59 protein-coding genes, 1 other RNA gene and 5 pseudogenes (2 of these 65 only partly in view) are annotated in these 53911 nt (G+C 68.8%); 42 read left to right on the forward strand and 23 right to left on the reverse strand.

What is annotated here, in order from left to right; all coding sequences use genetic code 11:
- The 3 genes and pseudogenes from CSEG_RS03135 to CSEG_RS03145 all read left to right on the forward strand — a co-directional run.
- On the forward strand, positions 1-92 hold the 3' end of the coding sequence (locus CSEG_RS03135; protein ID WP_013077814.1) for a UbiX family flavin prenyltransferase. 526 nt of this gene lie to the left of the window's left edge; 92 of the gene's 618 nt are visible here — the last part of the coding sequence; the start codon falls outside the window, past its left edge; the stop codon is at positions 90-92.
- A pseudogene (locus tag CSEG_RS03140) lies at positions 82-559 on the forward strand (TIGR02444 family protein). The gene CSEG_RS03135 and the pseudogene CSEG_RS03140 overlap by 11 nt, the downstream one beginning before the upstream one ends.
- 56 nt (positions 560-615) lie before the next feature.
- A complete protein-coding gene (locus CSEG_RS03145) occupies positions 616-846 on the forward strand; it encodes a YdcH family protein (protein ID WP_193852717.1) in 231 nt (76 codons plus the stop codon).
- Between the two features lie 144 nt (positions 847-990).
- Here the strand turns inward: CSEG_RS03145 and CSEG_RS03150 are convergent, their stop codons facing one another.
- Both CSEG_RS03150 and CSEG_RS03155 read right to left on the reverse strand, forming a co-directional pair.
- Positions 991-1356: a response regulator gene (locus tag CSEG_RS03150; RefSeq protein ID WP_013077817.1), complete on the reverse strand. Its 366-nt coding sequence runs from the start codon at positions 1354-1356 to the stop codon at positions 991-993.
- Between the two features lie 123 nt (positions 1357-1479).
- Complete coding sequence (locus CSEG_RS03155; protein WP_013077818.1) at positions 1480-2196, reverse strand: GGDEF domain-containing protein; 717 nt, start codon at positions 2194-2196, stop codon at positions 1480-1482.
- A 192-nt stretch (positions 2197-2388) separates the two neighbouring features.
- On the opposite strand from CSEG_RS03155, the gene purE reads away from it, so the two are divergent.
- Positions 2389-2880, forward strand: a complete 492-nt coding sequence (gene purE / locus CSEG_RS03160; protein ID WP_013077819.1) for a 5-(carboxyamino)imidazole ribonucleotide mutase — start codon at positions 2389-2391, stop codon at positions 2878-2880.
- A 7-nt stretch (positions 2881-2887) separates the two neighbouring features.
- Positions 2888-3973: a 5-(carboxyamino)imidazole ribonucleotide synthase gene (locus tag CSEG_RS03165; RefSeq protein ID WP_013077820.1), complete on the forward strand. Its 1086-nt coding sequence runs from the start codon at positions 2888-2890 to the stop codon at positions 3971-3973.
- Here the strand turns inward: CSEG_RS03165 and CSEG_RS03170 are convergent.
- A complete protein-coding gene (locus CSEG_RS03170; protein ID WP_053463718.1) occupies positions 3945-4934 on the reverse strand; it encodes an acyltransferase family protein in 990 nt (329 codons plus the stop codon). The two genes, CSEG_RS03165 and CSEG_RS03170, sit on opposite strands and share 29 nt — an antisense overlap.
- Positions 4935-5013: 79 nt before the next feature.
- Here CSEG_RS03170 and CSEG_RS03175 point away from each other — a divergent pair, with 79 nt between their 5' ends.
- Positions 5014-5586: a GNAT family N-acetyltransferase gene (locus CSEG_RS03175; protein WP_013077822.1), complete on the forward strand. Its 573-nt coding sequence runs from the start codon at positions 5014-5016 to the stop codon at positions 5584-5586.
- Here the strand turns inward: CSEG_RS03175 and CSEG_RS03180 are convergent.
- Together CSEG_RS03180 and CSEG_RS03185 are read right to left on the reverse strand one after the other, a co-directional pair.
- Positions 5538-5777: a helix-turn-helix domain-containing protein gene (locus CSEG_RS03180; RefSeq protein WP_013077823.1), complete on the reverse strand. Its 240-nt coding sequence runs from the start codon at positions 5775-5777 to the stop codon at positions 5538-5540. The genes CSEG_RS03175 and CSEG_RS03180 overlap by 49 nt on opposite strands.
- Entirely contained in the window at positions 5777-6277 is a 501-nt protein-coding gene (locus CSEG_RS03185; protein WP_013077824.1) for a DUF2975 domain-containing protein, read from the reverse strand. The genes CSEG_RS03180 and CSEG_RS03185 overlap by 1 nt, the downstream gene beginning before the upstream one ends.
- A 99-nt stretch (positions 6278-6376) precedes the next feature.
- On the opposite strand from CSEG_RS03185, the gene CSEG_RS03190 reads away from it, so the two are divergent.
- Genes CSEG_RS03190 through CSEG_RS03205 form a run of 4 tightly spaced genes read left to right on the forward strand, consistent with a single transcriptional unit; the run spans position 6377 to position 11169 of the window.
- Positions 6377-7312 (forward strand): ABC transporter ATP-binding protein, encoded by a 936-nt coding sequence (locus tag CSEG_RS03190; protein WP_013077825.1) that lies wholly within the window; start codon positions 6377-6379, stop codon positions 7310-7312.
- Positions 7312-8037 (forward strand): ABC transporter permease, encoded by a 726-nt coding sequence (locus CSEG_RS03195; RefSeq protein WP_013077826.1) that lies wholly within the window; start codon positions 7312-7314, stop codon positions 8035-8037. Before CSEG_RS03190 ends, CSEG_RS03195 begins: the two co-directional genes overlap by 1 nt.
- A 49-nt stretch (positions 8038-8086) precedes the next feature.
- Positions 8087-8797 (forward strand): aspartate/glutamate racemase family protein, encoded by a 711-nt coding sequence (locus CSEG_RS03200; RefSeq protein ID WP_013077827.1) that lies wholly within the window; start codon positions 8087-8089, stop codon positions 8795-8797.
- 38 nt (positions 8798-8835) lie between these two features.
- Positions 8836-11169, forward strand: a complete 2334-nt coding sequence (locus CSEG_RS03205) for a GH92 family glycosyl hydrolase (RefSeq protein ID WP_013077828.1) — start codon at positions 8836-8838, stop codon at positions 11167-11169.
- A 3-nt stretch (positions 11170-11172) separates the two neighbouring features.
- On the opposite strand, the gene pbpC is transcribed toward CSEG_RS03205, so the two are convergent.
- Positions 11173-13236 (reverse strand): multimodular transpeptidase-transglycosylase PbpC, encoded by a 2064-nt coding sequence (gene pbpC / locus CSEG_RS03210; protein WP_013077829.1) that lies wholly within the window; start codon positions 13234-13236, stop codon positions 11173-11175.
- Positions 13237-13290: 54 nt separating this feature from the next.
- Here pbpC and CSEG_RS03215 point away from each other — a divergent pair, with 54 nt between their 5' ends.
- Positions 13291-13779 (forward strand): YcgN family cysteine cluster protein, encoded by a 489-nt coding sequence (locus tag CSEG_RS03215; RefSeq protein ID WP_013077830.1) that lies wholly within the window; start codon positions 13291-13293, stop codon positions 13777-13779.
- Between the two features lie 216 nt (positions 13780-13995).
- Here the strand turns inward: CSEG_RS03215 and rpmE are convergent, their stop codons facing one another.
- Positions 13996-14223 (reverse strand): 50S ribosomal protein L31, encoded by a 228-nt coding sequence (gene rpmE / locus CSEG_RS03220; protein ID WP_013077831.1) that lies wholly within the window; start codon positions 14221-14223, stop codon positions 13996-13998.
- A gap of 124 nt (positions 14224-14347) precedes the next feature.
- Here rpmE and CSEG_RS03225 point away from each other — a divergent pair, with 124 nt between their 5' ends.
- Positions 14348-16201: an ABC transporter transmembrane domain-containing protein gene (locus CSEG_RS03225; protein WP_167535114.1), complete on the forward strand. Its 1854-nt coding sequence runs from the start codon at positions 14348-14350 to the stop codon at positions 16199-16201.
- A gap of 3 nt (positions 16202-16204) precedes the next feature.
- Here CSEG_RS03225 and CSEG_RS03230 read toward each other — a convergent pair whose 3' ends face one another.
- The 3 genes from CSEG_RS03230 to CSEG_RS03240 all read right to left on the reverse strand — a co-directional run bounded on the left by CSEG_RS03230 (position 16205) and on the right by CSEG_RS03240 (position 19055).
- A complete protein-coding gene (locus CSEG_RS03230; protein WP_013077833.1) occupies positions 16205-16522 on the reverse strand; it encodes a hypothetical protein in 318 nt (105 codons plus the stop codon).
- Between the two features lie 85 nt (positions 16523-16607).
- Positions 16608-17915 (reverse strand): hypothetical protein, encoded by a 1308-nt coding sequence (locus CSEG_RS03235; RefSeq protein WP_013077834.1) that lies wholly within the window; start codon positions 17913-17915, stop codon positions 16608-16610.
- A 69-nt stretch (positions 17916-17984) separates the two neighbouring features.
- A complete protein-coding gene (locus CSEG_RS03240; RefSeq protein ID WP_013077835.1) occupies positions 17985-19055 on the reverse strand; it encodes a glycerophosphodiester phosphodiesterase in 1071 nt (356 codons plus the stop codon).
- 41 nt (positions 19056-19096) lie between these two features.
- Between CSEG_RS03240 and CSEG_RS23095 the strand changes: the two are divergent.
- Positions 19097-19165: pseudogene (locus CSEG_RS23095) on the forward strand (hypothetical protein); the annotation flags it as partial.
- A 71-nt stretch (positions 19166-19236) separates the two neighbouring features.
- Here CSEG_RS23095 and CSEG_RS03245 read toward each other — a convergent pair.
- The 3 genes from CSEG_RS03245 to thiE all read right to left on the reverse strand — a co-directional run bounded on the left by CSEG_RS03245 (position 19237) and on the right by thiE (position 21425).
- Complete coding sequence (locus tag CSEG_RS03245) at positions 19237-20037, reverse strand: inositol monophosphatase family protein (RefSeq protein WP_013077836.1); 801 nt, start codon at positions 20035-20037, stop codon at positions 19237-19239.
- Positions 20038-20262: 225 nt separating this feature from the next.
- Positions 20263-20670 (reverse strand): hypothetical protein, encoded by a 408-nt coding sequence (locus CSEG_RS03250; protein ID WP_013077837.1) that lies wholly within the window; start codon positions 20668-20670, stop codon positions 20263-20265.
- A gap of 86 nt (positions 20671-20756) precedes the next feature.
- Entirely contained in the window at positions 20757-21425 is a 669-nt protein-coding gene (gene thiE / locus CSEG_RS03255) for a thiamine phosphate synthase (RefSeq protein ID WP_013077838.1), read from the reverse strand.
- A gap of 127 nt (positions 21426-21552) precedes the next feature.
- On the opposite strand from thiE, the gene CSEG_RS03260 reads away from it, so the two are divergent.
- Both CSEG_RS03260 and bfr read left to right on the forward strand, forming a co-directional pair.
- Positions 21553-21738 (forward strand): (2Fe-2S)-binding protein, encoded by a 186-nt coding sequence (locus CSEG_RS03260; protein WP_013077839.1) that lies wholly within the window; start codon positions 21553-21555, stop codon positions 21736-21738.
- A gap of 143 nt (positions 21739-21881) precedes the next feature.
- Complete coding sequence (gene bfr / locus CSEG_RS03265) at positions 21882-22361, forward strand: bacterioferritin (RefSeq protein ID WP_013077840.1); 480 nt, start codon at positions 21882-21884, stop codon at positions 22359-22361.
- 6 nt (positions 22362-22367) lie between these two features.
- Here the strand turns inward: bfr and CSEG_RS03270 are convergent, their stop codons facing one another.
- Together CSEG_RS03270 and CSEG_RS03275 are read right to left on the reverse strand one after the other, a co-directional pair.
- Positions 22368-22874 carry a GNAT family N-acetyltransferase gene (locus tag CSEG_RS03270; RefSeq protein WP_013077841.1) on the reverse strand — a complete coding sequence of 169 codons (507 nt, stop codon included), beginning with the start codon at positions 22872-22874 and terminating at the stop codon, positions 22368-22370.
- A gap of 40 nt (positions 22875-22914) precedes the next feature.
- Positions 22915-24720, reverse strand: coding sequence for a methyl-accepting chemotaxis protein (locus tag CSEG_RS03275; RefSeq protein WP_013077842.1), 1806 nt, complete (start codon positions 24718-24720; stop codon positions 22915-22917).
- 327 nt (positions 24721-25047) lie between these two features.
- Between CSEG_RS03275 and CSEG_RS03280 the strand changes: the two are divergent.
- Positions 25048-25625, forward strand: a pseudogene (locus CSEG_RS03280) (tryptophan-rich sensory protein).
- Between the two features lie 10 nt (positions 25626-25635).
- On the opposite strand, the gene CSEG_RS03285 reads toward CSEG_RS03280, so the two are convergent.
- The 4 genes from CSEG_RS03285 to CSEG_RS03300 form a co-directional block, all read right to left on the reverse strand.
- Complete coding sequence (locus CSEG_RS03285; protein WP_013077843.1) at positions 25636-26088, reverse strand: DoxX family protein; 453 nt, start codon at positions 26086-26088, stop codon at positions 25636-25638.
- 11 nt (positions 26089-26099) lie between these two features.
- Positions 26100-26846: an HvfC/BufC N-terminal domain-containing protein gene (locus tag CSEG_RS03290; RefSeq protein ID WP_013077844.1), complete on the reverse strand. Its 747-nt coding sequence runs from the start codon at positions 26844-26846 to the stop codon at positions 26100-26102.
- Positions 26839-27669: an MNIO family bufferin maturase gene (bufB, locus tag CSEG_RS03295; RefSeq protein WP_013077845.1), complete on the reverse strand. Its 831-nt coding sequence runs from the start codon at positions 27667-27669 to the stop codon at positions 26839-26841. Before bufB ends, CSEG_RS03290 begins: the two co-directional genes overlap by 8 nt.
- Positions 27670-27826: 157 nt before the next feature.
- Positions 27827-28105, reverse strand: a complete 279-nt coding sequence (locus CSEG_RS03300) for a BufA1 family periplasmic bufferin-type metallophore (RefSeq protein WP_013077846.1) — start codon at positions 28103-28105, stop codon at positions 27827-27829.
- A 186-nt stretch (positions 28106-28291) separates the two neighbouring features.
- Here CSEG_RS03300 and CSEG_RS03305 point away from each other — a divergent pair, with 186 nt between their 5' ends.
- Positions 28292-28831: a sigma-70 family RNA polymerase sigma factor gene (locus CSEG_RS03305; protein ID WP_013077847.1), complete on the forward strand. Its 540-nt coding sequence runs from the start codon at positions 28292-28294 to the stop codon at positions 28829-28831.
- Positions 28818-29456 (forward strand): anti-sigma-F factor NrsF, encoded by a 639-nt coding sequence (gene nrsF, locus CSEG_RS03310; protein WP_013077848.1) that lies wholly within the window; start codon positions 28818-28820, stop codon positions 29454-29456. The genes CSEG_RS03305 and nrsF overlap by 14 nt, the downstream gene beginning before the upstream one ends.
- A 65-nt stretch (positions 29457-29521) precedes the next feature.
- Here nrsF and fba read toward each other — a convergent pair whose 3' ends face one another.
- The 3 genes from fba to gap form a co-directional block, all read right to left on the reverse strand.
- The gene (fba, locus tag CSEG_RS03315; RefSeq protein ID WP_013077849.1) at positions 29522-30613 is read right to left on the reverse strand and encodes a class II fructose-bisphosphate aldolase; all 1092 of its coding nucleotides are present in this window, start codon (positions 30611-30613) and stop codon (positions 29522-29524) included.
- 210 nt (positions 30614-30823) lie between these two features.
- The gene (locus CSEG_RS03320) at positions 30824-32014 is read right to left on the reverse strand and encodes a phosphoglycerate kinase (protein ID WP_013077850.1); all 1191 of its coding nucleotides are present in this window, start codon (positions 32012-32014) and stop codon (positions 30824-30826) included.
- A gap of 69 nt (positions 32015-32083) precedes the next feature.
- A complete protein-coding gene (gene gap, locus CSEG_RS03325; protein ID WP_013077851.1) occupies positions 32084-33091 on the reverse strand; it encodes a type I glyceraldehyde-3-phosphate dehydrogenase in 1008 nt (335 codons plus the stop codon).
- A 302-nt stretch (positions 33092-33393) separates the two neighbouring features.
- On the opposite strand from gap, the gene CSEG_RS03330 reads away from it, so the two are divergent.
- The 10 genes and pseudogenes from CSEG_RS03330 to CSEG_RS03370 all read left to right on the forward strand — a co-directional run bounded on the left by CSEG_RS03330 (position 33394) and on the right by CSEG_RS03370 (position 41046).
- Positions 33394-33765, forward strand: coding sequence for a hypothetical protein (locus CSEG_RS03330; protein WP_013077852.1), 372 nt, complete (start codon positions 33394-33396; stop codon positions 33763-33765).
- Between the two features lie 3 nt (positions 33766-33768).
- On the forward strand, positions 33769-34095 hold the full coding sequence (locus CSEG_RS03335; RefSeq protein ID WP_013077853.1) for a cell division protein ZapA: 327 nt from the start codon (positions 33769-33771) through the stop codon (positions 34093-34095).
- Between the two features lie 82 nt (positions 34096-34177).
- Positions 34178-36148: an alpha/beta hydrolase family protein gene (locus CSEG_RS03340; protein WP_013077854.1), complete on the forward strand. Its 1971-nt coding sequence runs from the start codon at positions 34178-34180 to the stop codon at positions 36146-36148.
- Between the two features lie 63 nt (positions 36149-36211).
- Positions 36212-36374, forward strand: a non-coding RNA gene (ssrS, locus tag CSEG_RS23840) — 6S RNA.
- 25 nt (positions 36375-36399) lie between these two features.
- Positions 36400-37034, forward strand: a pseudogene (locus CSEG_RS03345) (5-formyltetrahydrofolate cyclo-ligase).
- Between the two features lie 29 nt (positions 37035-37063).
- Complete coding sequence (locus CSEG_RS03350) at positions 37064-37897, forward strand: TIGR00282 family metallophosphoesterase (RefSeq protein WP_041538161.1); 834 nt, start codon at positions 37064-37066, stop codon at positions 37895-37897.
- Between the two features lie 68 nt (positions 37898-37965).
- Positions 37966-38379, forward strand: coding sequence for an organic hydroperoxide resistance protein (locus CSEG_RS03355; protein WP_013077857.1), 414 nt, complete (start codon positions 37966-37968; stop codon positions 38377-38379).
- 98 nt (positions 38380-38477) lie between these two features.
- Positions 38478-39233: a YebC/PmpR family DNA-binding transcriptional regulator gene (locus CSEG_RS03360; RefSeq protein WP_013077858.1), complete on the forward strand. Its 756-nt coding sequence runs from the start codon at positions 38478-38480 to the stop codon at positions 39231-39233.
- 138 nt (positions 39234-39371) lie between these two features.
- Positions 39372-40064, forward strand: coding sequence for an MgtC/SapB family protein (locus tag CSEG_RS03365; RefSeq protein ID WP_041538162.1), 693 nt, complete (start codon positions 39372-39374; stop codon positions 40062-40064).
- Positions 40065-40113: 49 nt separating this feature from the next.
- On the forward strand, positions 40114-41046 hold the full coding sequence (locus CSEG_RS03370) for a nucleoside hydrolase (protein ID WP_013077860.1): 933 nt from the start codon (positions 40114-40116) through the stop codon (positions 41044-41046).
- A 5-nt stretch (positions 41047-41051) separates the two neighbouring features.
- Here the strand turns inward: CSEG_RS03370 and CSEG_RS03375 are convergent, their stop codons facing one another.
- Positions 41052-41333: a hypothetical protein gene (locus CSEG_RS03375; RefSeq protein ID WP_013077861.1), complete on the reverse strand. Its 282-nt coding sequence runs from the start codon at positions 41331-41333 to the stop codon at positions 41052-41054.
- Between the two features lie 158 nt (positions 41334-41491).
- Here CSEG_RS03375 and ruvC point away from each other — a divergent pair, with 158 nt between their 5' ends.
- From ruvC to CSEG_RS03445, 14 genes and pseudogenes are all read left to right on the forward strand, one after another.
- The gene (gene ruvC, locus CSEG_RS03380; protein ID WP_193852711.1) at positions 41492-42013 is read left to right on the forward strand and encodes a crossover junction endodeoxyribonuclease RuvC; all 522 of its coding nucleotides are present in this window, start codon (positions 41492-41494) and stop codon (positions 42011-42013) included.
- Positions 42010-42632 (forward strand): annotated as a pseudogene (ruvA, locus tag CSEG_RS03385) (Holliday junction branch migration protein RuvA). Before ruvC ends, ruvA begins: the two are co-directional and overlap by 4 nt.
- 127 nt (positions 42633-42759) lie before the next feature.
- The gene (gene ruvB / locus CSEG_RS03390) at positions 42760-43800 is read left to right on the forward strand and encodes a Holliday junction branch migration DNA helicase RuvB (RefSeq protein WP_013077863.1); all 1041 of its coding nucleotides are present in this window, start codon (positions 42760-42762) and stop codon (positions 43798-43800) included.
- On the forward strand, positions 43790-44656 hold the full coding sequence (locus CSEG_RS03395; RefSeq protein WP_013077864.1) for a putative peptidoglycan glycosyltransferase FtsW/RodA: 867 nt from the start codon (positions 43790-43792) through the stop codon (positions 44654-44656). The genes ruvB and CSEG_RS03395 overlap by 11 nt, the downstream gene beginning before the upstream one ends.
- Positions 44653-45099 (forward strand): tol-pal system-associated acyl-CoA thioesterase, encoded by a 447-nt coding sequence (gene ybgC / locus CSEG_RS03400; RefSeq protein ID WP_013077865.1) that lies wholly within the window; start codon positions 44653-44655, stop codon positions 45097-45099. The genes CSEG_RS03395 and ybgC overlap by 4 nt, the downstream gene beginning before the upstream one ends.
- 119 nt (positions 45100-45218) lie before the next feature.
- Positions 45219-45914 carry a protein TolQ gene (gene tolQ / locus CSEG_RS03405; protein WP_013077866.1) on the forward strand — a complete coding sequence of 232 codons (696 nt, stop codon included), beginning with the start codon at positions 45219-45221 and terminating at the stop codon, positions 45912-45914.
- A gap of 4 nt (positions 45915-45918) precedes the next feature.
- Positions 45919-46440 (forward strand): ExbD/TolR family protein, encoded by a 522-nt coding sequence (locus tag CSEG_RS03410; RefSeq protein ID WP_013077867.1) that lies wholly within the window; start codon positions 45919-45921, stop codon positions 46438-46440.
- A 7-nt stretch (positions 46441-46447) separates the two neighbouring features.
- On the forward strand, positions 46448-47263 hold the full coding sequence (gene tolA, locus CSEG_RS03415; RefSeq protein WP_013077868.1) for a cell envelope integrity protein TolA: 816 nt from the start codon (positions 46448-46450) through the stop codon (positions 47261-47263).
- Positions 47264-47295: 32 nt separating this feature from the next.
- Positions 47296-48594: a Tol-Pal system beta propeller repeat protein TolB gene (gene tolB / locus CSEG_RS03420; protein WP_041538454.1), complete on the forward strand. Its 1299-nt coding sequence runs from the start codon at positions 47296-47298 to the stop codon at positions 48592-48594.
- A gap of 203 nt (positions 48595-48797) precedes the next feature.
- Positions 48798-49367 carry a peptidoglycan-associated lipoprotein Pal gene (gene pal / locus CSEG_RS03425; protein ID WP_041538163.1) on the forward strand — a complete coding sequence of 190 codons (570 nt, stop codon included), beginning with the start codon at positions 48798-48800 and terminating at the stop codon, positions 49365-49367.
- A gap of 78 nt (positions 49368-49445) precedes the next feature.
- Entirely contained in the window at positions 49446-50315 is an 870-nt protein-coding gene (ybgF, locus tag CSEG_RS03430) for a tol-pal system protein YbgF (protein ID WP_013077871.1), read from the forward strand.
- A complete protein-coding gene (gene tilS, locus CSEG_RS03435; protein ID WP_013077872.1) occupies positions 50306-51532 on the forward strand; it encodes a tRNA lysidine(34) synthetase TilS in 1227 nt (408 codons plus the stop codon). Before ybgF ends, tilS begins: the two co-directional genes overlap by 10 nt.
- Before the next feature lie 76 nt (positions 51533-51608).
- Positions 51609-53489, forward strand: coding sequence for an ATP-dependent zinc metalloprotease FtsH (gene ftsH, locus CSEG_RS03440; protein WP_013077873.1), 1881 nt, complete (start codon positions 51609-51611; stop codon positions 53487-53489).
- A gap of 213 nt (positions 53490-53702) precedes the next feature.
- Positions 53703-53911 carry the beginning of a hybrid sensor histidine kinase/response regulator gene (locus CSEG_RS03445; protein WP_013077874.1) on the forward strand. 1813 nt of this gene lie beyond the right edge of the window, so only the first 209 of its 2022 coding nucleotides appear in the window; it begins with the start codon at positions 53703-53705; the stop codon falls past the right edge of the window.

A 53911-nucleotide genomic window follows, 5' to 3' on the forward strand; every position in this document is an offset into this window, starting at 1 on the left:
GCCGCGCGCTGGACCTCTTCGATCTCTCCTGGCGGCCGGTGAAGCGCTGGGGCGAGGACCTGGAGACCATCACCGGCAAGGGTGAGGGTTAACGGCGATGCGCATCTGGGACTGGGCCTTGGACGTCTATGCGCGACAACCTGTCGCGGAGGCGTGCCTGAACCTGCAGGACGGCCACGGACAGAACGTCCCTTACCTGCTTTGGGCCGCCTGGGCGGCGGGCGAGGGACGCTCGGCGGACCTGAAAGAGGCCGCGCGGCTGATGCGCGCCTGGGACGCCGAGGTCGGCGCGCCCCTGCGTGGCGTGCGGCGGGCCTTGAAGCCACCGCGTCCGCCGGTCGACGAGGGCGCCAAGGAGGCGCTGCGCGACGCGGTCAAGGCCGTGGAGCTGCAGGGCGAACGGGTGCTGCTGGAGAGTCTGGAGGCCATGACGGGGCCCGCCGGCGCGCCGGCCTCCCTTATCGAGGGGCTCGTGGCCGCCGCCGAGGCGTCCGGCGACCCCCCTCGTCGGGCCGCTCTCGAGCGTCTCGCCAAGGCCCTTGAAAATCAGTCCGGCTAAGCGCCTTTACCGGTCGTCAGCCTTTCCCATCTATCTCTCCAACGGGCCCATCTGAGATCATGTCCATGAACGACGACGATCCGTCGGACGACACCGACATCGCGATCGAACGCCGCCTCGCCGAACTGCGCGAGGAGCACAAGGATCTCGACGACGCCATCCAGGCTTTGGAAGAGCGCTACCAGCCCGACATGCTGCAGATCGCGCGCCTGAAGAAGAAGAAGCTGGTTCTGAAGGACGAGATCATCCGCCTGGAAGATCTGCTGACGCCGGACATCATCGCTTAGCCCGACACCGAGCTTTCCGGCGATGGCCGGGCCCCGAGCCGTCGTGGGCGTCTTGGGCGGTCGCGCTAGAGCGCCCGTCGAACATCCTCCGTTCGCGCATCCGATCTGGACCCGGCGTCCGCCGAGCGGACCGCATGAGAAGGCCTAATGGCCCTGACCCTGCGCGGCCTCCATCGCGCGGACCATATCCAGCAACCGTCCAGGCGTGATCGGCTTTTCCAGGCGGGCGTCGGCGTGCTGGTCGGCGCGCAGCAGGTGCGTGTCTACGCCGGACGCCATCAGGGTCGCGGTTTGGGGACAGGTCCGGCGCACGGCGCTGATCAGATCGCCGCCGCTCATGCGCGGCATCGAGTGGTCGGTGATGACGAGATCGGGCGCGAATCCGGCCAGCGCCTCGAAGGCCTCTTGGCCGTCATGGCACAGCAAGACCTCGAACCCAGCCTCGGTCAGGGTGATCTCGTAGATCATCGACAGGACGGGATCGTCCTCGGCGATCAGAATTTTCTGCATCCGTCCCGCGCCGCCATGCTTAACAGAACCTGAAAAGCATAGACTGCGAACGAGACGCGGTCGCCGCGCGATAAGGTCGCACGATCTTCGGTTGTCCGCGCCTTTCGTGGTCCAAAAAGGCGCTTAAGCCACGGCTTTGCGCTTGCGCATGAACATGGCCGCGTCGGCCTCGGCGAGCGCGGCCTCCGGGTCGGCGCCGGGCTCGATCTCGCGCACGCCGTAGGAGATATGCAGCGGCGCGGACCACTCGCCGAACTCAACAGGCGCGCCCATCACCGCGTCGGCCAAGGCGCGGGCCTTGGTGAGGGCGGTCTCCCGGTCGGCCTGGGCCAGGAGCACGGCGAACTCGTCTCCGCCCATGCGGCCGACGATGTCGCTTTCACGGACGTTGTTCTGAAGGCGCTTGGCCACGGCCTTCAGCGCCTGATCGCCGGCGGCGTGGCCGAAGCGGTCGTTGACCCACTTGAAGCCGTCCAGATCGAAGAACACCACGCTGGCCGGCGAGCCGTAGCGCTGGGCGAAGGCGGCGACCCGCTTCATCTCCCGCAGGAAGGCGCGACGGTTCAGCACCGGGGTCAGGGCGTCCATGTCCGCCAGGTTCTGCGCCTCGTTCAGCCGCAGCTTCAGCGCCGAGACCTCGTTCCGGAGGTCCTCGATCTCGGTCATCAGCGTCTGGAGGGCCTCGATCACCTTGGGCGTCAGATCGACCTCGGTCAGGCCCAGGAACGCGGCGCTGTCGGGTGCGGAGACCTCGCGGACCGCGACCTGGGCGCCCGCCCGCACCAGGGCGCGCTTGCGGATGGCGGCGAAGGGCTCGGTGCGGGCGCCGGTGATCTTCATGACCCTACGCGAATCGAAATGGCACAGCTTGAATATGGTTAACGGTAACCGCGTCGGGCGCAATCGCGGCGGGGAGATGTCGCGGGCGCGTGGCTTTCCACGCTCTTGTTTCGGGCGTTTGGTGACGTTTTAGGCTTGCGCGGAAGGGCCGGACGCGCATACGGGGCGGCTTTCATCAACGGGATGACGCCGATGTCTTCGACCACCCCGCCTGTCGCCATCATCATGGGCAGCCGTTCGGACTGGCCGACCATGAAGGGCGCCGCCGATGCGCTCGACAGCCTGGGCGTCGCCTGGGAGGCCAAGGTGGTCTCGGCCCACCGCACGCCCCAGCGCCTGTTCGACTTCGCCACGGGTGCGGAGAAGGCCGGCTACAAGGTGATCATCGCCGGCGCCGGCGGCGCGGCGCACCTGCCGGGCATGGCCGCCTCGATGACCAATCTCCCGGTCCTCGGCGTGCCGGTGCAGTCCAAGGCGCTGTCGGGCCTCGATTCGCTGCTCTCGATCGTTCAGATGCCCGGCGGGATCCCCGTGGCCACCCTGGCCATCGGCGAGGCGGGCGCCAAGAACGCCGGCCTGCTGGCCGCCCAGATCCTGGCCCTGTCGGACGCGGCCCTGGCCCAGCGCCTGGCGGCCTTCCGCGCCGCCCAGACCGACAGCGTCGCCGAAAGCGTCGAGGACTGAGAGACAGATGGCTGAGTTTCCCCTGGTCCCCGGTTCGACCATCGGCATCCTGGGCGGCGGACAACTGGGCCGCATGCTGGCCTTGGCCGCCGCGCGCCTCGGCTTCGACGTGGTGATCCAGGACCCTGAAGAGGCGTCCCCCGCAGGCCGCGTCGCCGCTCGCCAGATCGTTGCGACCTATGACGACCGCTGGGCCCTGAAGCGTCTGGCCGAGGCATGCGACGTCGTCACCTACGAGTTCGAGAACGTTCCCGCCGGCACCGTGGCCGAGCTGGCCGCCTTAGGCGCGGTCGTCTCGCCGGGCGCCAAGGCCCTGGCCGCCGCCCAGGACCGCGTGGCCGAGAAGAGCTTTCTGGCCGAGATCGGCGTGCCGACCGTGGCCTTCGCGCCTGTCCACGACAGCGAGAGCCTCGCCGAGGCGGTGGCCCGCATCGGCGCGCCGTCGCTGCTGAAGACCCGTCGCGAGGGCTATGACGGCAAGGGCCAGGCCTGGATCCAGAGGGCCGGCGAGGCCGAGGCCGCCTTCGACCGCATCGGCCGCCAGGCCGCGATCCTGGAAGCGCCCGCCGACTTCGGTCGCGAGTTGTCGGTCATCGCCGCGCGCGGCCGCGACGGCGAGATCGCCTGCTATCCGGTCAGCGAGAACCATCACGAAGGCGGCGTCCTGCGCCGCACCGTCGCCCCGGCCAAGATCACCCCGGCGACGCGCGACCAGGCCGAGGCCATCGCCGCCAAGATCCTGACCGCGCTCGACTATGTCGGCGTGATCGGAGTGGAGCTGTTCGAGCTGGCGGGCGGCAAGCTGCTGGTCAACGAGTTCGCCCCGCGCGTCCACAATACCGGCCACTGGACCCAGGACGGCTGCGAGGTCGACCAGTTCGAGCAGCATATCCGCGCCGTCGCCGGCTGGCCGCTGGGGCCCACCCAGCCGCACCATCACGTCGAGATGACCAACCTGCTGGGCGCCGATGTCGACGCCTGGAGGAAGTTGGCCGCCGAGCCGGAGACCCGCGTCCACCTCTACGGCAAGGGCGAGGCTCGCTCCGGCCGCAAGATGGGCCACGTCAATCGACTGCGGCCGCTGCGGGACTGAGGATCGGCTTGGCCGGGGCGCGCGGCAGTCGCGCCTTGAGCCGCAGCGCCGGCTTCTCGACCAGAAGCCAGGACGCCAGGGCGAAGGGCAGGGTCAGGGCCAGCGACTTCGCCAGGCTCAGCTGGCTCCGTTCGGCCAGCATCTGCTGTAGCGGGAAGCTGTAGATGTAGAGCCCGTAGGACAGGTCGACGGGCAGGCGCGGCGTGTCCACCGCCCCCAGGCGCAGCACGATCAGCGGCAGGCCCAGAAACCACACGGGCGTCGCCAGCAGGATCACGGCGGCGCCGGCCAGCCAGAGCGGCGGCTGTCGCCCGCTGGCCTTCAGGGCCGCGCCGCTCAGGAACAGGAACCCGTTGACCCCGGCCAGATAGGCGATGCGGAAGAGGTCGTCGCGAGCGTCGAGGCCGGCGACGTGGACCACGGTCGAGCCCGCCGCCGCCACGAGCGCCAGGACCGTCAGAGTCCTCGGCGTCGCCTGGCGGGCCGCTCCGAGCGCCGCCAGCGCCAGATAGGCGGTGAACTCCAGCCGCAGCGTCCACAGCGATCCGTTGACGACGCCCGCCACGGGAACGGTCAGGAACACGCCAGGCAGGTCGTAGGCGACCGCATAGAGCGTCAGGTTCTTCAGCATGTAGCCGTAGACGTCCGGATCGGCCAGGTAGGCGCTCGTGCTCAACGTCGTGCTCATGGGGCCGATGATGAAGGCGGTGACCAGCAGCGCCGCCAGCAGGCCGGGGAAGATGCGCAGGGCGCGCTTGGCGACGAACGTCCCCACGCGCGGCGTCTGCTTCAGGCTCCCTGTCACCAGATAGCCGCTGATCGCGAAGAAGAGACCGACGCCGAGCGCGCCGAGATCCAGGCTTGGTCCGATCATGATCGGCGGTCGCCCGTCGAGGACGCGGGCGTGGTGGGCGACCACCAGCGTCGCGGCGATCAGCCGTAGATAATCAAAACCGCCCATGATGAACTCAAGGTGGAGCCTAAGGCAGCTTAGACCGGGCGAACGCCGGTCCGGCAAGGCCTACGCAAGGGAAACGGGTATGACGCTGACGATCGAAACCGAACGTCTCATTCTGCGGGCGCCGGTTCAGGCGGATTTCGACGCCGGCTGGGCGGCGTTCCACATGGATTCCGAGTGCATGCGCTATCTCGGCGGCGCGATGCCCCGGAGCATCGCCTGGCGCGCCCTGGCCCAGGTGGTCGGGATGTGGTCGCTACTGGGCTTTGGCCAGTTCTCGGCGATCGATAAGGCCACCGGCCGCTGGTTGGGCCGTGTCGGTCCCTGGCGTCCTGAAGGCTGGCCCGCGCCGGAAGTCGGCTGGCTCTTCCATCGCGAGGCCTGGGGGCGGGGCTACGCCACCGAGGCGGCGAGCGCCTGCCTGGACTTCGTCTTCGAGACGCTGGGATGGGATTTCGTCGGCCACATGATCCATCCCGACAACCTGCCGTCTCAGGCCGTGGCTCAGCGCCTGGGCTCTCGTCTGGTCGAGATGGTCACCCTGCCGCCGCCGATGGACGCGGCCGGGCCGACTCAGATGTGGGGCCAGACCGCCTCGGACTGGCGTCAGTCGGCTTCGTCGGGCGCGTTCAGATCCTCGGCGTCGAAGGCGTAGTCCAGCAGGTCGCCCGGCTTGCAGTCCAAAGCCGCGCACAGGCGCGCCAAGGTGCGGAAGCGGATGCCCTTCACCTTGCCCGAGCGAAACAGCGACAGCTGGGTCTCGCTGAGGCCGACCTCCGCCGCCAGGTCGCGCGCCTTGAGGCCCTTGGCGATGATGAGGGCGTCGAGGGTGACGCGGACGGGCATCAGATCATCTCGTCGAGTTCGGCTTGAGCGGCCAGGGCTTGGTCCATCACGCGGCCCAGCAGGAAGACCGCGCCGCCGATCATGCCCAATGTCATGCCGGCCACGTCGAAGTGCAGATAGCCGCCCTTGGTCTGGCCGACCAGCCGCATCAGGTTGGTGACCCCGAACACACTGATGAGGCCGCCCACGCCGAGGGCGATCCCGACGCGTCTCAACGCGGGCGGCAGGGCGGCTTGAATGAGCCGACCGTTCGCCAGCTCTCCGAGCGTCTGGCCGATTGTCCAGACCGCGAACAGGTAACAGGCGATCGGCAGGTTCCAGATCGTCGCGCCCAGCATCTGATCGGCGCGGAGGGGCTCCCGATGCACCAGCGCATAGAGCGGCGGGAAGACCCAAGCCATCGCCGCGGCCAGGGCGCCGACGCTGAGCACCATGAAGATCGCCAGCCAGCGGAACTGGCGGCACATGCGGCGGAAGGCGAGGGTTTCGGTCTGGCTCATGGCGGCTCGCGCGGTTGGATCCTGTCCTTTCTTTAATCTTGACTTAAAGATCCGCCGTCTGCAACTTTATCTTAGACTTAAATTTCGTGAGCGCCGCCCATGACCGCCGCCATCGAGACCGAGGGCCTTACCCGACGCTTCGGCGCGCGTCTGGCGGTCGACGACTTGTCGATGACCGTGCCTGAAAGGGCCGTCTACGGTTTCCTGGGACGCAACGGCGCGGGCAAGACGACGACGCTGAAGATGGTCCTGGGCCTGCTGCGGCCGACCGCGGGGCGCGTCCGTGTCCGCGGCCTGGACGTCGCCCGCCAGCGGATGGCGGCGGCGCGGCAGGTCGGGGCGTTGCTGGAGGCGCACGGCTTCTACGGCAACCTCACCGGGCGCGAGAACCTGGCGCTGACGGCGACCCTGCTGGGCCTGGGCGCGGCGGAGATCGAGCGGGTCCTGGAGGTGGTCGAGATGCGCCGCGACGCCCATCGCAAGGTGGCCGGCTACTCCCTGGGCATGCGCCAGCGCTTGGGCCTTGCCCGCGCCATGCTAGGCGCGCCGCCCGTGCTGTTGCTGGACGAGCCGACCAACGGCCTCGACCCGGACGGCATCGCCGACATGCGCCGCTTCCTGAGGAGCCTGCCCGAGCGGACGGGCGCGACGGTGCTGCTGTCCAGCCACCTTCTGGGCGAGATCGAGCAGACCGCCACCCACGTGGGCGTGGTCGATGACGGCCGCCTGGTGCTGGAGGGCGAACTGGCGCGGCTGAAGGCCGATCTGGCGCCGGAGCTCGTGCTGCGAACCGGGGATGATACGCGGGCGGTGAGCCTCCTGCTGGCCCAGGGCCGCTCGCCCGTCGCCGCCGAGGCGGGACTGACCGTCGCGCTCAAGTCGGGAGAGGACCCTGATCAGGCCGCCGCCGTCATCACCCGACTGCTCGTCGAGAGCGGCGCGTCCGTCTTCGCCATCGGTCCGCGCGAACAGTCCCTGGAGGACATCTATCGCCGCGTCGCCGGTTTCCGTTCGTCCCTCGCCGAGGCCGCCTGATGATCGCCGTCCTGTCCGTAGAACTGCGCAAACTGAACCGATCCCTGGCCGCCGTACTGGCCGTGGCCGCGCCGTCCCTGATCGGGATCATCGCGTTCTTCAGCCTGCTGCGGGCCCAGCATCCCATGCCGTGGGAGAAGTGGCTGCAAATGTCGACGGGGGTCTGGGCCTTCTTCATGCTGCCCATGAGCGTCACGGCCCTGACGGCTCTCGTCGCCCAGATGGAGCACGGCCCGCGCGCCTGGGATCACCTGCGCGCCCTGCCGGTGGCGCGCTGGAAGCTCTACGCGGCCAAGGCGATTTGCGTCGTGGCCCTGGTCGTGGTCATGACGCTGCTGAACCAGGTGATCACCTGGGGCGCCGTCTCCGCCGCTTCGGCGCTTAAGCCGGCCGTGGCGCCTGTGGGGCCGCTCGATGTCTCCAAGGCGCTGGTGCTGAACGCCAAGGTCGTGGCCGCCGCCCTGCTGATGATCGCCATCCAGCTGTGGATGGCGTTGCGGTTCGCCAGCTTCGTCCCGGCCCTGGCCCTGGGGATCGGCGGGACCTTCTTCTCGGTGGTGGCGACCAGCGCCAAGCAGGGCGTGTTCTTCCCCTGGCAGATGCCGGTCAACATGCTGGCGAGCCAGCCGTGGCGCGTCGAGACGGCCCTGGCGTTGGGCGGAGGGCTGGGCTTGCTGGCCCTGATCGTCGCTATCGCCCACTTGGCGCGCCGGGAGGTTCTTTAACGCGCCCTGGCCTGCTAGAGGGCGTCGCGTCGACAGCGCGGAGCTCGCCATGACCGAACAAGCCTTGATCGGACTGATCGGGGGCATGAGCTGGGAAAGCTCGGCCCAGTATTATCGGCTGGTCAACGAGGCCGTGCGCGATCGGCTGGGCGGCGTCGCGTCCGCGCGGACCTTGATGTGGTCGTTCGACTTCGCCGAGATCGAGCGCCTGCAGCACGCCGGCCAATGGCCCGAGCTGTCGCGGAGGCTGGCCGACGCGGCCCGCGCGCTGGAGGCGGGAGGGGCCGACTTCCTGGTCCTCTGCACCAACACCATGCACCGCGAGGCCGAGACCATCGAGGCCGCGGTCCGCATCCCGCTGCTGCACATCGCCGACCCGACGGGAGAGGCGATCAAGGCCGCTGGCCTGTCGACGGTCGGCCTGCTGGGCACCGCCTTCACCATGGAGCACGACTTCTATCGCGGCCGCCTGGAGACGCAGCACGGCCTGACGGTGCTCACGCCCGAGGCCGAGGATCGCGCGGCTGTCCATCGGATCATCTACGAGGAGCTGGTGGCGGGCCGAGTGCTCGACGCCTCGCGTGAGGTCTACAGGGCGGTGATCGAACGGCTCGTAGCGCGCGGCGCCGAGGCGATCATCCTGGGCTGCACCGAGATCATGCTGCTGATCGGCCAGGCCGACAGTCCTGTCCCCGTCTTCGACACCACCACCCTGCACGCCCTGGCCGCGGTGGACCGGGCCTTGAAAGGCGGCGCCTAGCCGATAGGGTGCCTCCGCTCAAGTTGCGGAGTTTCCGAATGCGTCTGCGCCTCGCCCTGCTCGCCAGCCTCTCGATCCTGGCGGCGACGCCGACCCTGGCTCAGACCTCCAGCGCCTATGAGGCCGTCGACCCCTTCATTGGCACGGGCGGGGACGGCCACACCTTCCCGGGCGCGGTGGTTCCGTTCGGCATGGTGCAACTGAGCCCCGACACCGACATCCTGCCGTTCAGGCAAAGCTACGCCCGCGCCGCAGGTTACCGCTTCGGCGATCCGACCATCCTGGGCTTCTCGCACACCCACTTCTCGGGCGCGGGCCACTCCGACCTCGGCGACATCCTGCTGACGCCGGTCGTCGGCGAGGCCAAGCTGGAGCCGGGCGAGGCGGACAAGCCGGGATCCGGCTACCGCTCGCGTTACAGCCACGACAGCGAGGTCGCCCAGCCGGGCTACTATGCCGTGACGCTCAGCGACAGCCAGGTGCGCGCCGAGCTGACCGCCGGCCTGCGCACGGGCCTGCACCGCTATGCATTCCCCAAGGGCCAGCGCGCCCAGGTGCTGATCGACCTGCGCAGCTCGATCTACAACTATCCGGGCAAGGTCTTGTGGTCGCGCCTGCGCGTGGCGCCGGACGGGACGATCACCGGCTATCGTGAGACGCGCGGCTGGGCCCCGGGGCGCAAGCTGTTCTTCGCCATTCGCTTCGACAAGCCGCTGGTCGGCCAGGCCTTCCACAACCGCGAGACGGACGTGCCCTACAAGGGCTTCGCCCAGCCGGGCCGGACGCCCAACGACCGCGCTCAAATCCAGGGCCGGGCGCTAGTCGGCGTCTTCGACTTCGGCCAGCTCGACGGGCCGCTGACGGTCAAGGTGGCGCTGTCCTCGGTCAGCGAGGACGGGGCGATCGCCAACCTCGCCAGCGACGAACCCGGCTTCGACTTCGACGCCCAGCGCGCCCGCGCCAAGGCGGCCTGGGAGAAGGCCCTGGCGGCCGTCGACATCGAGGCTCCGGCCCCGATGCGGAAAACGCTCTACACGGCGCTCTATCACACCCTGCTGGCCCCCAGCGTCTTCGCCGACGCCGACGGCCGCTATCGCGGGCCAGACGACCAGGTGCACGAGGGCAAGCTGGACGGCCGCCCCTTCACCTTCCACTCGACCTTCTCGCTGTGGGACACCTTCCGGGCCGAGCATCCGCTGCTGACCCTGGTGCAGCCCGCCGACTACACCAACGACGTGGTCAATTCGCTGATCGCCTCGCAGCGCCAGAGCCCCTACCAGATCCTGCCGGTCTGGCAGTTCCACGGCCAGGAGACCTGGACGATGATCGGCTATCACGCCGTTCCGGTCATCGCCGACGCCTGGATGAAGGGGATCCGCGGCTACGACGGCAAGGCCGCCCTCGACGCCATGGTCAAGAGCGCCACCTACGCCCCTTACGGCGGCCTGGGCGACTACATGAAGCTGGGCTACGTCCCGATCGACAAGGAGCCGGAGGCGGCCTCCAAGACAGTCGAGTACGCCTATGACGACTGGACCATCGCCCGCATGGCCCGCGACATGGGCCAGGCGGACACCGCCGCGACCTTCGAGAAGCGCGCCGCCTACTGGCGCAACAGCTTCGATACGAAGACCGGCTTCCTGCGCGCCCGCAAGAGCGACGGGACCTACCGCGAGCCGTTCAACCCGACCGCCATCAACTACGGCTCGGACTACACCGAGGGCAACGCCTGGCAATACTCGTGGTTCGCGCCGCAGGACCTGGGCGGGGTGGTCAAGACGCTGGGCGGCGACGCGGCGACCGTGAAGAAGCTGGACGCCATGTTCGACTTCGACAACTCCAAGGTCGACTACTCCCACGCCGAGGACATCGCCGGCCTGATCGGCCAGTACATTCATGGCAACGAGCCCAGCCACCACGTCGCCTACATGTACAACTACGCCGGCGCGCCGTGGCGGACGCAGGCGCGGCTGACCCAGATCGTGAACAGCCAGTACAAGCCCACCCCGGAGGGCCTGTCGGGCAATGACGACCTGGGCCAGATGTCGGCCTGGCTGATGTTCACGAGCCTCGGCTTCTATCCCGTCACGCCGGCCTCGAACGAATACGCGATCGGTCGCCCGTTCGTGGACAAGGCCGCGCTGAACCTGCCGAACGGCAAGCGCTTCACAGTGCGCGCGGTGGGGATGTCCGACGCCGCGCCCTACGTCGCCAAGGTCACCCTGAACGGCCAAACGCTGACCCGCGCCTTCCTGAAGCATGAGGAGATCGTCGCCGGCGGCGAGCTGGTGTTCACGATGAGCGCGACCCCGAACAAGACCTGGGCGACGCGGGCGGCCGACCGGCCGACCTCGATGACGGCTTATCGGTAGGGGTTAGTTCACCGGCTCCTCGGTCGCCGGCGCCCCGGCGTCCTCGCGTTCCGACGCCGTCCGGGCGAACTCCGCCGCGAGGGTCTCGTAGAAGCCGTTGCGCGGGTCCGGCTTGGTCTCGGCCACGGGATCATCCAGCAGCCACGGAAAGTCGCTGACGGCCAGGGAGGCGTGGGCCGCGACCATGAAGCGGCGCCAGACGGCGGCCGGGATGTCGCCGCCCACCACCTTGTTCATCGGCCGCTCGTCGTCGTTGCCGACCCAGACGCCGGTCACATAGTCCGGCGTGAAGCCGACAAACCAGGCGTCGCGCCAGTTCTGGCTGGTGCCGGTCTTGCCCGCGGCGGGACGGCCGAACTCGGCGCGGCGGGCCGTGCCCTCGGTGACCACCTTCTCCATCATCCGCACCATGATGCTGGCGTGGCCCTGGTCATAGACGCGGCGCTCTGCGGCCGGCGGCGGGTGGGCCCAGATCTCCTGGCCGCCCTGGGTGCCGATCGACTCGATCAGGTACGGCTCCAGCCGGATCCCGCCCAGCTGGAAGACCTGGAAGCCGGCGGTCAGCTGCAGCAGGTTCACCTCGTAGGAGCCGAGCGCCACCGACAGGTCCGGCGTCTCGGGCAGGCTGCTGATCCCGAACCGGCGGGCGAGCTCGCCGATCGCCGCGCCGCCGACCTCGCTTCCGAGTTGGGCGGCGATGGTGTTGGTCGACGTCATCAGCGCCTGCTCGACGGTCATCGGGCCGCGATAGCCGCCGCCATAGTTCTCCGGCGCCCAGTCGCCGAACTTGACGGGCTCGTCGACGCGGATGTCGGTCGGCAGCACGCCGTGCTCGACGGCGGCGGCGTAGACGAACGGCTTGAAGGTCGAGCCGGGCTGGCGCCGCGCCTGGACGGCGCGGTTGAAGGGGCTTTCGACATAGTCGGTCCCGCCGATCATCGCCCGGATGGCGCCGTCGGACGACAGCGACAGCAGCGCGGCCTGCGAGACGCCGGAGACCGGGCCGTCGACCGCGATGGTTTGCCGGATGGTCTCGGCGGCCTCGCGCTGCAGCAGCGGGTCGATCGTCAGGCGCACAACCAGGTCCGGCGCGTTGGGCCCGGCGACCTTGACCGCCTCGGCGGTGGCGTAGTCCAGCACCCAGCCGAAGTCGCCCTCGTCCTGACCCACCGACGAGAGGAAGGGCCGATCCTCCAGCGCCTCGCGTTCCTCTCGGGCCGTGATCCAGCCCTTGGCGCGCATATTGGCCAGGATCAGCCGCGAGCGGGCCAGGGCGCGCTCCATGTCGCGGTTCAGGGCCAGGCGCGTGGGCGCCTTGGGCAGGCTGGCCAGCAGGGCCGCCTCCGACAGGGTCAGCTGGCTGGCGGACTTGCCGAAATAGGTCTGGGCCGCCCCATCGAGGCCATAGGCGCCCCCGCCGAAATAGATGCGGTTCAGGTAGATCTCGAGAATCTCGTCCTTGGTCAGCACCTGCTCCAGCCGGTAGGCCAGCAGCATCTCCTGCAGCTTGCGCTTGATGACCCGGTCGGGGCTGAGGAACAGGCCCTTGGCCAGCTGCTGGGTCAGGGTCGAGGCGCCCTGCACCGTGCGGCCGGCCCGCCAGTTGATCCAGGCGGCCCGGAAGACGCCTTGCACGTCGATCGGACCATGCTGGTAGAAGCGGCGGTCCTCGGCCGCCAGGAAGGCCTGGGCGACGTAGGGCGGCAGCTCGTCGACCGTGACCCGCCGGCCATAGCGCGGGCCGCGCGTGGCGATCACCTGGCCGTAGCGGTCCTCGAAGCGGATGGCGGGCGCGCGGTTCAGGGCGAACAGCGCCTCGCGTGGCGGCAGCTGCGGCGTATCCTTCAGGTACTTGTTCCAGACGACATAGGCGCCGCCGGCGGCGGCCAGCGCGACGGCCACGATCGCGGCGAGCAGTCCGCCCAGCACCCAGGCCCAGACGCGCCAGGCGCCGCGCGCCCTGGCCGGCCGCGGGTCGAGGCGCAGCGGCTGCTCCGCGGGCTGCGGCGCGGCGGCGGGAGCCTCTGGCGGCGGGGTCTCGTCGGTCGGCGGCGTCGAGTCGGTCACGGTTAAGGTCAGGCTCTGTTTGGTCGCCGGGGCATTCGGGTTTAGGACGAGCCCATGAGTTCAAGCAAACCTTTCTGGCGGACCAAGACGCTCGCCGAGATGACCGTTCCCGAATGGGAGAGCCTGTGCGACGGCTGCGGCCTGTGCTGCCTGGTCCGCTTCGAGGACGAGGACACCGGCGAGATCGTCCCGACCCGCGTGCACTGCCAGCTGTTCGACGAGCACCTGTGCCGCTGCAAGGACTATCCGAACCGCAAGAAGACGGTGCCGGACTGCATCAAGCTGACGCCCTACAATATCGAGGACCTGGAGTGGATGCCGCGCTCCTGCGCCTACCGGCGCCTGCACGAGGGCAAAGACCTGCCGCAATGGCACCCGCTGGTCACCGGCGATCCGGAAAGCACCCACAAGGCGGGGATCTCGGTGCGCGACCAGACGGTCTCGGAGCTGTGCTTCGACGACGCCGAAGACGCACTGGACTTCACGGCGACCGACCTGATGCGCGATCGCGGGGATGATCCGTACGAGGTGCAGGGGGACTGAGGGGGACGCCCCTCCGTCTCGTCGCGTATCCGCGCCGATCCACCTCCCCCGTTTTACGGGTGAGGAGGGAGCTTCCTCATCATCCCCCGGAACACGGGGGAGGTGGCCCGGAGGGCCGGAGGGAGCGCACTCTCTGGCCCCAGACACAGAAAAAGCCGGCCCGCGATGCGCGGAGCCGGCTTTCCGTCGCCCTTACGGCGAGAAGCGCGAAGCTTCTTACTTCTTGCCGGTGAAGCCGGCGAACTTGGCGTTGAAGCGCGAGACGCGGCCGCCACGGTCCATCAGCTGGGCGTTGCCGCCCGTCCACGCCGGATGGGTGCGCGGATCGATGTCGAGCGCGAGCGTCGCGCCTTCCTTGCCGTAGGTCGAGCGGGTCTTGTAGCTCGAACCGTCGGTCAGGGTGACGGTGATGAAGTGGTAGTCGGGGTGAATGTCTTGTTTCATGGCGGCGATCCAGACCGACTAAGCCGGCGAGTGAGAATGGGGTAAGCGCCAAACCGCGCACGCGCGGGGTGGCCCTCGAAGACGCGCGGCTATAAAGAACGCGCGCGATTTTGGCAAGGGACAGTTGATGACCGACGTGACCGCCGGCGACCAAAAGGCCGAAGGCCGCCCCGGCGCGGGGGCGGAATTGGTCCAGGGCATGGCCGAGGCCAAGGCCCGGCGGCCGCGCCGCAAGGACATCCGTCCGCTGGCCCACCTGCTGCCGTTCGTGGCCGCCCACAAGGGCGACGGCCTGGCCGCGGCCTTCTTCCTGCTGTTTTCGACCGGCGCGACCCTGGGCCTCACCGCGGCCTTCAAGGAGGTCATCGATCACGGATTCGCCAAGGGGCAGGGCTCCGAGATCAACAGCGCCTTTGTCGGCCTGGGCGCTGTGGCCATGGTGCTGGCGGTGGCGACGGCGCTGCGATTCTTTTTCATCACGCGACTGGGCGAGCGGGTGGTGGCGGACGTACGCCGCGCGCTCTATGGCCACACCCTGACGCTGGACCAGGAATATTTCCTCAAGACCCGCACCGGCGAGGTTCTGTCGCGGCTGACGACCGACGTCGCCCTGATTGAGCAACTGGTCGGCGCCTCGGCCTCGATCGCGCTGCGCAATATCCTCAGCCTCGTGGGCGGGCTTGGCTACATGGCGGTGGTCTCGCCCAAGCTGGCGGGCTTCATCGTGGCGATGGTGCCGGTGATCCTGGCGCCGATGTTCCTGGTCGGTCGGCGGGTCCGCAAGCTGACCGTCACGGCCCAGGATCGCTTCGCCGACGCCGTCGGCTATGCGGGCGAGAGCCTGGACGCCCTGGAGACGGTGCAGGCCTTCGGCCGCGAGAAGGCGTCGTCGGCCCGCTTCGCCGGCGCGGTGGAGGCTGCCTACAAGGCCTCCGTCAAGCGGATCACCACCCGCGCCACCATGACCGCCATGGTCATCATCCTGGCGTTCGGCGGCATCACCCTGCTGCTGTGGACCGGCGCGCGCCTGGTGCTGTCGGGCGAAATGACCGGCGGCACCCTGGCCCAGTTCGCCATGCTGGCGGTGATGGCGGCCGGCTCGATCGGCGCCCTCGGCGAGGTGTGGGGCGACGTCCAGAAGGCCTCGGGCGCCATGGACCGTATCTCCGACCTGCTGAATGCGCGCCCGAGCATCGCGGCCCCCGCCGTTCCCAAGCCGCTGCCGACGCCCGCGCGTGGCGAGATCGCCTTCGAGAACGTGACCTTCGCCTATCCGGGCCGCCCGGACCTTCCGGCGCTGAACGGCTTTGATCTTGCGGTGAAGGCCGGCGAGACCGTCGCCCTGGTCGGCCCCTCGGGCGCCGGCAAGAGCACCGTCCTGCGGCTCCTTTTGAGGTTCTACGACCCCCAGTCTGGAGATATCCGCCTGGACGGCGTGAACCTGCGCGACGCCGACCCCGCCGAGGTCCGGGCCCGCATGGCCCTGGTCGCCCAGGACTCGCCGCTGTTCTCGGGTTCGGCCCTCGACAACATCCGCTTTGGCCGCGCGGACGCCTCCGACGCCGAGCTGAAGGCCGCCGCCGAGGCCGCCCAGGCCGCGGGCTTCCTGTCGGCCCTGCCGCAAGGCTTCGACACCCCTGTGGGCGAACGCGCCAAGACCCTGTCGGGCGGCCAGCGCCAGCGCCTGGCCATCGCCCGCGCCCTGGCCCGCGAGGCGCCGATCCTGCTGCTGGACGAGGCCACCAGCGCCCTCGACGCCGAGAGCGAGCGCCTGGTGCAACAGGCCCTGACCGCCGCCATGGAAGGTCGCACGACGCTCGTCATCGCCCACCGCCTGGCCACGGTGCTCAAGGCTGACCGGATCGTGGTCATGGAGGAGGGGCGCGTGGTCGAGCAGGGCACGCACGCCGAGCTTTTCGCCAAGGGCGGCCTCTACGCCCGCCTGGCCCGACTGCAGTTCGGGGTCGAGGCGGCGTAGCCGTCACGTCCCTTCTTCGCGCTTGATCACGTCGACGTGCTCGATCTGAAGACGCAGGGCCCTGATCGCCGGATCGTTTCCGGACAGCCCATTCGGCTGGGCCTCCGCCCAGTCCAGCAGGACCTTGAGCGCGTCGCTGATGCGGCCGATCTGGCGGCCGTAGCTGCCGACCTCGGCGAGCACGCGGCTCTCGACGCCGGGCGCGGCGGACTGGCCGAGATTGATGCTGAACAGGCTGAAGTCGCCGAACGTCCAGCTCCACGGATTGATGGTCTGGGTAAGCTGACGCGGAGCGAGGGAGACTTGAAACGCCTTGGGCATGTGAAGTCCTCCATGGGGAGGGCCTCAGCATGCGCCGGGATTCAGCTCGGCCTACGCCAAAAACGCCGCTCTCGGCCCTGGCGCTCTACTTCGCCAAATCCGCGGGCGTCGTCGGCTCGCTGATCACGCGTTCCATGGCCGCCCAGCGCGCGGACTCGCTCTTGCCCGTGCGTTCGACGTGGGCGCGGACCAGGTCCTGACCCAGGCTGTAGTTGATGATGTAGGCGCGGTAGGCCTCGATGAACGACAGGCGCTTCTCGGCGCGGGCCACGGACGTCAGTCCGTACTTGGCCAGGGCCTTCACGGCCTGCGGCTTGGTCATCTTGCCGTCCAGATAGGCCGCCGCGATGGTGATCTCGCTCTGGGCCAGGGCGGCCTTGGCGTCCATCAGCGCGCCATAGGCCGCCGCCGTCTTGGGATCCAGGCCCGCCAGCGGATAGAGCTTGTCGCGCTCGAAGTCGGTCTTGGTCTTGCCGGGGAAGGCCAGGGCGATGCCGTAGTTGGCGCTGCCCTCGGCGATCAGCGACTGCGGCGAGAACAGCGGATAGACGCTGAACTCCACCCAGCCCTTGCCCTTGGTCAGCTTCTCTTCCAGCAGGGCGTTCAGCACGTGGTGGCCCGGATAGCCCTCGTGGCAGCCCAGGTCCAAGGCGCGGCTGATGTAGATCGGCAGGTCGGTGTTGATCTCGATCAGGCTGTGGGCGCCGCCCTGGTACCAGTTGTAGCCGCTCCAGGGCTTCTTGGTGACGAACGACAGGTCGAAGCGCTCGCCCTCGGGCAGCTTGATGTGCTCTTCGGTCTTGGCCTTGCAGGCGGCGATGCCGGCCTTCATCACCGGCTCGAGGCGGTCGGTCGGGATCACGTAATTGGCCTGGAACGCGTCAACGCGGGCGGCCAGATCACCCTTGCCGGGGACCAGCTTGTCGAGGCGCGCCAGGATCGGATCGTAGGTGTTCAGCGGCTTGATCGCGGGACGGACGCCGAACAGGCCCTGGGCCTCGTCCTGGAAGCTGAACTTGTCGCCGGCCAGCATGGCCAGCCGCGTCTGCGCCGCCTTGACCTGACCTTTCAGGAACAGCTTGCGGCGGCGCTGGTCGGCGGTGAGCTGCTTGTCCGGCGCATGCGCCAGCAGGTCCTGCAGGCGATCGGCTTCCTTGCGCAGCACCGAGACCGGGCGCGGCGCCAGCTTGGCGGCGGTCTGATATTCGCGGGGACCATAGTAGGCGTCGACATAGCCGGGTTCGCGCTCTCCGGCCTCTAGGGTCAGGCGCACGAAGTCGACGGCGATCTTGTCCAGCAGTTCGGAGCCGGGCGAGGCGAGGGCGGGCGAGATGGCGCCGAGTGACAGCGTGGCGATGGCCGCGAGGGACGCGGCGGCGTGGCGGAACGTCATGATACTCACCCGAACGATCGAAGGCGGCACGCTGCACCGTTCCGCCCCGGTTCGGCAAGCTCGGCCGTTCTAGCCTCGCGCGGCGACCGCCAGGGCGGGGAAGTCGCTGAACACCCCGTCGACGCCCGCCGCGTACAGCGCCTTCAGCACCGCGATGGCGTCGCCGTGCTGGGCCAGGAAGGCCGGGTCCTTGGGATCGCCTTTCCGCAAGGTCGCGGGCAGGAAGTAGTTCTCGGCGCGCACCGTCCAGGGGTGGACGACGAGGCCCGCGGCGTGGGCGTTCTTGACGAGGTCGGTGGCCGGCAGCAGGGCGTTGGCGTCCTGCGGGACGACCATGGTCTTTTCCGGGCCCAGGCCGTCGGCGTAGACGGCCACGTCCTTCAGGCCCTGGGCGGTGACGAGGTCGGCGTACTTGACGGTCGGCAGGTCGGCGGGCCCGCCTTCGCCGGCGACCAGGAACACCAGGCGCGCGGGGGTCTTGGCCCGCAGGCGCTTGAGAGGCCCGACTTCGAAGCACTGCACGAACACCGGCGCGGTGGCCGAGTTCAGGTCCAGCGCCTTCAGCTTGGCGACGAGGCGGTCCTCGGTGGGCAGGCCGATCGAGGCGAAATAGGTCGGGTGCTTCAGCTCGGGATAGACGCCGATCGTCCGGCCGGTGCGCTGGCTGCCGGCGCGGGCGATGGCGACCACTTCCTCGAAGGTCAGCAACTGGGCCTGGCCGTCATAGGCGGTGTTGGCGGGGCGCAACTGCGGCAGGCGTTCGCGGGCGCGCAGGGTCTTCAGCTCGGCGAGGGTGAAGTCCTCGGTGAACCAGCCGGTGACCGACTGGCCGTCGATGGTCTTGGTGGCCTTGCGGGCGGCGAACTCGGGGCGGCTGGCGACGTCGGTCGTGCCGCCGATCTCGTTCTCGTGGCGCGCGACGAGGTGGCCGTCCTTGGTGGGGACCAGGTCCGGCTCGATGAAGTCCGCGCCCTGCTCGATGGCGCGCTCATAGGCCAGGACTGTGTGCTCGGGGCGCTCGCCGCTGCAGCCGCGGTGGCCGATGACGATCGGCTTGCGGCTCTGGGCGCGGGCGAAGCCCGGAAGGAACGTGCCGGCGAGGGCGGCGGTGGTCAGGGCGCGACGGGTCAGCAGGGTCATGGGGCGCGATTTAGCGCGCGGATGTGACGGTTTGGCTAGGGGGAACGCCCCCTCCGTCACGGCGCGTATTCGCGCCGCGCCACCTCCCCCGCGATGCGGGTGAGGAGGGAGCGTTATCATCCTCCCCCGTAAAACGGGGGAGGGGGACCGCGAAGCGGTGGAGGGGGCGCTGAGTCGGACTCTAAGCCGCCCGCAGGCGTTCCAGGATCTGCGGGTGCAGGTCCTGGTTCGAGGCCAGGATCGACTTGCCGGACACGAGGTCGAGATCGCTCTCGTCGATCGTGGAGATCTTGCCGCCCGATTCCTGGATCATCAGGATCCCGGCCGCGACATCCCACGGATTGAGGTTGCGCTCCCAGTAGGCGTCGAAGCGGCCGGCGGCGACCCAGGCGAGATCCAGGGCGGCCGAGCCGAAGCGGCGCACGCCGGCGACCTTCTGGCTGACCTGGTGCAGCTCCTTCAGGAACTGGCCGTGGCCGGGCTTGCCGGCGAACGGAACGCCCGTGGCCAGGACGCTCTCATCCAGGTGGCGGCGGGCGGCGACGCGCAGACGCTTCTCGGCGCCGAGGAACGCGCCCTTGCCCTTCTCGACCCAGAAGAGGTCGTTGCTGATCGGGTTATAGGTCACGCCGGCGACGATGCCTTCGCCCTCGCGCTGCAGGGCGATGTTGACCGCGAAGTGCGGGATGGCGTGCATGAAGTTGGTGGTGCCGTCCAGCGGGTCGACGATCCAGGTGTGGGTCTTGTCGGTGCCCTCGATCATGCCGCGCTCTTCGCCCAGGAAGCTGTAGCCCGGGCGGGCCTTGGTCAGGATCTCGAACAGGGTCTGCTCGGCCTTGAGGTCGGCGTTGGTGACGAAGTCCGCCGCGCCCTTCTTGGAGACCTGCAGTTCGGTGACTTCGCCGAAGTCGCGGGCCAGGCCACGGGCGGCCTTCCGGGCCGCGTCGATCATGACGTTCAGAAGGGCGGAAGGCGTGGCCACGGGCGGACTATCCTCAATGAAAGCCGTCGACGCCGGCCGGAAAGTCCGGCGGCGGAGCGGTAGGTCGACGGTGTGAAAGAACGGGCGCGGAACCTAGTCGTCCACAGGCGCGAAGGCAAGGCGGGCGGATTCGAAGGGGTTAACCGGGGCATAATCAACGCCGTGTCATCCCGTCTTCGCTTCGCTACGGCCGGGATGACACGGTTTGTAGACTTATGCCGTCGCCTAGGGCAGCTCCACCTTCGGCAGGCTGTCCTTGGTCTCGCACAACAGCTTGCCGGCCTTGCCGACCGCGCCGGAGATGTCCTCGATCTTGGCTTCCTTGCGCCAGCCCTTGGGCAGACCCTTGGTTCCGTCGAAGTCCATGCCGAGGTCCATCCACTTGTCCGCCGCGCAGTCCAGCGCGAACAACAGGATCGGACCCTTGCTGGCCGGCCAGTCGCGATAGGGGCCGACGCCCTTGCCCTCGGCGATGCGGGTGACGATCAGGCCTGTGGCCTGATCCACGCGGGAAAAGTCCGCGTCGTAATAGGTCTTGGTTTCGCCCGGCGCCAGTTTCCAGGTCTCGGCGGTCGAGGCCGTCGAGAAGGCCAGAGCCGGTAAGCTAAGCAAACACACTACGAGCCGCTTCATGTCGAGCGTCCTCCCCAGGCTTTGTTCGCTGGAGAGGACGCTAGGCCTGTGTGCGGCGCGTCACAAGGCGGCCTGGCGACCTCGTTTTACTTAGGGGATTGCTGGCGGGCTTCCCGGCGCGCCGCGAGGCCGTCGGCGATGGCGGCGTTCAGGGCGGCGACCGCGGCGGCGGGACCTTCCGGATGGGCCCAGACCCCGGCTGATACGGCCAGGAAGTCCGCGCCCGCCGCCGCCAGGCCGGTTGCGTTGTCGGCGGTGATCCCGCCGATCGCCACGCACGGCGTCTCCATCGTCTCCTGCCAGATCGTCAGGATTTCGGGATCGGCGGTGGTCGGGGCGTCCTTGGTCGTGGTCGGGAAGAAGGCGCCGAAGGCGACGTAGTCCGCGCCGGCCTCGGACGCCTCCATGGCCAGGTGCCGGCTGTCGTGGCAGGTGACCCCGATCATCCTCTGGCCCATCAGCTTGCGGGCGTCCTTGTAGGGCATGTCGGACTGGCCGATGTGGACGCCATCGACGGCGAGGCGGGCGGCCAGATCCGGGCGGTCGTTCAGGATCACGGCGACGTCGCGCGCTTGGGCGATCGGGGCCAGGACGTCGACGGCGGCGGCCACCACCTCGTCTGGCGCGTCCTTCAGCCGGATCTGCAGGGCGGCCACGTCGCCGCCTTCGAGCGCCTGGGCCAGCGTCCGGCCGAAACCGGCCAGGTCGGACAGGGCGGGCGGGGTGATCAGGTAGAGGCGGCAGTCGAGCGTCATGGGGTGGCTTTAGGCCAAATCGCGCCCGGGGAGTAGATGTCGCAGGCGCATCGCAATGAGAGTCAGTTGCAAAAGCCCCGGCATTGGGCTAGATGAGAATGAAACTCATTCGGTAGGGCGTTCTTCCTTGTACGTCTGCAATTGTAACGGCATCCGCGAGCGCCAGGTGCGCGCCGCCATCGACGCCGGCGCCCAGCGCCCGGTGGAGATTTTCCGCCATCACGGCTGCCAGGCCCAGTGCGCCAAGTGCGTCTGTGAGATGCGCCAGATGATCCAGGAAAACCGCGAGGCGCTAGCCTACGCCGCCGAGTAACGGCGAAACTCCGGCAAATTCAGAGATCGCGAAGCACTTGCACGGATTTCCGTGAGAGCGCGAAACACTCGCACATATTCATGTTGAAGGCCGCCACGGCTTGCCCCAGGTTCCGGCCGACAACGACTCTGAAGGAGGCCGCCATGCAGGGCGATCCCGGCATTATCCGACTGCTCAACGCGGTCCTCACCAACGAGCTGACGGCGGTCAACCAGTACTTCCTGCACGCGCGGATGTACGACAACTGGGGCTTCAAGCGCCTCGGCAAGATCACCTATGACGAGTCGATCGGCGAGATGAAGCACGCCGACATGCTGATCAACCGCATCCTGTTCCTGGAAGGTCTTCCGAACCTCCAGGACCTGCACAAGCTGAAGATCGGCGAGACCGTGCCCGAGTGCCTGAATTCCGACCTCCAGGTCGAGCTGGGCGGTCGCGAGACCCTGATCCCGGGCATCATCCAGTGCGAACAGGCCCGCGACTATGTCAGCCGTGAGCTGCTGCGTGAGATCCTCAGCGACACCGAGGAGCACATCGACTTCCTCGAGACCCAGCTGTCGCTGGTCAAGTCGCTGGGCGAAGCCAACTACCTGCAGTCGGCCATGGGCGAGCTGCCGTCCTAGCCGCGCCTAGATCGGCCGCTGCATGAACAGGCGCGCGCCTTCGTCGAGGCCGCGCGCCACATGCTCTCGCCGCACCGCGCGCAAGGCGTCCGAGAGCGCGTCGTCGGGAATGTCGAGAAATCCCAACCGCCTGTAGTACGGCGCGTTCCAGGGCACATCGCGGAAGGTCGAGAGCGTCAGGCGGGCCCGCCCCGTCGCCGCTGCGCGCTGGGCCACGGCGTCGATCAGGGCCGCGCCGATCCGGCGTCCCTCGAACCGCGGATCCACGTCGATCTGTTCGATGTAGAGGCTGTCCTCCAGCGGGCGGAACATCACGAACGCCGCCAACGCCTCATCGAGAGTCGCCGCCAGCAGCCCATTCGCGGCGACACGGGCCGTGAGCACGTCCCAGGGCGTTGGCTCGTCGCCGGCCAGCGCATCCATCACGCCGATGAAACGGCGGGACGAGCCACGTTCAAGAGCGCGGATCGCGTCGAGTTCGGCCGTCTGGGCGGGGCGGATGGCGAGCGTCATGCGACCCTCGTAGCTCACGCGGCGCCCGCCGCGAAGGCGGTCAGGCGGCGCGCTGTCGCGTCGGCTGATCGTCGAACTTCTCGACCAGTTCGCCCAGGCGCGAGGCCTCGCCCTTCAGCGAGTGCGCCGCAGCGGTGGTCTGCTCGACCATCGCCGCGTTCTGCTGGGTCATCTGGTCCATCTGATTCACGGCGCTGTTGACCTGGCCGAGGCTCAGGGCCTGTTCCTGCGCGGCCGTGGCGATCTCGGCCACCAGCTCGGAGATGTCGCTGACGCGCTGGATGATGCTGCCCAGAGCCGAGCCGGTGCGGTCGACCAGGGTGACGCCGACCTCGACCTTGTCGGTTGCCGCGCCGATCAGAACCTTGATTTCCTTGGCGGCGTCGGCCGAGCGCTGAGCCAGGGCCCGGACTTCCTGCGCAACGACGGCGAAGCCCTTGCCGCTTTCGCCGGCGCGGGCCGCTTCGACGCCGGCGTTCAGGGCCAGCAGATTGGTCTGGAAGGCGATCTCGTCGATCACCCCGATGATCTGGCCGATCTGTGACGAGGCGGTCTCGATCTCGCGCACGGCGATGACGGCGTCGCGCACCGACACCTCTGTCGCGCGGGCTTCCTCGCGAGCGGCGTCGACCATGCCATTGGCGCGGCCGGCGCTGTCGGCCGCCTGACGCACGGCGCCGGTGATTTCGTTGAGGGCCGCCGCGGTCTCTTCCAGGCTGGCGGCCTGCTGCTCGGTCCGGCGCGACAGGTCGTCGGCGGCCTGGGCGATCTCGGCCGCGCCGACATGGACGCCGCGCGACGAGGTCCCGATGTCGCCGAGCGTGGCGTTCAGGGTCTCGGCCGTGGCGTTGAAGTCGTGGCGCAGGCGTTCGTAATCGGCGTGGAAGGCCTTGTTCAGACGCACGCCGATCTGGCCGTTGGCCAGGTTGGCGAGGCCTTGGGCGAGGCCGTCCATGGCGTCGCGACGCGCTTCCTCGGCCGCGCGTCGCTCGGCTTCGGCCGCGGCGCGGCTGTGTTCGGAGTCCATGCGGGCCTGGTCCTCGCGATCCCGCATCGCGCGGCGTTCCAGCGCGGCCTCGCGGAAGACGGCGATCGACTTGGCCATGTCTCCCAGCTCGTCCGAGCGGTTGGCGAAGGGGACCTCGTTCTCGTAGTCGCCCTTGGCCAGCTTGGCCATGTAGTCGGTGATGGCTTCGACCGGGCGCACGACGGCGCGGCGCAGGGCCCAGATCCCACCGAAAATCAGGCCGCCCAGCAACAGGGTCAGGCCCGCCATCAGGCCCACGTCCCACAGCTGCTTGCGATGCGCGTAAGCCTCGACGGCGGCGTTGTCGGACGCGATCACCGGCGTGGCCTTGTCGACCTGGGCGCGGTGGGCGGCGTAGGCGATCTTGAGTTCGGCGTAGGCGGCGTCGGCGGTCGCCTGATCGCCCACCTCGACGGCGGCGACGAGGCGGTCGGCGGCGGCGAGCATCTGCTTGGCTTGGACGTCGGAGTCCACGAGCAAAATCTGTTTGACCTTCGGGTCGAAGTCGGACGCGCGCCAGTAGGTCGTGCGCGCGTCATATTCGCTCCGCAAGCGCTTGAGTTCGCCCGCGGCCCAGCGCGCGGAGTCGGGCGTGCGGGTGAAATAGGCGGTCTGCGCGTCGAGATAGGCCTCGATGACGTACATGGGCGGCGGCAGGATGTCGGCGGTCAGATCCTTGCCCGCGACGATCTGCCGATACAGCGGCCCCCCGATCCTCTGGTTGGCGATCGCGTTCCACGACCCAGCGGTCAGCAGAACAAGCCCAACGGCCAAGGCCGCGCCGAAAAGGCTCATGGCCCCGGACAACTTCAGACGCATAGCGCCTACTCCCCAAAACAGGAGGCTAGAAACGCCACATCAGGCGTGAACTCGGTCTTAATCGGCCGAAGCGCCTACCCATATTGGGGTGCTTTGCCCGCCCGGAGTCCCTTTCCGCGCAAGGTTCTTGCGAGTGTCGAACGGGCCTGCGTCAAATTGACGCAGGGAGTCTTCGGGTCTCTCCGACCGGATCCCGCGGCGCCGTTTCGGCGGCATTTTCGGGTGGCGCCGCGCGAGGATCGCGCCATGATGAGGCGAGCCCGGCCGCCCTGGAACCAAGGCCCAGCTGGGCTGTTTGACCTTGCGAGTACAATAGGGAGTTCCGCCATGCACATCGCCCACGGAAAGTCGCGCGAGCGCGCTCTGGCCGGCCGCGAGGCGTTCGAACTGGAGCATCGGAAGGACTTCCATCCGGCCGGTCAGATCGCCGTAGGCGCGGCCCTGGCCGGCGGTGCGATCGTCGCGGCCCTGGTGATGGGCCGGCGGCACGAGAAGGTGCTGGACGACGAGATGTACGCCGTCGAGTTCGCTGAAATGCACGAGCCGGTGGCCCACCAGCCCAAGCCGCTGACCAGCCTGCTGCTGCCGCCGCTGTTCATCGCCATGACCCTTTCGGGTCTGCGCACCTGGAACGCCCCGTCCAGCCCCGCCCGCACCCCCGCGCCCTGACGATCTGGAGCCTGGTGCAGGGCTTCAACGCCCTGTGGCTGGGCCTGGGCGCCAAGCGCCTGGGCGGCCAGCTCAGCGCCGCGACCGCCTCGCTGGCGGCCTCGGCGGCCTATGCGATCGAGGCGCGCAAGGTCGGCGGCGGCACGGCGCCGGACCTCGGCTGGGTGGGCTTGGCCAACGCGCTGAGCTCCCAGCTGTGGCGCAGGCCGGTGCCGCGCGCGCCCACGATCCACTAGGCCTTTTGGCTCAAGGGATCTTCAGCAAACGGTCCAGTCCGAACCGCCCGCCGCCGCGCGCGATCAGCGGCAGCAGCAGGCCCGCCCACGACAGGTGGGTGGGCCACGCGTCCGGATAGACGAAGATCTCGATCACCGCCGTCATGCCCAGGAACGCCAGGGCCGAGACGCGGGTGAACAGGCCCAGCACCAGCAGGATCGAGAACAGGTGCTCCGAATAGGTCGCCACGTGGGCGGCGATCTCGGGCGGCAGCAGCGGCACGTTATATTCGCTCTCGAACAGGGCGTAGGTCCCGTCGGTGATGTGCAGGATCCCGTCGACCTTGGTGCGGCCCGACAGGAAGAAGACCGACGCAACGCCCAGGCGTGCGACAAGCAGCAGCAGATCCTCGGGCAGCAGTTTTTCAACGGTACGGGCGAGCAGGGTCATCGGCGCGCGAAGCGCCGTCGAAAAGGCGGTCATGGCGGTGTCCTTTAGAGAGGGCCGGCGAACACGCCGTCGGCGATCAAAGCGGCGAAAAGCGGAGGAAGCGAGGAACTGGAATCGGCGGTTGCGGCCGCTTCGGCGGCCTCGCCAGCGGTGAGGTCCTGGCGGCAGGCGCGCAAGAACGCGGTCTCGGCGGCGCCGACCACCCGGCTGGAGACGACCTCGCCACGACGGACCAGCAGCAGGGTCTCCGGCGTCTCGGAAAGCTCCAGGTCCTCGGCGCCGTCGCGGGCCGCGCGCCACAGGCTGGGCAGGCCCGCGTCGAAGGCGGCGAAGCGGACGCTGGGGTGGAGGCTAAGACGGGTCTCGGCCAGAACCTCGGGCGCGAGGCGCGACAGCGCGTCGACGTCCAGTGCGCGGGTCTCGGCGGCGAACAGCGCCTCGGTCCAGAGCCGGTCGAGGTGGGCGGCCCCCGCCAGATACGGTAGGTCCGCGGCCGGCGGGAAGCGCTCCAGCCAGACGGGGAAGGCCTCGCCATAGTCCAGCAGGGTGGCGCTGGCCGGCGGCGCTTCGCGGGCGAACAGGGCGGCGACGGCGCGGAACCAGTCCTCGCCGACCATCGACTGGACCGTCGGGAAGTTGGCCGCCAGGGCGTCGACGCAGCCCTTGACGATGGTGTTGCGATAGACCGCCAGGCCCGGATGATCCTCATCCGCCAGCCAGGGCGACAGGGCCGCGCGCTGGCCGCCGATCGCGGCGACGAAGGCGTCCTGGAAATCGAGCAGCTCAGGCATCCGCCATCTCCAGGGCGGAGAGCTCGGCGGCGGCGCGGTCGCGCTCGGCCATCAGCGTCGCGAAGGCGGGAATGTCGTCATCCCGCTCGATCAGCGTCGGGCGCGGGCCGACGCGGCGGATCAGGCGGCGGTAGAGGGTCCACACGGGCTCGGCCACCGGCGCGCCGTGGGTGTCAATCAGTAGCCCGGAACCGCCGGCGTCGGGGCCGTGACCCGCCAGGTGGATCTCGCCGATCGCCTCGGCGGGAAGAGCGTCCAGATAGGACTCGGCGCTGTAGCCGAGGTTGCTGGCGCTGACGAAGACGTTGTTGACGTCGACCAGCAGGCCGCAGCCGGTGCGTTGGACCAACGCCTTCAGGAAGTCGACCTCGTCCAGGTCGTTGCCCGTGAGTGGCAGGTACAGCGACGGGTTCTCGATCAGCACGCGGCGACCCAGCGCCGTCTGCATCTGGTCGATATTGTCGGCGATGCGGGTCAGCGCCGCCCGGGTGCGCGGGAAGGGCAGCAGGTCGGGTTGGTGCGCGCCGCGATGGGTCGACCAGGCCAGGTGCTCGGACACGACGAACGGCTCGAACCGATCGACCAGGCGCTTCAACGCGGCCAGGTGTTCGGCGTCCGGATCGGCGTCGGCGGCCAGCGAGAGGCCCACGCCGTGCAGCGACAGCGGCCGGCGCTGGCGGATCGCCTCCAGCGCCGACAGCCTCGGACCGCCGGCCGACATGTAGTTCTCGGGATGGACCTCGAACCACAGGCCCTTAGCTTCCGCCGCGAGGGCGTCGGCGTAGTGCTCGGGTTTCAGGCCAAGGCCGGCGGTGGGGGGCATTGTCATTCTCTCAGAACCCGATTTCCCGGCGAATGCCGGGACCCAGATGGAAAGACGCTGAAGCGGGCTCCAAAAGCTCTGAGCCATTCCAATCAGCTCCAGCGTCTTGGGATCTGGGCCCCGGCGTTCGCCGGGGAGGTCGGCGGGGAACGGCGGATCAGGCCTTCGGCGTCAGCGAGCCCATGCCCTTGGGGGTCTTGATCGTGGCGCAGGTGCCCTTCTTGACCATCTTCCAGGCGTCGCCCTGGTAGTCGACCTTCGAGGTGCCGGCGCACGAGGTGCCAGCGCCCGCCTTGCAGTCGTTCTGGCCGGCCTTGGCCACGCCGTAGCACTTTTCGGTGTCGCCCTTGCCCATGTGTTCGTCGGCGGCGGCCATCGAGACGCCGGCGCTGAGGGCGAAGATGGCGGCCAGGGCGGCGGAAGCGGTGCGGTTCATGGAAGTTCTCCTTGGCGTTTCGCGCCGAGGCGGCTCGTCGCCGCTCGGTCATGGGCAAGTACGAAGCGGAACCATTCGAGGTTACAGCGGTCGGCGAACAAATTTTCGACCGATCTTCCGGGGCAGGTTCCGGCCGCGCGGCAGGGTGTGTAACCATTGGCGACTCGCGCGCGAATAGGGGTGAGCGTGACGGAGACCGAGACCCGTTTGAAGGCGCTGATGCTGCGCGGGCTGGAGGGCGACGCCCCGGCCTATCGCGCCTGTTTGGCCCTGCTTGGGACCCGGCTTCGGGCCTATTTCGCGCGTCGGATGGCCGGCGCGCCCGGCGATGTGGAGGATCTGGTGCAGGAGACGTTGCTGGCGGTGCATCTGAAGCGGTCGACCTGGGACTCGTCCCAGTCGTTCACCGCCTGGGCGCACGCGGTGGCGCGCTACAAGCTGATCGACCACTGGCGCCGGCGGAAGATCCGCCAGACCCTGCCCATCGAGGATCACATCGAATTCCTGGCCGCCGACGAGCCCGAACCCTCTGTGGGGATCGAGCTGGATCGCGCCCTGGCCAGCTTGCCCGAGCGGCAGCGGATTCTGGTCTCCGACGTCAAGCTAACGGGCCTGTCCCTGGCCGAGGCCGGGGCGCGGGCCGGCATCTCCGAGGGCGCGGCCAAGGTTGCGCTGCACCGGGCGCTGAAAGCCCTGGCCGAAAGGATGCGCCGTGCGGACGGATGACCTGATCGCCGCCTTGGCCGCCGACGGCGCGCCGGTCCGCACGCCCCGGCGTCGCCTCGCGGTGGTCGCGGTCGCCGGCGCGCTGGTGGCGCTCGTCCTGGTGCTCACCTGGCTTCACACGCGCCATGACCTGATGCCCGCCATGCGCGGCGGCATGTTCTGGATGAAGGCGGCCTATACCGCCGTCCTGGGCCTGGCCGGCTATCTGGCGATCGAGCGCCTGGCGCGGCCGGAGGGATCGGGCCGACGCGGCTGGCTGCTGGGCGGGGCCGTGGTGGCCGTCTTCGTCGTGGCCGGAGTCTGGCAGGCCCTGGTCAGCCCCGACGTGCAGGCGGCCCTGCACATGCTGCGCGGCCACTCGTGGCACTCGTGCAGCCGCAACATCCTGGTCCTGGGCCTGCCAATGCTGGCGCTGGGGCTGCTGGCCGTGCGGAGCATGGCGCCGACCCGACCCGTCGCCGCCGGCTTCGCCACGGGCCTGTTCGCGGGAGGCGTCGCCGCGACCGTCTATGGTCTGCACTGCGCCGAGAACACCTTCACCTTCGTGGCGCTGTGGTACAGCCTGGGCGTCCTGCTGCTGGCGGCGCTGGGCGCCGTGCTCGGGCGGTGGGTCCTGCGCTGGTAGATCGATAATGAAAAGGCCTCCCGGATCGCTCCAGAAGGCCCTTCGTCTCGACAATCAGCGTCGCCTTACTCGGCGGCGGCTTTGGTCTGGCGGTCGCCGAACTTGGCGTGCAGTTCGCCCGAGGCGTAGCGCTTGGCCATGGCGGCGGTCGACAGCGGCTTGATCTTGTCGGCCCAGCCGGCCGAGCCGAACTCGGTGAAGCGGGCTTCGCAGACCTTGCGCATGGCTTCCTTGGCGGGCTTCAGATAAGCGCGCGGATCGAATTCCGACGGCTTCTCCATCAGCACCTTGCGGATCGCGCCGGTGATGGCCAGGCGGTTGTCGGTGTCGACGTTGATCTTGCGCACGCCGTGCTTGATGCCGCGCTGGATCTCTTCGACCGGCACGCCCCAAGTCTGGGGCATCTCGCCGCCGTACTGGTTGATGATGTCCTGCAGGTCCTGCGGCACCGAGCTGGAGCCGTGCATGACCAGGTGCGTGTTGGGCAGGCGCTGGTGGATCTCCTCGATCACGTTCATGGCCAGGACGTCGCCGTCCGGCTTGCGCGTGAACTTGTAGGCGCCGTGGCTGGTGCCCATGGCGATGGCGAGCGCGTCGACGCCGGTGGCGTGGACGAATTCGACCGCCTGGTCGGGATCGGTCAGCAGCTCGTCATGCGACAGCTTGCCCTCGAAGCCGTGGCCGTCCTCGGCCTCGCCCATGCCGGTCTCCAGCGAGCCCAGCACGCCCAGTTCGCCCTCGACCGAGACGCCGCAGGCGTGGGCCATCTGGACGACGCGACGGGTGACGTCGACGTTGTACTCGTAGGTCGCCGGGGTCTTGGCGTCCTCCATCAGCGAGCCGTCCATCATCACCGAGGTGAAGCCGTACTGGATCGCCGTGGCGCAGGTCGCCGGGCCGTTGCCGTGGTCCTGGTGCATGCAGACCGGGATGTTGGGATAGAGCTCGACGAGACCGTCGATCAGGCGGGCCAGCACGATGTCGCTGGCGTAGTTGCGCGCGCCGCGCGAGGCCTGGATGATGACCGGCGAGTTGACGGCGTCGGCCGCCTCCATGATCGCCAGGCCTTGTTCCATGTTGTTGATGTTGAAGGCCGGAAGCGCGTACTCATGCTCGGCGGCATGGTCCAGCAACTGTCGCAACGTGATGCGAGCCACGTAATTCTCTCCTGCAAGCGTGAAGTGGGTTGGTTCGTTTCTTGTTGTTGGGGCCGTGACGCTTGTGCGTTCTCTGCCCGGTCTCTCTTCAGTCTAAAGCGCGTCAGGGCGGTGAAAAACCGCACACACACGTTCGTTAAACGCGCTCGGTAATCAGTCTGGCACAGGCTGAACGCGGATCTGCACGATCCGCGCCAGCAGAGTTTCGTTTTAGGCCTCGAGCGCGGCGACGCCCGGAAGGGTCTTGCCCTCCATCCATTCCAGGAACGCGCCGCCGGCGGTCGAGACGAACGTCATGTCGGCCGCGACACCAGCGTGGTTCAGGGCCGCCACCGTATCACCGCCACCGGCCACGGCCACGAGTTTACCCGATTTGGCCCGTTCCGAGACATGTTTCGCCGCCGAAACGGTCGCTTTGTCGAACGGCGGCACCTCGAAAACGCCCAAAGGGCCGTTCCAGATCAGGGTTTCGCACTGGTCGATCGTGGCGTTGAGCGTGGCGACGGTCTCGGGACCGGCGTCGAGGATGCGATCCTCGGGCTGGACTTCGTAGACGTTGCGGACGCTGGAGGCGACACCGGGCTTGACCTCGTGGGCGACCACGACGTCGGTCGGCAGCAGGATCTTGCAGCCGGCGCCGCCGGCCAGATCGATAATTTGACGCGCCGTGTCGGCCATGTCGGTCTCGCACAGCGAGGCGCCGACATCGATCTTGGCCGCGTAGAGGAAGGTGTTGGCCATGCCGCCGCCGATGGCCAGGTAGTCGAGCTTGGTCACCAGGTTGCGCAGCAGGTCGAGCTTGGTCGAGACCTTGGAGCCGCCGACGATGCCGATCACCGGCTTCTTGGGCTTGCCGAGCGCGGCGTCCAGGGCTTCCAGCTCACGCTGCATCGACAGGCCCGGATAGGCCGGCAGCAGGCGGGCCAGGCCTTCGGTCGAGGCGTGGGCGCGGTGGGCGGCGCTGAAGGCGTCGTTGACATAGACGTCGCCGTTGGCGGCCAGGGCCTTGGCGAACTCGGGATCGTTCTTTTCTTCGCCGGCGTGGAAGCGGACGTTCTCCAGCAGCGCGACGCCGCCGTTCTCGAGGCCGTTGACGACCTCGGCGGCCGCCGGGCCGACGCAGTCGCTGGCGAAGGCGACCGGCTGCTCCAGCAGCTTGGACAGCGGCTCGGCGACGAAGGCCAGGCTCATCTCCGGCACGACCTTGCCCTTGGGGCGGTCGAAGTGGGCCAGCAGCACCACCTTGGCGCCTTGCTTGGAGAGGTAGGCGATGGTCGGCAGGGCCGCGCGCAGGCGGGTGTCGTCGCTGATCTTGCCGCCGTCGACGGGCAGGTTGAAGTCCACGCGGACCAGGGCGCGCTTGCCGGCCAGGTCGGCGGTGTCGAGGGTGCGGAAGGTCATCGGTCGTCCTGAATATGGAGCAAGGAAAACCCCGCTCCTTGCGGAGCGGGGCTTAAGTCTTTCGGTTCCTTAGAGGAACTTCGCCATCTCGAGAGCGGTGTCGCTCATGCGGGTCGCGAAGCCCCACTCGTTGTCGTACCACGACAGCACGCGGGCCAGCTTGCCCTCGATGACCTGCGTCTGGGGCAGGGCGGCGGTCGAGCTGGCGGCGATGTGGTTCAGGTCCGACGAGACCAGCGGCTCGGTCGTCGTGGCCAGGACGCCCTTCATCGGGCCGTCGGCGGCGGCCTGCAGGGCCTTGTTGATCTCATCGATCGAGGTCTCGCGGGCGGCGACGACCTTCAGGTCGATGACCGAGACGTTCGGGGTCGGGACGCGGATCGACGAGCCGTCCAGCTTGCCCTTCAGCTCCGGGAGCACCAGGCCCAGGGCCTTGGCGGCGCCGGTCGAGGTCGGGATCATGCTCAGGGCCGCGGCGCGGGCGCGGTAGAGGTCCTTGTGCATGGTGTCCAGCGTCGGCTGGTCGCCGGTGTAGCTGTGGATCGTGGTCATGTAGCCACGCTCGATGCCGAACAGGTCGTGCAGGACCTTGGCGACCGGGGCCAGGGCGTTGGTGGTGCACGAGCCGTTCGAGACGACGATGTCGTCGGCGGTCAGGGTCTGGTGGTTGACCTTGTAGACGATGGTCTTGTCGGCGCCGTCGGCGGGAGCGGACACGAGCACGCGCTTGGCGCCGGCCTTCAGGTGGGCGCTGGCCTTGTCCTTGGCGGTGAAGATGCCGGTGCACTCGAAGGCGATGTCGACGCCCAGGTCCTTGTGCGGCAGCTCTTCGGGGTTACGGATGGCCGTGACCTTGATCTTGCCCTGGCCGACGTCGATCCAGTCCTCGCCCGAGGTGACGACGCCCGGGAAGCGGCCGTGGACGCTGTCGTAGCGCAGCAGGTGGGCGTTGGTCTCGACCGGACCCAGGTCGTTGATGGCGACGACCTCGATGTCGCGACGGCCATGCTCGGCGATGGAGCGCAGGACCAGACGTCCGATGCGGCCGAAGCCGTTGATGGCGACGCGAACAGCCATGGGTCATTCTCCGATTTGGCCGCCGAGCGGGATCGTTCGGCGTTCCCTATTTTCGCTGCGCGTTTTGCGGGCTGGGGGCGCGAAGTCAAGTCCGGGAGGCCGCGTTTTGGCGCGTTCGGGGCCAAAATCGGCGGGCGCCGCAAGCTTGGCCCGTCCCCAGCGAAACAAGCTTTCGCCCGCATGGAGCGCGGACAAAAGGCGGCGAATGCTGCTATGGGCTTCGCATCGCCCAATTGTCGCCCCGCGCGACTGGCTTAGAGGGCATCGATCTGTATGTTGCGTTGCATGATGGAAATCCGCCGATGATCCCGGCCGACGGTACGGCCCTCGACCTCGCCGTGCGCCGTCTGGAGCGCGCGGTGAGCCAGCTCGAGCAACGCCTGGCGGCCAAGGCCGCCGAGACCAAGCGCGCGCTCGCCGCTGCGACCGCCGCGGGCGGCGGCGCCGTTGCGCCTGGACTGTTCGAGGAAGACGAGAAGGCCCAGCTGGTCGCCGACCTGGAGGCCGCCCGCGAGCGGGAGAAGGCGCTGGAGGAAGCCGGCGAGCAGGCCTCGGTGGCCCTGGGCCGCGCGATCGCCGAGATCCGCGCGGCGCTGGGCGAGGACGGCGCGGCCAACGACCTGCATGCGCCGAACGATGATGACGACCTGTTCGAAGACTCCGAGGAGGCCTGACGCATGGCCCAGGTGACGATCCAGGTGAACGGCCGGCCCTATATCGTCGGCTGCGAGGACGGCCAGGAGCCGCACCTGACCGAGCTGGCCCGCCTGTTCGACCGCCAGGTCCGGCAGGTGAGCTCGGACGTGGGGCAGCTGGGCGAGACCCGGCTCTTCCTGATGGGCGCCCTGCTGCTGGCCGACGAATTGTCGGACATGAAGCTGCGCCTGGCCCACGCTCAGGCCGAGATCGCCCGCATGCAGCAGGAAGGCACCAAGGCCGAGATCGCCGCCATCCGCGCCCTCGACGCCGCCGCCGAGAAGATCGAGAAGATCGCGGCGGAGTAGCTGCTCGCGTTTCCAATGGCTAAGGTTGTGCTGCGCGACGAGGTTCGCCTATCGTCCCTTTGAGTTGGGGAACGAGGGTCGCATGAAGCTGGGTGTAGCGTTGGCGCTGGCGGTCCTGTGCCTCGGCGGACGCGCCATGGCGGCGGACGAGACCGCGGCCGCCTTCGGCATGCGGGAGTATGTCCAGCAGATCAGCCTGTCGCCGGACGGCAAGCAGGCGGCAATGGTCACGCCGGCCGCGGGGCGCGGGGCCCAACTGGTGATCCTCGACCTGACCGGCGCGACGGCGGCGCGGGCCATCTTGGCGTCCACCGGGGATCCCGAACGCCTGACCGAGTGCAGCTGGTCGACGGACACGCGACTGATTTGCCAGCTCTATGTGGTGGTCAAGGGCGCCCAGGGAAGGCTGGGCTTCACCCGCCTGATCGCCCTCAACAGCGACGGAAGCGCGGTCAAGGTTCTCAGCGCCCAGACCAACGAGCGCTCCTTGAGGATGTCGCAGAACGGCGGCGACATCATCGATTGGGTCACCGACGACGCTCCCGGCGCCGTTCTGATGACGCGAGACTACATTCCTGAAAAGACAACGGGTACGCACCTGGGCAAGGAGGAGGACGGCCTGGGCGTGGACCGCGTCGATACGCTCACCCTATCCCGCAAGCCGGTCGAGCGGCCCAACCTCAACGCCATTGAATATATCGGCGACGGCCATGGCCTCGTACGGATCATGGGCGTCCGGCCGAAGCGGTCTTCGGGCTACGCCGACGACAACATCCAGTACTTCTACCGCGCCGTGAACCAGAGAGACTGGCGGCCCCTTGGACAGCTGACGATCACCGCCGGCGGCTACAGCGGCTTCAACCCGTACGCCGTCGATCCCCAACTGAATGTCGTCTACGGCTTCGACGCTCAAGATGGCCGCCGGGCGCTCTTCAAGGTCGCGCTGGACGAGACGCTGAAACGGGAGCTGGTGCTGGCGCGGCCGGACGTGGACGTCACGGGCCTGGTGCGGATCGGCCGGCAGAAGCGCGTCGTCGGCGCGTCCTTCGTCACCGATCGGCGGGAGACCGAGTTCTTCGATCCGGAGCTGCGCAAGCTGGGCGTCGCGCTCGGCAAGGCTCTGCCCGGGCGGCTGGTCACCTTCATCGACGCCTCGGCCGACGAGTCCAAGCTGCTGCTGTTCGCCGGCGGCGATAGCGATCCCGGCCTCTACTATCTCTTCGACAAGAAGGCGCGGCGCATGGAGGAGCTGATCTCCGCGCGGCCGCCATTGCAGACGTTCAAGCTGGCGACGGTCAAGGCGGTCACCTATCCGGCCGCGGACGGGACCCAGATCCCGGCCTACCTGACCCTGCCGGCTGGCCGCGACGGCAAGAACCTGCCGGCGATCGTCATGCCCCATGGCGGACCCAGCGCGCGCGACGAGTGGGGCTTCGACTGGCTGGCGCAGTTCTTCGCCCATCAGGGCTATGCGGTGCTGCAACCCAACTATCGCGGCTCGGCTGGCTATGGCGCGGACTGGTTCCAGAAGAACGGCTTCCAGTCCTGGCGCACGGCGATCGGCGACGTCAATGACGGCGGTCGCTGGTTGCAGCAGCAGGGGATCGCCAAGCCGGGCAAGCTGGCCATCGTCGGCTGGTCCTATGGCGGCTACGCGGCCCTGCAGTCGGCCGTCTTGGATCCCGACCTCTTCAAGGCCGTGGTCGCGATCGCTCCTGTCACCGACCTGGAGACACTGCGGTCCGAACACCTGGACTTCGTCGACTACCCGCAGGTCAGCGCCTTCATCGGCAAGGGGCCCCATGTGACCGAAGGCTCGCCGGCCCAGAACGCGGCGGCCATCAAGGCGCCGGTGCTGATGTTCCATGGCGATCTCGACGCCAATGTCGGCATCGGCGAGTCCCGGCTCATGGAGCGCAGGCTGAAGGCGGCCGGTCGCTCGGTCGAACTGATCGAGTTCAAGGGCCTGGATCACCAGCTGGCCGACGACGCGGCCCGGACCCAGATGCTGAGCAAGGCCGACGCCTTCCTGCGCGCGTCCCTGGGCTTGTGATCACGCGCGACACCGCCGCCCCTATCGCCGGGGCGGCCGAGCCCCTATATTGGACCTCGGCGGGTCTTGCTGTGGCTCTCGTCGAAGATTTCTATTCCCAGGGACCTTAATCTCTCTATCGGGACCTGTTCCCTCCCGTGGCCGTGGCTGCGGGAACACGGGGCCCACCTGTTACTGACAGGTTCGAGTGGATTGAAACGTCTTCACGGTTCTTCGCGGCGCCGCCACCTTTCTCCTCGTTCGGCGCGGCCTTGCGGCCGCCGGACCGGGATGACAGCTTCCAGGAATGACCATCGTCGACCCCGTCGCGGCCAAGACGGCCCTGCGCGTCTTCCTGCGCAACCAGCGCAAGCAGTTGGCCCGCGAGCACCCCCAGGCCGATTGGATGATCGCCGAGGTGGCGCGCGAGCCCCTGACCGCGCTGTTCCCTGACCCGGCCGGCAAGGTCGCCGCGCTGTATCACGGTCTCGGGTCGGAGCTGTCGCCGCTGCTTCTGGGCGATTGGTTGCGCGAGACCGGCTGGACCTTGGCGCTTCCGGCCGTCGTCGACGCCGACGCCCACCGCATGGTGTTCCGCGCCTGGACTCCGGGCGAGCTCCTTGTCCACGACAAGATCGGCCTGCGCGCCCCCAGCGCCAGGCATCGGGTGCTGGAGCCGGACCTGGTCATCGCGCCGCTTCTGGCCTTTCAGCGCGACGGCGTGAGGCTGGGGCAGGGCGGCGGCTACTACGACCGGACCTTGGAAGCCCTGCGCGCGCGAAAGCCGGTCTTCGTGCTGGGTGTCGCCTACAGCGGTCAGCAGACGGAGAATCTGCCGCACGAGCCGCATGACCAAAGGTTGGACGCCATTCTCACCGAAAAAGAGTATATCGCCGTCAAACCCTGAGCCGCTGGCGGCTCGATCCATACTGTTTCTTGGGACTTTCGATGCGTTTCGCCTTTTTTGGCGATGTCGTCGGCAAGTCGGGCCGCGACGGCCTGGCCGACCATCTGCCCGACCTTCGCCGCCGGCTCTCCCTGGAGTTCGTGATCATCAACGCCGAGAACGCGGCGGCGGGTTTCGGCATCACCGAGAACACCGCGCGTGAGCTGTTCGAGGCCGGCGCGGACTGCCTGACGCTGGGCAATCACAGCTGGGACCAGCGCGAGGCCCTGACCTACATCGTGCGCGAGCCGCGCCTGATCCGGCCGGCCAACTATCCGATCCTGTCGGACGCGCCGGGGCGCGGCAGCCATCTGTTCCAGACGGACTCGGGCAAGACGATCTTCGTCGTCAACCTGCTGGGCCGGGTTCACATGGACGCCATGGACGACCCGTTCGCCGCCGTCGACCGCGAGCTGGACAAGGCTCCGCTGGCCCAGGTGGCCGACGCGGTGGTGGTCGACATGCATTGCGAGGCGACCTCCGAGAAGATGGCCATGGGCCATTATTGCGACGGCCGCGCCTCGCTGGTGGTGGGCACCCACACCCACGTGCCGACCGCCGACTGCCAGGTCCTGCCGGGCGGCACCGCCTACCAGACCGACGCCGGCGCCTGCGCCGACTATGACAGCGTGATCGGCAACCAGAAGGAAGAGCCCCTGCGGCGCTTCACCACCAAGATCAGCGGCGGCCGCTACCAGCCCGCCAGCGGCCCGGCCACGGTCTGCGGCGTCTTCGTCGAGACCGACGACCGCACGGGTCTGGCGACGCGCGTCGAGCCGATCCGAGTGGGCGGGCGTCTGAGCCCGCACATCCCGGAGCTTTAGCGCCAGGCTCAGCTTGCGGCTGTCACGATAGCGGTCTCAGATGCGGCTCCCCCAACAGGAGCCTCCCCATGACCGACGCCATCTACACCGCCCACGCCCACGCCGTCGGCGGCCGCAACGGAACGGCCAAGTCCGACGACGGTCATCTGGACGTCAAGCTGGCCTTCCCGAAGTCGATGGGCGGCGATGGGAACGGGACCAATCCCGAGCAGCTGTTCGCCGCCGGCTACAGCGCCTGCTTCCTGGGCGCGCTAGGCCTCGTCGCCCGCAACCAGGGCGTCAAGCTGGGCGAGCACAGCCTCGACGCCGAGGTTGATTTGATCAAGGACGAGACCAGCTTCCACGTCGGCGTGCGTCTTAAGCTGAACGCCCCCGAGCTTGACCGCGAAACCGCCGAAAAGCTGCTGCACGCCGCCCATGAGGTCTGCCCCTACTCGAAGGCCACGCGCGGCAACGTCCAGGTCGATCTGGAAGTCGCCTAGCCTCTTTCGGGCCGGCTTTTAGGCGGGCGGGGTGACAAAACCCCGCCTCAGGGGCTAAAAGCCCCGCCTCCAATCGTATCCAGAAGCAGAGCCTCCAAATGGCCGGCCACTCGAAATTCAAGAACATCATGCACCGCAAGGGTCGCGCCGACGCCGCGCGGTCCAAGCTGTTCTCCAAGCTGTCGCGGGAAATCACCGTCGCGGCCAAGTCGGGCCTGCCTGATCCGGCCATGAACCCGCGCCTGCGCCTGGCCGTGAACAACGCCAAGGCCGAGAGCCTGCCCAAGGACGTCATCGACCGCGCGATCAAGAAGTCGCAGATGGGCGACGCGGCCGACTATACGGAAATCCGCTACGAGGGCGTGGCCGCCGGCGGGGTCGGGATCATCGTCGAGGTGATGACCGACAACAAGAACCGCGCCGCCGCCAATGTCCGCTCCTACTTCACCAAGATGGGCGGCAACATGGGGGCCACCGGCTCGGTGACCTTCAACTTCGACCGCGTCGGCCAGATCAGCTATCCGGCCAAGACCGCCTCGGAAGACGAGATGATGGAAGCGGCGATCGAGGCCGGCGCCGACGACGTCACCTCGGACATGGACGAGGAAGGCGAAGGCCACACGATCTACACCGCCTTCGAGGACCTGAACGAGGTGGCCGCCGCCCTGGAAGCCAAGTTCGGCGCGGCCGCCAACACCAAGATCGCCTGGCGTCCCAAGATGCAGGTGCCGGTCACCGGCGACAGCGTCGCCACCCTGATGAAGCTGCTCGACATGCTGGACGAGGACGACGACGTCCAGGCCGTCTACTCGAACGAAGACATCAGCGAAGAAGACCTGGCCAAGCTGGGCTGATCGGCCCTCTCCGCCTTCGGGACGGGTCGGAATATCTTGAACGCCGCGACGGGCCTTGCCCCCGTCGCGGCGTTTTTCGTTCAGCGATTCCGCCAAGAGGAGAGGGATCGCGAAGCGGCGCCGCCCGTTACAGCCCACATGGCCTGGCTGTCCCCCTCAGACTTCCTGCCCATCCTCGGCGCGCTGATCGCCGGCGCCGTGATCGGGTTCGAGCGCGAGTACCGCGCCCGGCCGGCGGGCCTGCGCACCCATATGCTGGTCAGTCTGGCCTCGGCGCTGCTGATGCTGGCGGCCGTGCATCAGGTGCGGTGGATGCCCGAGACCTCGACCGAGGTGCTGCGCATCGATCCCGTCCGCATGGCCCACGGCGTGCTGACCGGGGTCGGTTTCCTGTGCGGCGGGGTGATCTTCCAGCAAGGCGTCTCGGTGCACGGTCTGACCACGGCCGCCTCCCTGTGGATAACTTCGGCGATCGGGACGCTGTTCGGCGTCGGGCTCTACGATCTGGCGACCCTCGGCGCGGTGCTGGCGGTGGCGACCCTCAGCGCCGCACGCTGGCTGGACCGCAGCCTGCCGCAGAAGAACTACGCCGAGATCGTCGTCCGCTCGCGCCGCGAGACGCCGCTGGACGAGGAAGAGTTGCGCGGGCTGCTGGGCGAGTACGACCTCAAGGGCCACCGGCTGAACCATCGTCTGCGCGACGGCGGCGCGGCGTTCGAGCTGGCCGGCCCTTTCTCGGGCAAGGGCGCGCTGCGGCTGCGCGAGGTCGCCGACCGGCTGCGGTCCGATCCCCGCGTCGTCGAGTTCGACATCCTGCCGCGCAAGGATTGAGCCGCTGCGTCGTCTTCTCCCGGTGATCCGGCGCCGCTAGAGTGATCCGATGGTCCTGAAGGTTCACATCGACACAGATTGCGGCGTGGACGACGCCTTGGCGCTGACGCTGCTGGCGCGCGCCCGAGAGGCGGTCGAAGTGGTCTCTGTCTCGGCCGTGTTCGGCAACACCTATGTCGACCAGGCCGCGGCCAACGCGCGGGGCGTGCTGCGCCTGGCCGGCTGCGGGGCCGAGGTCTATATCGGCGCCGGCTCGGGCCTGGCCAAGCGCCGGGTCGAGCGGATGCGCCCCGCCCACGGTGTCGATGGCCTGAACGGCGCGGGCTTCTCCCAGCGCTGGAAGCTGCCGGAACTCGAGGGGGGACACTCCGCCAACTTCCTGGCCTTCGCCGCCCGGCGGAAGATCTCCGGCCTGTTCCTTGGCCCCCTGACCAACCTCGCCAAGAGCCTTCTGGAGGACCCCGCCGCCTTCCGCGACTGGCGCCCGACGATCATGGCGGGCGCTTTCGCCGTCGAGGGCAAGGCGGCCGGCGGCGCCGACTTCAACAGCTGGAGCGACCCCGAAGCCCTGCAGCGCACGCTGGAGGCCGGAGTGACGCCGCGCCTCATGCCTCTGGACGTCAGTCGCCTGGTCCAGGTGACCGCCGCCGACCTGTCGCGCGGCGCCGACTGCTGCGGCTCGCCGCTGTCGGCGCGCCTGACCAAGGCGGCGGGACCCTATATCGCCTTCCACAAGGGCGTCTGGGGCGGCGAGGGCTGTCGGCCCCACGACGCCGTGACCGCCGCCAGCCTGATCGCGCCGGAGCTCTTCACCTTCGAGCCCGCCCGGCTGCGCGTGGCGGTCGATGGCGTACGCCTGGGCCGTGTCGAGCGAATCGACGGGGCTCCGAACGCAGAGGTCTGCGTCGGTCTCGATGTCGATGGCGTCCGCCGGTTGATCGTCGGCGGGCTGTTCGGCGCGAAGGCGGTCGAGGCGGCCTGACGCGCCTAGTGCGGCTGGCCCCACTGGGCCGCGCGTTCCCGGACGAGGTCCCGCATGAATTGGTCGAGATCGGCCAGGCGCTGGTCCATCTCCGAGACCGGCACGCCGTTCCAGATCGCGTGGTCATAAGCCGAGCGCGCCTCTTGCAGGTTCTCGCCGGCCCGGTACCGCTCGGCGATGTAGAGGGTCTCCAGCAGCTTGGTGGGACGGTCGATCTTCTCGTGCTTCATCGACCAGTAGCTGACCATGTACTCGGCCAGGATTCCTTCGTCCGACGTACTGACCATCGGCGTCTCCCTAACGACTGCCCGCTAGATAGGGAGCGCCTTCGAGCCCGCCAGGGTTTGGATCAAATTCCGGCGGCGACTTGCCGGCGCAAGAGCGCGTGGCGTTTACGACTCGTTAGGGAAGACGGGGCTTTTCCTCAGGGGCGGAAGCGAGGAAAGTGCGAGAACACATGATGAACGCGAATCGCTCCCCGATCCGAATTCTGGGCCTCGATCCAGGCCTGCGCCGCACCGGCTGGGGCGTGCTGACCATCGACGGCGCTCGGATGAGCCACGTCGCCCACGGGGTGATCGCGCCGGATGAAAAGGCCGACTTCGCCCAGCGCCTGCTGCACCTGTTCGAAGGCATCTGCGCGGTGATCGAGCAGCACCGCCCCGACGAGGCGGCGGTCGAGGAGGTGTTCCTGAACACCAACGCCCAGTCGACGCTGAAGCTGGGCCACGCCCGCGCCGCGGCCCTGATCGCGCCGGCCCGCGCCGGGCTGCCGGTCGCGGAGTATTCGACGCGCCTGGTCAAGAAGGCGGTGGTCGGAACCGGCGCGGCCGACAAGGCTCAGATCGGCTTCATGATCGCGCGCCTGCTGCCGACGGCCGGCAAGACCACGGCCGACTGCGCCGACGCCCTGGCCGTCGCCATCACCCACGCCAACCTGCGCGCCGCCCACCGGAGGGTCGCATGATCGGCCGTCTCAGGGGCGCCGTCGCCGAGGTCGGCGAGGAAGAGGCCCTGATCGACGTCATGGGCGTCGGCTATGTCGTCCGCTGCGGTCACCGCACCCTCCAGCGCCTGCCGGCCCTAGGCGAGGAGACCTTGCTGCACATCGAAAGCCAGTGGAGCGAGAGCGCGGGCCTGCGGCTCTACGGCTTCGCCACGCGCGAGGATCGCAAGGCCTTCGTGCTGCTGCAGGCGATCCAGGGCGTGGGGCCCAAGGCCGCCATGGCGGTGCTGGACGTGCTGTCGCCGGCCGAGCTGGCCTCGGCCGTCGCGCGCGAGGACAAGGCCGCCGTCGGCCGCGCCAACGGCGTGGGACCCAAGCTGGCCCTGCGCATCGTCACGGAGCTGAAGGACAAGCCGATCACCGATGGCCCGGTGCTGATGACCGCGCCCGCCGCCAGCGCCGCGTCGTCCGCGCCCGCCAAGCCCGCCCCGACCGGCGACGCCGTCGCCGCCCTGTGATGGGCCTGGGCGTCGCCGAGGTGAACGCTCGCCGCGTCGTCGAGGCCGCCGCCGATCGCCTGGGCGAGGCGGCGACAGTTCAGGCGCTTATCAAGGCCGGCCTGCAGGAGTTGGGGCGATGAGTTTGGCTCAACGGCTCCCCCCACCTGACCGCTTCGCGGTCGTCCGCCCCCAAAGGCGGGCGGAAGGCGCGAGATCCTTCTTCCCCCTCTGGGGGAGGAGCGCCGAAGGCGCGGAGGGGGCGAGTCGATGACCCGCGTCATCTCCGGTGAGCCCCAGCACGGCGACCTGGCGCCCGCCGATCGCGCCCTGCGGCCGCAGACCCTGGCCGAGTTCGTCGGCCAGGAGCAGGCCAAGGGCAATCTCCGTGTCTTCATCGAAGCGGCCAAGGGACGGGGCGAGGCCCTGGACCACGTGCTGCTGTTCGGCCCCCCGGGCCTGGGCAAGACGACCCTGGCTCAGATCGTCGCCCGCGAGCTGGGCGTGAACTTCCGCGCCACCTCGGGCCCGGTGCTGAACAAGCCCGGCGATTTGGCGGCGATCCTGACCAATCTGGAAGCCAACGACGTCCTGTTCATCGACGAGATCCACCGGCTGTCGTCGAACGTCGAGGAGATCCTCTATCCGGCCATGGAGGACCATGTGCTGGATCTGGTGATCGGGGAGGGGCCCTCGGCCCGCTCGATCCGCATCGATCTCGCGCCCTTCACCCTGGTGGCCGCGACCACGCGAGCGGGGATGCTGGCCACCCCCCTGCGTGACCGCTTCGGCATTCCGATCCGCCTGGAGTTCTACACCCCGGCCGAGCTGCGCCACGTGCTGCAGCACGCCGCCCGCAAGATGGGCGCGCCGCTGTCCGACGACGGCGCCGACGAGATCGCCAAGCGGGCCCGGGGCACCCCGCGCGTCGCCGGCCGACTGCTGCGCCGGGTGCGCGACTTCGCCACCGCCGACGGCGCGACCGTGATCGACCGAAAGGCCGCGGGCCTAGCGCTCGCCCGCCTGGAGGTCGACGAGAGCGGCCTCGACAGCCTGGACCGGCGCTATCTGCGCGCCATGATCGAGCACTATGGCGGCGGGCCGGTGGGCGTGGAGACCATCGCCTACGCCATCGCCGAGGCCCGCGACGCGGTCGAGGACGTGATCGAGCCCTATCTGATGCAGCAGGGCTTTATCCAGCGCACGCCGCGCGGCCGCATGGCCTGCGGCAAGGCCTACCTCCACCTTGGCCTGACCCCGCCCGCCGCCCCGCCGGGACAGGCGCAGGGAGGTCTGTTCGATGAAGGTTAGCGACCTGCGCGCTATCCGATTGTTCACAGCGGGTCTGGCCGCCGTTAGCTTTGCGATATCCCTGGCCGCCGTCAGCGTGGCTGGCGCGCCGCGCAGCGCCGTGATTGTCCAAGGACTTGCCGCCGTGCTCGCTGTGGGTCTGGCCCTTCTGGTCGGGCGTTTCTGGCGACGGACTCGCTGGCGGCTTTGGGTGCTGACGGCCGCCTGCGGCTTGGCCCTGGTCCTGACGCTGATGAATGGCGTCTCGCTGGAGGGCGCTAGGCGTTGGCTGGCGCTGGGGCCGATCCAACTGCACACCGCCTCTATCGTCCTGCCGTTCGCCGCCTGGGCCTTCGCCAAGGGCTTCGACGATCGTCGCGTGGCGCCGATCGCGGGCCTGGTCGCTCTTCTTCTGCTGTACCAGCACGACGCGGCCTCTTCGCTGGCCTTCGCCTTGGCGCTCGCGGCGGCGACGCTGGTGGAGCGCCCGCGTCAGCTGACGCCCTGGGCGTGCGTGATCGTCGCTGCGCTCTTGGCCTACGCCGCATGGGTCGAGCCCGACACCCTGCCCGCCGTGCCCTATGTCGAGGGGCTTTTCGTCAGTACGATGGCCGCCAATCCCGTGCTGGGCTTCGTGGCGGGAGTCTTGATGATCAGCTTGCCCGCGCCGTTCCTGGCCGTCGCCTCGGCGCGGCCCGAACGTCGCGCCGAGGCGCTGGCGCTGGCGGCTCTGTGGACCGGCTGGATCGCCGGCAACCTGTTTGGAAACTATCCCGCGCCCGTTCTAGGTTACGGCGCCGCGCCGATCCTGGCCTGGGGTCTGTCCCTGGGTTTAGTGCTCGGAGATTCCTTCAACCAGGACCCCGCTGCGCCATGATCGAACCGACCGCCGGCGTCTTCGACGGCCGCGAGCACCAGCTGCCCGTGCGCATCTATTACGAGGACACCGACTTCACCGGCATCGTCTATCACGCCAACTACCTGCGCTATCTCGAGCGTGGGCGGAGCGACTTCTTCCGGGCGGTCGGCATCTCGCACAGCGAGCTGGCCGAGCAGGACACCGGCTTCGCCGTGATCCGCATGGAGCTGGATTTCAAGCGCGCGGCCAAGATCGACGACGCCCTGGTGGTGCGCACCTTGTACGAACGGATCGAGGGCGTGCGGCTGCACGTCAGCCAGAAGATCACGCGCGGCGACGAGGTGATCCTGGAGGCCAAGGCGGTGGCCGTCTGCATCAGCCTGTCCGGGCGGCCGCGCCGGCCGACGGCGGAGATGACGGCCAAGCTTGCGCCCTGGCTGGCGCCGACCGCCCAGGCTTAAAGCGCCGCCCCCATTTTTTCGGATCGATCGACCCTCGTCATAGTTTCACCCAAGCGCCGCTTCATGCCATACGGCGCACACCTGTCCTGATCAGACGCCCCAACGGAGCCATACCCCGCATGGACGCCTCGGCCGCCGCCCCCAATTTCTCGTTCTTCGCCCTGTTCATGCAGGCCGACTGGGTCGTCAAAGGCGTGATGATCGGCCTGATCCTGGCCTCGCTGGGCTCGTGGGCCGTGATCCTGGACAAGCTGTTCCGCTTTACGAACCTCAACCGCGCGGCCGACCGCTTCGAGGAGCAGGTCAGCGGCGGACGCTCGCTGGAGGATGTGGCGGGCGAGGCCGGCGCTAATCCGCCCCACGCCCTGCCGCGTATGCTGCAGGCGGCGCTGAAGGAGTGGCGCGAGGCCAAGACCCGCGCCATGACCGAGAACCAGACGGCCTTCCTGGTCGCCCGCATCGACCGGATCCTGGACACCATGATCGCCCGCGAGACCGCCAAGGTCGAAGAGGGCCTGGGCAGCCTGGCCATCGTCGCCACCGCCTCGCCGTTCATCGGCCTGTTCGGCACGGTCTGGGGCATCATGCACGCCTTCCAGAACATCGCCCTGTCGAAGAACACCTCGCTGGCGGTCGTCGCCCCGTCGATCGCCGAGGCTCTGTTCGCCACGGCCGTCGGCCTGATCGCGGCCATCCCGGCCTATATCGCCTACAACAAGTTCTCGACCGACGCGGGCAAGTACGCCGGCCGCCTGGAGGGCTTCGCCGACGACCTGTCGACCGCGATCCAGCGTCGCCTGACCGAGCGGGCCTAAGCCCATGGCGATGTCCTCAAACGACGCCTTCGCCACCGGAGGCGGCCGGGGTCGCCGCCGTCGCGGCCGCCGCACGCGCGGGGCGCTGTCCGAGATCAACGTCACGCCGCTGGTCGACGTCATGCTGGTGCTGCTGATCATCTTCATGATCAGCGCGCCGCTGCTGACCGCGGGTGTCCCGCTGGAGCTGCCCAAGACCGAGGCCGCGGCGCTGCAGAACCAGCAGGAGCCGATCACCGTCTCGATCCGCAAGGACGGCGGGATCTTCGTCGGCGAGACGCAGATCCCGTTCGAGAACCTGGCGCCGCGCATCAGCGCCATCGCCGGCGACGGTTACGACAAGCCGATCTTCGTCCGCGCCGACGGCGGGGCGACCTATTCGATCGTCGCCCAGGTCATGGCCGGGCTGTCGAACGCCGGCTTCAACAAGATCAACCTGATCACCGAGACGGGCGGCCCTTCTTCGGGTTCGGCCCCGCGCGACGCCCAGCCGGCGGACGCGGGCGCCGTGCGGCCGGCGCAATAGGGGCGCCATGATCGCCCGCCGCGAACAACGGGTCTCTCCGGCCCTCCTGGCTTCGATCGCGCTGCACGGCGCGGTCGCGGCCCTGATCGCGTTCGGCCTGCCGTGGAAGTCGTCGAAGCCGATCACCATCGGCGAGTCGGTGCCGGTGACCATCGTCACCAACGGCCCGACCAACGTCCGCCCGGCCGAGGAAGCGCCCGTCGAGCAGACCGCCCAGGCGCCGGAGCCCGAACCGCAGGCGACGCCGCAGCCGCCGGCCCCGACGCCCGCGCCGACCCCGACGCCCGCCCCCGCGCCGCCGCCCAAGCCGACGCCGGTTCCCAAGCCCGCGCCGACTCCGACGCCGGCCAAGCCGACCCAGCAGAAGAAGACCGACAACAACGACTTCTTCGCCTCGCTCGAAGCGACGATCGCCAAGACCAAGAAGGCGACCGGCAAGCCCACCTCGAACGCGGCCAAGGGGCCCGCGCGGCAGGAGACCTCGGTCTCGGCGCGTCCCGCCCTGGGCGCGGCCACCGGTCTTTCGGCCTCGGCGCTGGGCCGCCTGCAGGGAGAGGTCCAGGATCGCTGGAATCCCAACTGCGAGGTCGAGGGCGGCGCCAACGTCAATGTCCGCGTCGTGTTCGTGATCGGGCCGGGCGGCCGCGTCGTCGGCCAGCCGGAGTCGCCAGGCACCAGCTCGCCTGATCCGGTCGTCAAGGCCGCCTCGGACCGCGCCATCCGCGCGCTGTTCGCCGCCTCGCCGTTCGCTTACCTGCCGTCGGACCTGTACGGTCAGAAAATCGCCCTCAACTTCAACGCAAAACAGGCCTGTTCGCGTTGATGCCGGGAACGGTCGTGAAGAAGGAGACCCCGATGCGCTTAAGAGCCCTGTTGCTGATGGTCGCCGCCCTGATGAGCGGCGCGGCCTTCGTCACGCCGGCCGCCGCGCAGATCGAGGTCGACATCAACGCCGGCGCGGTCAAGCCGATGCCGATCGCGATCCCGGCCTTCTCGGGCGCGACGCGCGGCGCCGAGATCGCCCAGGTCATCAGCGGCAATCTCGAGCGCTCGGGCCTGTTCCAGCCGCTGAACGTCTCGGGCGTTGCGGACAAGCTGTCCGACGTCAACATCCAGCCGCGCTTCCCCGACTGGCAGACCACCGGCGCCCAGGCGCTGATCAACGGCCAGGTCACGGTGGGCCCCGATGGCGGCCTGCGCGTCGACTTCCGCCTGTGGGACGTGTTCAGCCAGCAGCAGCTGCTGGGCCTGCAGTTCTCTTCGACGCCCGACAACTGGCGGCGCGTGGCCCACAAGATCAGCGACGCCGTCTATGAGCGGCTGACCGGCGAGAAGGGCTATTTCGACACCCGCGTGGCCTTCGTCGCCGAGAGCGGCCCGAAGCTCAACCGCATCAAGCGCCTGGCGATCATGGACCAGGACGGCGCCAACCCGCAGTACCTGACCGACGGCTCGTACATCGTCATGACGCCGCGCTTCAGCTCCACCAGCCAGGAGCTGACCTATATGGCCCTGCGGCCGACTGGCTCTTCGATCTACCTGCTGAACCTGGAGACCAGCCGCCAGGAGACGGTCGGCAAGTTCCCCGGCATGGTGTTCGCCCCGCGCTTCTCGCCCGACGGCGGCAAGGTGGCGTTCTCGGTCGAAAAGAACGGCAACAGCGACATCTACGTGATGGACCTGCGCAGCCGCTCGACCACGCGCATCACGACCGATCCCTCCATCGACACCTCGCCCTCGTTCTCGCCGGACGGGACGAAGATCGTGTTCAATTCCGACCGGGGCGGCCAAGCGCAGATCTACGTGATGAACACCGACGGGTCTGGCGTGCGCCGCATCTCGTTCGGCGGCGGCCGCTACACGACACCCGTGTGGAGCCCGCGCGGCGACTTCATCGCCTTCACCAAGCAGACGGGCGGCCAGTTCCACATTGGCGTGATGCGGCCCGACGGCGGCGACGAGCGCCTGCTGACCACCAGCTATCTCGACGAAGGTCCGACCTGGGCGCCGAACGGTCGCGTGCTGATGTTCTTCCGCGAAGGCGGCGGCGGCAATCCCAAGCTCTGGACGGTGGACATCACCGGGCGGATCCTGCGGCCGGCCGCCTATAACGGCTCGGGTTCGGATCCGGCCTGGTCGCCGCTTCTGGACTGACAAATCGCCAGATGACGCAACCTTAGCCTTGCGAGCGCGTTCCCTGGGCTCTAACTCGGCGACGCTGGACGCCGGGCGTTCTCTTACGGAAGAGTTTGGCGTCGTCTGACGGCCTTCTGACATCATTGTGAGGTATGGTCAGACATTTAGCAGGTCCATTCCAGGCATGTCGCAGGTATGGATCAGGTCCAGAGTTTGTTGACTTGAGGAGAAACTGGATGAGCTTCGACACCCAGCGCGCCGTTAGACTGGCGCTCGTCGGCGTGGCCGCCGCCTCGCTTGCCGCCTGCGCTTCGCGTCCGAAGCCTCAGCCTGTCGCGCCGGCCCCTGAGGCGCCGCCGGCTGCTCCGGCGCCCGCGCCCTATACCCCGCCGCCGGCCCCGCCGGTCGCCCAAGGCCCGCTGCCGGGCTCGGTTCAAGATTTCGTCGTCAACGTGGGCGACCGCGTCTACTTCGACACCGACGAATATTCGGTCCGCGCCGACGGCCAGCCGGTCCTGGCCGGGCAGGCCCAGTGGCTGAACCGCTACCCCTCGGTGAAGGTCCGTATCGAAGGCAACGCCGACGAACGCGGCACTCGCGAGTACAACCTGGCCCTGGGTGCTCGCCGCGCCAACGCCGTGCGCGACTTCCTGATCGCCCAGGGCGTGTCGGCCTCGCGGATCGAAACGATCTCGTTCGGCAAGGAAAAGCCGATCGACGCCGGCTCGACCGAAGAGGCCTGGGCCAAGAACCGTAACGGCCACACGGCCATCACGGACGGCGCCCGCTAAGCGCTGAGCTAAAATGGGGCGGCGTCTCACCGAGATGCCGCCCTAGTTTTGTCCGCTAGCTCCCGGTACATCACGGTCATGAAGCTGAAATCCGCCTTGCTCGCCGTTCTGCTTTCCTCGGCCTCCGCCGTCGCGGTGGCTCAGACCCCGCTGCCGGCGGCCGATCCGCTGGACGACCGCTCGGCCAAGCGCGTGGAGCGGATGGAGAAGGTGGTGCGCGAGCTGCGCGCGATCGTCTTCCAGGGCCGCGACACCGGTAAGCCCGTCGTGGTCCAGCCGGCCGAGACCGACGCCCAGATCGCCGCCCTGAACGACCGGGTCACCGATCTGGAGCAGACGCTGACCAAGCTGAACGGCCAGAACGAGACCGTAACCTTCGAACTGACCAAGGCCAACAGGGCCGCCGCCGACCAGAAGGCTCGCGCCGATGCTCTGGAGCAGCGCCTGGCCGCGATCGAGAAGACCCTGGCCGACCTGCAAGCCGCCGCCGCGAACGGTCAACTGGCCGCCGGCGCCGCCCCGGCCGCCGACGGCGCGGTCCCGCCGCCGCCCCCGCCGCCGGCCGATCCGGCCGTGGCGTTCAAGCAAGCCCGCCAGCTGCTGCTGGACGGCGACTACGCCAACGCCGAGCAGGCCTTCTCGGCCTACGTCACGAACTATCCGGACAACGCCAAGACGCCGGAAGCCCGCTACTGGCTGGGCGAGACCCTGTTCGTGCGCGAAGCCTATACCGACGCCGCCGCCGCCTATATCGGCGCGATCCGCGGCTGGCCGCAGACCACCTGGGGGCCGGACGCGACCTTGAAGCTCGCCCGCTCCATGGTGGCCCTCAAGAAGACGGCCGAAGCCTGCCGGACCCTGGACGAGCTCTCCAAGCGTTACCCCAAGGCCTCGTCGCAAGTGACCTCGCGGGCGGCCTCGACCCGCGTCGCGGCGAAGTGCTCTTAGACACGGGCCATCGCGCGGTCCTCGACCGCCGCCTCGACGCGGCTTCCTCCGCCCCCCTCGCCGTCGGCTTCTCCGGCGGCGGCGACTCCCTGTTTCTCCTGAAGGCGGCGCTGGACTGGGCGCGGCCAAGCGGCCGGCCCGTGCTGGCCCTGGTCGTCGATCACCGACTGCAGGCCGATAGCGCGCGCTGGACCGCCCAGGCGGTGGAGAAGGCCCGGGCGCTGGGCGCCGAGGCGCGCGCGCTGGCCTGGACGGGGCCCAAACCCGCCGCGGGTCTTCCCGCCGCCGCCCGTCGCGCGCGCCACGCCCTGCTGGCCGAAGCCGCCCGCGAGGCCGGCGCCAAGGTCCTGCTGCTCGGCCATACCGCCAGCGACCTTGCCGAGAGCGCGGCCATGCGGGCCGAGGGCTCCACCGTTCCCGACCCGCGCGCGTGGTCGCCGTCGCCGGTCTGGCCGGAGGGGCGCGACGTCTTCCTGCTGCGACCGCTGCTGTTCCTGACGCGCGGAGAGATCAGGGCGGCGCTGGCCGCCGAGGGCCAAACTTGGCTGGAGGACCCCGCCAACGTCGATCTCCGCTACGCCCGGGCGCGCGCCCGGGCTAGCGGCGCCGAGATCGTCGCGCCGGAGCCGGACGTCGAGCGGCGGCCGCCGTTGTTTTCCATCGACGAGGCCGGCGCCGTCCGGTTGCCGCGCGACATCGCGGCCGCGCACCTCGCCGCCGCCCTGTTGTGCGCGGCCGGGACCGAGCGGCCGCCGCGCGGCGAGCGGCTGGAGCGCCTGCTCCAGCGTCTGCGGAGCGGCGAGGGCTTCACGGCCACGCTGTCCGGCGCCCGGATCGAGGCCGGCGAGATGGCCCTCATCTGCCGCGACGCCGGCGAGACGGCGCGTGGCGGCCTCGCGCCCCTTTCGCTGGCGCCGGGCGAGACCGGCGTCTGGGATGGCCGTTGGGAAATCACCGCGGGCGTGGAGCCTTTGACCGTCGTCGCGCTCAAGGGCCGGGCCTCTAGCCTCTCGCCTGACCAGCGCGCGCGGCTGGTGACGCTGCCCGCGGCGGTGCGGCCAAGCTCGCCACTGATCCTGCGGCAAGGCGCGGCGCCCTGTTCGCCCGTGCTTGACGGCCGGGATTTTGCAGCCGAAGGGGGAGGGCGTGCGCGTTTGCTCGTTCTGGATCGTTTGAAGGCCGCGGTCGGCCTTTACGACCAAGAATGCGTGACCTGATGTCACGTCCGTGGCGCAACCGCTCACGAGCCCTTATCTTGAGGGGCGAAGACCTATCGTTGGGAAGACGAACCGAATGAATTTCCGGAACGCAGCCATCTGGCTGGTGATCGTGGCGGCGCTGATGGGGGTGTTCTTCGTCAGCCAGAACGCGCGGACGAAGGGCGGCGGCGAAATCAGCTATTCGCAGCTCCTCAAGCAGGTGGACGCCGGCCAGATCAAGTCGGCCGAGATCTCCGGCCAGGTCGTCCAGGCCAAGGACGCCAGCGGCAAGGTGCTGACCGTTAACGCCCCGCTCGACTCCGACGAGCTGGTCAACCGCATGGTCGCCAAGAACGCCGACGTGAAGTTCAAGAGCGGCTCGATCAGCTTCCTGGCCATCCTGATCCAACTGCTGCCGATCCTGCTGATCGTGGGCGTGTGGCTGTTCTTCATGCGTCAGATGCAGGGCGGCGCGAAGGGCGCCATGGGTTTCGGCAAGTCCAAGGCCCGCCTGCTGACCGAGAACAAGAACCGCATCACCTTCGAGGACGTCGCGGGCGTCGACGAGGCCAAGGAAGAACTGCAGGAGGTCGTCGACTTCCTGAAGGATCCGGCCAAGTTCCAGCGCCTGGGCGGCAAGATCCCGAAGGGCGCCCTGCTGGTCGGTCCTCCTGGTACGGGTAAGACCCTGATCGCCCGCGCGGTCGCGGGTGAAGCCGGCGTGCCGTTCTTCACCATCTCGGGTTCGGACTTCGTCGAGATGTTCGTCGGCGTCGGCGCCAGCCGCGTGCGCGACATGTTCGAGCAGGCCAAGAAGAACGCCCCCTGCATCATCTTCATCGACGAAATCGACGCCGTCGGTCGCCACCGCGGCGCCGGCCTGGGCGGCGGCAACGACGAGCGCGAGCAGACTCTGAACCAGCTGCTGGTCGAGATGGACGGCTTCGAGGCCAATGAAGGCATCATCCTGATCGCCGCCACCAACCGTCCGGACGTCCTGGATCCGGCCCTGCTGCGTCCGGGCCGTTTCGACCGTCAGGTCGTGGTGCCCAACCCCGACGTCTCGGGTCGCGAGAAGATCATCCGCGTGCACATGAAGAACGTGCCGCTGGCCGCCGACGTCGACGTCAAGACGCTGGCGCGCGGCACCCCGGGCTTCTCGGGCGCTGACCTGGCCAACCTGGTCAACGAAGCCGCCCTGATGGCCGCCCGCAAGAACCGCCGCATGGTCACCATGAGCGACTTCGAGCAGGCCAAGGACAAGGTCATGATGGGCGCCGAGCGCCGCTCGATGGCCATGAACGAGGAAGAGAAGAAGCTGACGGCCTATCACGAGGGCGGCCACGCCATCGTGGCGCTGAACGTCCCGCTGGCCGACCCCGTGCACAAGGCCACCATCGTGCCGCGCGGCCGGGCCCTGGGCATGGTCATGCAGCTGCCGGAAGGCGACCGCTACTCGATGAAGTACCAGCAGATGACCAGCCGCCTGGCCATCATGATGGGCGGCCGCGTGGCCGAGGAGCTGATCTTCGGCAAGGAGAACATCACCTCCGGCGCGTCCAGCGACATCAAGGCCGCCACGGACCTGGCCCGCAACATGGTCACCCGCTGGGGTTATTCCGACGTGCTGGGCACGGTGGCCTATGGCGACAACCAGGACGAGGTCTTCCTGGGCCACTCCGTCGCCCGCACCCAGAACGTCTCGGAAGAGACCGCCCGCATGATCGACAGCGAGGTCAAGCGCCTGGTGCAGTACGGCCTGGACGAGGCTCGCCGCATCCTGACCGAGAAGATCGAGGACCTGCACACCCTGGGCAAGGCCCTGCTGGAGTACGAGACCCTCTCGGGCGAGGAGATCGCCGGCGTGCTGAAGGGCGTGGCGCCCAAGCGGGAAGAGGAAGAGACCCGGGAGACGATCGTCGCCCCGTCTCTGGTCCCCCTCTCGCCGGGCGCGGGCGCCAGCGTCACCGCCTGACGCTCTCCGGGCTTCCAAGGATCAAGCCGGCTCGCAAGGGCCGGCTTTTTTCTTGTCCAGCTGCAACCAGTTCTCAACGAGGTCGTTCAAGCTTCACCGCGAGTTCGCGGCGGGGGCGAACGCGGATCGATGGTCACAAGGGGCAATGACGACACGGCTGGCGTGAGCGTCCTTTCCGCCAGTGACGGCGCCTTCCTGGCGCGAGGCGGACGGATGGGCGCCGCCATCGCCGCGGGCGATTGGACGGACGCCGCCTTGCCGCCGCCCTCGGCCTGGCCCGCCGCGCTCAAGGTCGCGGCCGGGATGATGCTGGTCTCGCCGATCCCCACCTTCCTGGCCTGGGGGGAGACGGCCGCCACCCTCCACAATGACGCCGCGCGCGCCATGCTGGGGCTGCCCGACGCCCTTGGCCGCCCTTTCGT

Origin of the sequence: Caulobacter segnis ATCC 21756 (genome assembly GCF_000092285.1) — a bacterium.
GTDB classification, from domain to species: Bacteria; Pseudomonadota; Alphaproteobacteria; order Caulobacterales; family Caulobacteraceae; genus Caulobacter; species Caulobacter segnis.

Excerpts from the sequence above, each read along its gene's own strand:
- CSEG_RS03150 (WP_013077817.1), bottom strand. The coding sequence starts at position 1,356 with ATGCAGAAAATTCTGATCGCCGAGGACGATCCCGTCCTGTCGATGATC.
- CSEG_RS03155 (WP_013077818.1), bottom strand. The coding sequence starts at position 2,196 with ATGAAGATCACCGGCGCCCGCACCGAGCCCTTCGCCGCCATCCGCAAG.
- purE (WP_013077819.1), top strand. The coding sequence starts at position 2,389 with ATGTCTTCGACCACCCCGCCTGTCGCCATCATCATGGGCAGCCGTTCG.
- CSEG_RS03165 (WP_013077820.1), top strand. The coding sequence starts at position 2,888 with ATGGCTGAGTTTCCCCTGGTCCCCGGTTCGACCATCGGCATCCTGGGC.
- CSEG_RS03170 (WP_053463718.1), bottom strand. The coding sequence starts at position 4,934 with ATGGGCGGTTTTGATTATCTACGGCTGATCGCCGCGACGCTGGTGGTC.
- CSEG_RS03175 (WP_013077822.1), top strand. The coding sequence starts at position 5,014 with ATGACGCTGACGATCGAAACCGAACGTCTCATTCTGCGGGCGCCGGTT.
- CSEG_RS03180 (WP_013077823.1), bottom strand. The coding sequence starts at position 5,777 with ATGCCCGTCCGCGTCACCCTCGACGCCCTCATCATCGCCAAGGGCCTC.
- CSEG_RS03185 (WP_013077824.1), bottom strand. The coding sequence starts at position 6,277 with ATGAGCCAGACCGAAACCCTCGCCTTCCGCCGCATGTGCCGCCAGTTC.
- CSEG_RS03190 (WP_013077825.1), top strand. The coding sequence starts at position 6,377 with ATGACCGCCGCCATCGAGACCGAGGGCCTTACCCGACGCTTCGGCGCG.
- CSEG_RS03195 (WP_013077826.1), top strand. The coding sequence starts at position 7,312 with ATGATCGCCGTCCTGTCCGTAGAACTGCGCAAACTGAACCGATCCCTG.
- CSEG_RS03200 (WP_013077827.1), top strand. The coding sequence starts at position 8,087 with ATGACCGAACAAGCCTTGATCGGACTGATCGGGGGCATGAGCTGGGAA.
- CSEG_RS03205 (WP_013077828.1), top strand. The coding sequence starts at position 8,836 with ATGCGTCTGCGCCTCGCCCTGCTCGCCAGCCTCTCGATCCTGGCGGCG.
- CSEG_RS03215 (WP_013077830.1), top strand. The coding sequence starts at position 13,291 with ATGAGTTCAAGCAAACCTTTCTGGCGGACCAAGACGCTCGCCGAGATG.
- rpmE (WP_013077831.1), bottom strand. The coding sequence starts at position 14,223 with ATGAAACAAGACATTCACCCCGACTACCACTTCATCACCGTCACCCTG.
- CSEG_RS03230 (WP_013077833.1), bottom strand. The coding sequence starts at position 16,522 with ATGCCCAAGGCGTTTCAAGTCTCCCTCGCTCCGCGTCAGCTTACCCAG.
- CSEG_RS03235 (WP_013077834.1), bottom strand. The coding sequence starts at position 17,915 with ATGACGTTCCGCCACGCCGCCGCGTCCCTCGCGGCCATCGCCACGCTG.
- CSEG_RS03240 (WP_013077835.1), bottom strand. The coding sequence starts at position 19,055 with ATGACCCTGCTGACCCGTCGCGCCCTGACCACCGCCGCCCTCGCCGGC.
- CSEG_RS03250 (WP_013077837.1), bottom strand. The coding sequence starts at position 20,670 with ATGAAGCGGCTCGTAGTGTGTTTGCTTAGCTTACCGGCTCTGGCCTTC.
- thiE (WP_013077838.1), bottom strand. The coding sequence starts at position 21,425 with ATGACGCTCGACTGCCGCCTCTACCTGATCACCCCGCCCGCCCTGTCC.
- bfr (WP_013077840.1), top strand. The coding sequence starts at position 21,882 with ATGCAGGGCGATCCCGGCATTATCCGACTGCTCAACGCGGTCCTCACC.
- CSEG_RS03270 (WP_013077841.1), bottom strand. The coding sequence starts at position 22,874 with ATGACGCTCGCCATCCGCCCCGCCCAGACGGCCGAACTCGACGCGATC.
- CSEG_RS03275 (WP_013077842.1), bottom strand. The coding sequence starts at position 24,720 with ATGCGTCTGAAGTTGTCCGGGGCCATGAGCCTTTTCGGCGCGGCCTTG.
- CSEG_RS03285 (WP_013077843.1), bottom strand. The coding sequence starts at position 26,088 with ATGACCGCCTTTTCGACGGCGCTTCGCGCGCCGATGACCCTGCTCGCC.
- CSEG_RS03290 (WP_013077844.1), bottom strand. The coding sequence starts at position 26,846 with ATGCCTGAGCTGCTCGATTTCCAGGACGCCTTCGTCGCCGCGATCGGC.
- bufB (WP_013077845.1), bottom strand. The coding sequence starts at position 27,669 with ATGCCCCCCACCGCCGGCCTTGGCCTGAAACCCGAGCACTACGCCGAC.
- CSEG_RS03300 (WP_013077846.1), bottom strand. The coding sequence starts at position 28,105 with ATGAACCGCACCGCTTCCGCCGCCCTGGCCGCCATCTTCGCCCTCAGC.
- CSEG_RS03320 (WP_013077850.1), bottom strand. The coding sequence starts at position 32,014 with ATGACCTTCCGCACCCTCGACACCGCCGACCTGGCCGGCAAGCGCGCC.
- gap (WP_013077851.1), bottom strand. The coding sequence starts at position 33,091 with ATGGCTGTTCGCGTCGCCATCAACGGCTTCGGCCGCATCGGACGTCTG.
- CSEG_RS03330 (WP_013077852.1), top strand. The coding sequence starts at position 33,394 with ATGATCCCGGCCGACGGTACGGCCCTCGACCTCGCCGTGCGCCGTCTG.
- CSEG_RS03335 (WP_013077853.1), top strand. The coding sequence starts at position 33,769 with ATGGCCCAGGTGACGATCCAGGTGAACGGCCGGCCCTATATCGTCGGC.
- CSEG_RS03340 (WP_013077854.1), top strand. The coding sequence starts at position 34,178 with ATGAAGCTGGGTGTAGCGTTGGCGCTGGCGGTCCTGTGCCTCGGCGGA.
- CSEG_RS03355 (WP_013077857.1), top strand. The coding sequence starts at position 37,966 with ATGACCGACGCCATCTACACCGCCCACGCCCACGCCGTCGGCGGCCGC.
- CSEG_RS03360 (WP_013077858.1), top strand. The coding sequence starts at position 38,478 with ATGGCCGGCCACTCGAAATTCAAGAACATCATGCACCGCAAGGGTCGC.
- CSEG_RS03365 (WP_041538162.1), top strand. The coding sequence starts at position 39,372 with ATGGCCTGGCTGTCCCCCTCAGACTTCCTGCCCATCCTCGGCGCGCTG.
- CSEG_RS03370 (WP_013077860.1), top strand. The coding sequence starts at position 40,114 with ATGGTCCTGAAGGTTCACATCGACACAGATTGCGGCGTGGACGACGCC.
- CSEG_RS03375 (WP_013077861.1), bottom strand. The coding sequence starts at position 41,333 with ATGGTCAGTACGTCGGACGAAGGAATCCTGGCCGAGTACATGGTCAGC.
- ruvB (WP_013077863.1), top strand. The coding sequence starts at position 42,760 with ATGACCCGCGTCATCTCCGGTGAGCCCCAGCACGGCGACCTGGCGCCC.
- CSEG_RS03395 (WP_013077864.1), top strand. The coding sequence starts at position 43,790 with ATGAAGGTTAGCGACCTGCGCGCTATCCGATTGTTCACAGCGGGTCTG.
- ybgC (WP_013077865.1), top strand. The coding sequence starts at position 44,653 with ATGATCGAACCGACCGCCGGCGTCTTCGACGGCCGCGAGCACCAGCTG.
- tolQ (WP_013077866.1), top strand. The coding sequence starts at position 45,219 with ATGGACGCCTCGGCCGCCGCCCCCAATTTCTCGTTCTTCGCCCTGTTC.
- CSEG_RS03410 (WP_013077867.1), top strand. The coding sequence starts at position 45,919 with ATGGCGATGTCCTCAAACGACGCCTTCGCCACCGGAGGCGGCCGGGGT.
- tolA (WP_013077868.1), top strand. The coding sequence starts at position 46,448 with ATGATCGCCCGCCGCGAACAACGGGTCTCTCCGGCCCTCCTGGCTTCG.
- tolB (WP_041538454.1), top strand. The coding sequence starts at position 47,296 with ATGCGCTTAAGAGCCCTGTTGCTGATGGTCGCCGCCCTGATGAGCGGC.
- ybgF (WP_013077871.1), top strand. The coding sequence starts at position 49,446 with ATGAAGCTGAAATCCGCCTTGCTCGCCGTTCTGCTTTCCTCGGCCTCC.
- ftsH (WP_013077873.1), top strand. The coding sequence starts at position 51,609 with ATGAATTTCCGGAACGCAGCCATCTGGCTGGTGATCGTGGCGGCGCTG.